The 54,287-nt window shown below is 66.9% G+C and carries 58 protein-coding genes and 1 tRNA gene (2 of these 59 running past the window's edge); 25 read left to right on the top strand and 34 right to left on the bottom strand.

The window, feature by feature from the left end:
- A protein-coding gene (locus tag RIC54_RS16115) for an FAD-binding oxidoreductase (protein WP_350090056.1) crosses the window boundary here: on the top strand, window positions 1-653 show its 3' end. 781 nt of this gene lie to the left of the window's left edge; only the last 653 of its 1,434 coding nucleotides appear in the window; its start codon lies off the left edge, out of view; its stop codon occupies window positions 651-653.
- A gap of 10 nt (window positions 654-663) precedes the next feature.
- On the opposite strand, the gene RIC54_RS16110 is transcribed toward RIC54_RS16115, so the two are convergent.
- The 3 genes from RIC54_RS16110 to RIC54_RS16100 form a co-directional block, all read right to left on the bottom strand.
- On the bottom strand, window positions 664-1,920 hold the full coding sequence (locus tag RIC54_RS16110; protein WP_350090053.1) for a GAF domain-containing sensor histidine kinase: 1,257 nt from the start codon (window positions 1,918-1,920) through the stop codon (window positions 664-666).
- Between the two features lie 91 nt (window positions 1,921-2,011).
- The gene (locus RIC54_RS16105; RefSeq protein ID WP_350151197.1) at window positions 2,012-2,383 is read right to left on the bottom strand and encodes a hypothetical protein; all 372 of its coding nucleotides are present in this window, start codon (window positions 2,381-2,383) and stop codon (window positions 2,012-2,014) included.
- Between the two features lie 9 nt (window positions 2,384-2,392).
- Entirely contained in the window at window positions 2,393-3,211 is an 819-nt protein-coding gene (locus tag RIC54_RS16100; RefSeq protein WP_350151195.1) for an MFS transporter, read from the bottom strand.
- A 92-nt stretch (window positions 3,212-3,303) separates the two neighbouring features.
- On the opposite strand from RIC54_RS16100, the gene RIC54_RS16095 reads away from it, so the two are divergent.
- Window positions 3,304-4,086, top strand: coding sequence for an AraC family transcriptional regulator (locus RIC54_RS16095; protein WP_350090047.1), 783 nt, complete (start codon window positions 3,304-3,306; stop codon window positions 4,084-4,086).
- Between the two features lie 24 nt (window positions 4,087-4,110).
- Here the strand turns inward: RIC54_RS16095 and RIC54_RS16090 are convergent, their stop codons facing one another.
- From RIC54_RS16090 to RIC54_RS16070, 5 genes are read right to left on the bottom strand one after another with little or no spacing between them, the layout of a single operon-like run.
- The gene (locus tag RIC54_RS16090) at window positions 4,111-4,467 is read right to left on the bottom strand and encodes an NIPSNAP family protein (protein WP_350090044.1); all 357 of its coding nucleotides are present in this window, start codon (window positions 4,465-4,467) and stop codon (window positions 4,111-4,113) included.
- A gap of 58 nt (window positions 4,468-4,525) precedes the next feature.
- Window positions 4,526-6,049: a bifunctional metallophosphatase/5'-nucleotidase gene (locus RIC54_RS16085; RefSeq protein ID WP_350090041.1), complete on the bottom strand. Its 1,524-nt coding sequence runs from the start codon at window positions 6,047-6,049 to the stop codon at window positions 4,526-4,528.
- Between the two features lie 60 nt (window positions 6,050-6,109).
- Window positions 6,110-8,008 (bottom strand): cobaltochelatase subunit CobT, encoded by a 1,899-nt coding sequence (gene cobT / locus RIC54_RS16080; protein ID WP_350090038.1) that lies wholly within the window; start codon window positions 8,006-8,008, stop codon window positions 6,110-6,112.
- Window positions 8,009-8,026: 18 nt separating this feature from the next.
- Window positions 8,027-9,031 (bottom strand): cobaltochelatase subunit CobS, encoded by a 1,005-nt coding sequence (cobS, locus tag RIC54_RS16075; RefSeq protein WP_350151193.1) that lies wholly within the window; start codon window positions 9,029-9,031, stop codon window positions 8,027-8,029.
- A 45-nt stretch (window positions 9,032-9,076) separates the two neighbouring features.
- Entirely contained in the window at window positions 9,077-9,655 is a 579-nt protein-coding gene (locus RIC54_RS16070; protein ID WP_350090032.1) for a J domain-containing protein, read from the bottom strand.
- On the opposite strand from RIC54_RS16070, the gene RIC54_RS16065 reads away from it, so the two are divergent.
- Window positions 9,654-10,052, top strand: a complete 399-nt coding sequence (locus RIC54_RS16065) for a BolA family protein (protein WP_350090029.1) — start codon at window positions 9,654-9,656, stop codon at window positions 10,050-10,052. The two genes, RIC54_RS16070 and RIC54_RS16065, sit on opposite strands and share 2 nt — an antisense overlap.
- Window positions 10,053-10,167: 115 nt before the next feature.
- Window positions 10,168-10,554 (top strand): ribbon-helix-helix domain-containing protein, encoded by a 387-nt coding sequence (locus RIC54_RS16060; protein WP_350090026.1) that lies wholly within the window; start codon window positions 10,168-10,170, stop codon window positions 10,552-10,554.
- Window positions 10,555-10,569: 15 nt separating this feature from the next.
- Here RIC54_RS16060 and RIC54_RS16055 read toward each other — a convergent pair whose 3' ends face one another.
- The 4 genes from RIC54_RS16055 to RIC54_RS16040 are packed head-to-tail and all read right to left on the bottom strand — an operon-like array spanning window position 10,570 to window position 14,250.
- On the bottom strand, window positions 10,570-11,181 hold the full coding sequence (locus RIC54_RS16055; protein WP_350090023.1) for a DUF2889 domain-containing protein: 612 nt from the start codon (window positions 11,179-11,181) through the stop codon (window positions 10,570-10,572).
- Between the two features lie 46 nt (window positions 11,182-11,227).
- Window positions 11,228-12,511 carry an HlyC/CorC family transporter gene (locus RIC54_RS16050; RefSeq protein ID WP_350090020.1) on the bottom strand — a complete coding sequence of 428 codons (1,284 nt, stop codon included), beginning with the start codon at window positions 12,509-12,511 and terminating at the stop codon, window positions 11,228-11,230.
- Window positions 12,512-12,533: 22 nt separating this feature from the next.
- On the bottom strand, window positions 12,534-13,658 hold the full coding sequence (gene aroB, locus RIC54_RS16045; protein ID WP_350090017.1) for a 3-dehydroquinate synthase: 1,125 nt from the start codon (window positions 13,656-13,658) through the stop codon (window positions 12,534-12,536).
- 13 nt (window positions 13,659-13,671) lie between these two features.
- The gene (locus RIC54_RS16040) at window positions 13,672-14,250 is read right to left on the bottom strand and encodes a shikimate kinase (protein WP_502989670.1); all 579 of its coding nucleotides are present in this window, start codon (window positions 14,248-14,250) and stop codon (window positions 13,672-13,674) included.
- Between the two features lie 213 nt (window positions 14,251-14,463).
- Here RIC54_RS16040 and RIC54_RS16035 point away from each other — a divergent pair, with 213 nt between their 5' ends.
- From RIC54_RS16035 to RIC54_RS16010, 6 genes are all read left to right on the top strand, one after another.
- Window positions 14,464-14,601 carry a hypothetical protein gene (locus tag RIC54_RS16035; RefSeq protein WP_323792992.1) on the top strand — a complete coding sequence of 46 codons (138 nt, stop codon included), beginning with the start codon at window positions 14,464-14,466 and terminating at the stop codon, window positions 14,599-14,601.
- 7 nt (window positions 14,602-14,608) lie between these two features.
- Window positions 14,609-16,411: a hypothetical protein gene (locus RIC54_RS16030; RefSeq protein WP_350090010.1), complete on the top strand. Its 1,803-nt coding sequence runs from the start codon at window positions 14,609-14,611 to the stop codon at window positions 16,409-16,411.
- The gene (xerD, locus tag RIC54_RS16025) at window positions 16,412-17,356 is read left to right on the top strand and encodes a site-specific tyrosine recombinase XerD (RefSeq protein WP_350090007.1); all 945 of its coding nucleotides are present in this window, start codon (window positions 16,412-16,414) and stop codon (window positions 17,354-17,356) included.
- 53 nt (window positions 17,357-17,409) lie between these two features.
- Window positions 17,410-18,363 (top strand): acetyl-CoA carboxylase carboxyltransferase subunit alpha, encoded by a 954-nt coding sequence (locus tag RIC54_RS16020; protein ID WP_350090004.1) that lies wholly within the window; start codon window positions 17,410-17,412, stop codon window positions 18,361-18,363.
- Window positions 18,364-18,415: 52 nt separating this feature from the next.
- Complete coding sequence (locus RIC54_RS16015) at window positions 18,416-18,838, top strand: GFA family protein (protein ID WP_350090001.1); 423 nt, start codon at window positions 18,416-18,418, stop codon at window positions 18,836-18,838.
- 76 nt (window positions 18,839-18,914) lie between these two features.
- Window positions 18,915-19,760: a shikimate dehydrogenase family protein gene (locus RIC54_RS16010; RefSeq protein ID WP_350089998.1), complete on the top strand. Its 846-nt coding sequence runs from the start codon at window positions 18,915-18,917 to the stop codon at window positions 19,758-19,760.
- 20 nt (window positions 19,761-19,780) lie between these two features.
- On the opposite strand, the gene RIC54_RS16005 is transcribed toward RIC54_RS16010, so the two are convergent.
- From RIC54_RS16005 to RIC54_RS15995, 3 genes are read right to left on the bottom strand one after another with little or no spacing between them, the layout of a single operon-like run.
- Entirely contained in the window at window positions 19,781-19,984 is a 204-nt protein-coding gene (locus RIC54_RS16005) for a GDCCVxC domain-containing (seleno)protein (protein WP_350089995.1), read from the bottom strand.
- 33 nt (window positions 19,985-20,017) lie between these two features.
- Entirely contained in the window at window positions 20,018-20,614 is a 597-nt protein-coding gene (locus RIC54_RS16000; protein WP_350089992.1) for a DJ-1/PfpI family protein, read from the bottom strand.
- Window positions 20,611-21,645 carry a GlxA family transcriptional regulator gene (locus tag RIC54_RS15995; RefSeq protein ID WP_350089989.1) on the bottom strand — a complete coding sequence of 345 codons (1,035 nt, stop codon included), beginning with the start codon at window positions 21,643-21,645 and terminating at the stop codon, window positions 20,611-20,613. The genes RIC54_RS16000 and RIC54_RS15995 overlap by 4 nt, the downstream gene beginning before the upstream one ends.
- A gap of 132 nt (window positions 21,646-21,777) precedes the next feature.
- Between RIC54_RS15995 and RIC54_RS15990 the strand changes: the two genes are divergently transcribed.
- Window positions 21,778-22,302: a hypothetical protein gene (locus RIC54_RS15990; protein WP_350089986.1), complete on the top strand. Its 525-nt coding sequence runs from the start codon at window positions 21,778-21,780 to the stop codon at window positions 22,300-22,302.
- A 9-nt stretch (window positions 22,303-22,311) separates the two neighbouring features.
- Here RIC54_RS15990 and RIC54_RS15985 read toward each other — a convergent pair whose 3' ends face one another.
- Window positions 22,312-24,360, bottom strand: a complete 2,049-nt coding sequence (locus tag RIC54_RS15985; RefSeq protein ID WP_350089983.1) for a molybdopterin-containing oxidoreductase family protein — start codon at window positions 24,358-24,360, stop codon at window positions 22,312-22,314.
- A 206-nt stretch (window positions 24,361-24,566) separates the two neighbouring features.
- Here RIC54_RS15985 and RIC54_RS15980 point away from each other — a divergent pair, with 206 nt between their 5' ends.
- From RIC54_RS15980 to panC, 4 genes are all read left to right on the top strand, one after another.
- The gene (locus RIC54_RS15980; protein WP_350089980.1) at window positions 24,567-25,340 is read left to right on the top strand and encodes a TVP38/TMEM64 family protein; all 774 of its coding nucleotides are present in this window, start codon (window positions 24,567-24,569) and stop codon (window positions 25,338-25,340) included.
- Window positions 25,341-25,412: 72 nt separating this feature from the next.
- Entirely contained in the window at window positions 25,413-26,843 is a 1,431-nt protein-coding gene (locus RIC54_RS15975; protein WP_350089977.1) for a dihydrolipoyl dehydrogenase family protein, read from the top strand.
- A gap of 10 nt (window positions 26,844-26,853) precedes the next feature.
- On the top strand, window positions 26,854-28,227 hold the full coding sequence (locus RIC54_RS15970; RefSeq protein ID WP_350089974.1) for a sensor histidine kinase: 1,374 nt from the start codon (window positions 26,854-26,856) through the stop codon (window positions 28,225-28,227).
- Between the two features lie 159 nt (window positions 28,228-28,386).
- Window positions 28,387-29,298 (top strand): pantoate--beta-alanine ligase, encoded by a 912-nt coding sequence (gene panC / locus RIC54_RS15965; protein WP_350151190.1) that lies wholly within the window; start codon window positions 28,387-28,389, stop codon window positions 29,296-29,298.
- Window positions 29,299-29,304: 6 nt separating this feature from the next.
- Here panC and gpt read toward each other — a convergent pair whose 3' ends face one another.
- Genes gpt through RIC54_RS15950 form a run of 3 tightly spaced genes read right to left on the bottom strand, consistent with a single transcriptional unit; the run spans window position 29,305 to window position 31,514 of the window.
- A complete protein-coding gene (gpt, locus tag RIC54_RS15960; protein ID WP_350089968.1) occupies window positions 29,305-29,814 on the bottom strand; it encodes a xanthine phosphoribosyltransferase in 510 nt (169 codons plus the stop codon).
- Window positions 29,815-29,874: 60 nt separating this feature from the next.
- Window positions 29,875-30,297 (bottom strand): DUF4864 domain-containing protein, encoded by a 423-nt coding sequence (locus RIC54_RS15955; protein WP_350089965.1) that lies wholly within the window; start codon window positions 30,295-30,297, stop codon window positions 29,875-29,877.
- Window positions 30,298-30,344: 47 nt separating this feature from the next.
- On the bottom strand, window positions 30,345-31,514 hold the full coding sequence (locus tag RIC54_RS15950; protein ID WP_350089962.1) for a hypothetical protein: 1,170 nt from the start codon (window positions 31,512-31,514) through the stop codon (window positions 30,345-30,347).
- Between the two features lie 273 nt (window positions 31,515-31,787).
- Here RIC54_RS15950 and RIC54_RS15945 point away from each other — a divergent pair.
- Window positions 31,788-31,864, top strand: a tRNA-Arg gene (locus RIC54_RS15945).
- Between the two features lie 545 nt (window positions 31,865-32,409).
- Here the strand turns inward: RIC54_RS15945 and RIC54_RS15940 are convergent.
- Entirely contained in the window at window positions 32,410-33,177 is a 768-nt protein-coding gene (locus RIC54_RS15940) for an IclR family transcriptional regulator (RefSeq protein ID WP_350089959.1), read from the bottom strand.
- Window positions 33,178-33,343: 166 nt separating this feature from the next.
- Between RIC54_RS15940 and RIC54_RS15935 the strand changes: the two genes are divergently transcribed.
- The 3 genes from RIC54_RS15935 (at window position 33,344) to RIC54_RS15925 (ending at window position 35,381) form a co-directional block, all read left to right on the top strand.
- On the top strand, window positions 33,344-34,018 hold the full coding sequence (locus tag RIC54_RS15935; protein WP_350089956.1) for an SDR family oxidoreductase: 675 nt from the start codon (window positions 33,344-33,346) through the stop codon (window positions 34,016-34,018).
- 42 nt (window positions 34,019-34,060) lie between these two features.
- Window positions 34,061-34,591 (top strand): 2,4'-dihydroxyacetophenone dioxygenase family protein, encoded by a 531-nt coding sequence (locus RIC54_RS15930; RefSeq protein WP_350089953.1) that lies wholly within the window; start codon window positions 34,061-34,063, stop codon window positions 34,589-34,591.
- A 79-nt stretch (window positions 34,592-34,670) separates the two neighbouring features.
- The gene (locus RIC54_RS15925) at window positions 34,671-35,381 is read left to right on the top strand and encodes a glutathione S-transferase family protein (protein ID WP_350089950.1); all 711 of its coding nucleotides are present in this window, start codon (window positions 34,671-34,673) and stop codon (window positions 35,379-35,381) included.
- 335 nt (window positions 35,382-35,716) lie between these two features.
- Here RIC54_RS15925 and RIC54_RS15920 read toward each other — a convergent pair whose 3' ends face one another.
- The gene (locus tag RIC54_RS15920) at window positions 35,717-36,787 is read right to left on the bottom strand and encodes a Rossmann-fold NAD(P)-binding domain-containing protein (protein ID WP_350089947.1); all 1,071 of its coding nucleotides are present in this window, start codon (window positions 36,785-36,787) and stop codon (window positions 35,717-35,719) included.
- A 411-nt stretch (window positions 36,788-37,198) separates the two neighbouring features.
- Between RIC54_RS15920 and RIC54_RS15915 the strand changes: the two genes are divergently transcribed.
- Complete coding sequence (locus RIC54_RS15915; RefSeq protein ID WP_350089944.1) at window positions 37,199-37,744, top strand: class I SAM-dependent methyltransferase; 546 nt, start codon at window positions 37,199-37,201, stop codon at window positions 37,742-37,744.
- Between the two features lie 10 nt (window positions 37,745-37,754).
- On the opposite strand, the gene RIC54_RS15910 is transcribed toward RIC54_RS15915, so the two are convergent.
- From RIC54_RS15910 to RIC54_RS15895, 4 genes are all read right to left on the bottom strand, one after another.
- Window positions 37,755-39,200: a mannose-1-phosphate guanylyltransferase/mannose-6-phosphate isomerase gene (locus RIC54_RS15910; RefSeq protein ID WP_350089941.1), complete on the bottom strand. Its 1,446-nt coding sequence runs from the start codon at window positions 39,198-39,200 to the stop codon at window positions 37,755-37,757.
- 49 nt (window positions 39,201-39,249) lie between these two features.
- A complete protein-coding gene (locus RIC54_RS15905; protein WP_350089938.1) occupies window positions 39,250-39,798 on the bottom strand; it encodes a D-glycero-alpha-D-manno-heptose-1,7-bisphosphate 7-phosphatase in 549 nt (182 codons plus the stop codon).
- A gap of 44 nt (window positions 39,799-39,842) precedes the next feature.
- Window positions 39,843-41,225, bottom strand: coding sequence for a hypothetical protein (locus RIC54_RS15900; RefSeq protein WP_350089935.1), 1,383 nt, complete (start codon window positions 41,223-41,225; stop codon window positions 39,843-39,845).
- Between the two features lie 195 nt (window positions 41,226-41,420).
- The gene (locus tag RIC54_RS15895; RefSeq protein WP_350089932.1) at window positions 41,421-42,026 is read right to left on the bottom strand and encodes a superoxide dismutase; all 606 of its coding nucleotides are present in this window, start codon (window positions 42,024-42,026) and stop codon (window positions 41,421-41,423) included.
- A gap of 186 nt (window positions 42,027-42,212) precedes the next feature.
- On the opposite strand from RIC54_RS15895, the gene RIC54_RS15890 reads away from it, so the two are divergent.
- Window positions 42,213-43,019 (top strand): phosphodiesterase, encoded by an 807-nt coding sequence (locus RIC54_RS15890; RefSeq protein ID WP_350089929.1) that lies wholly within the window; start codon window positions 42,213-42,215, stop codon window positions 43,017-43,019.
- Here RIC54_RS15890 and RIC54_RS15885 read toward each other — a convergent pair.
- Genes RIC54_RS15885 through pcaC form a run of 3 tightly spaced genes read right to left on the bottom strand, consistent with a single transcriptional unit; the run spans window position 42,998 to window position 45,224 of the window.
- The gene (locus tag RIC54_RS15885) at window positions 42,998-43,918 is read right to left on the bottom strand and encodes an NAD(P)-dependent oxidoreductase (RefSeq protein ID WP_350089926.1); all 921 of its coding nucleotides are present in this window, start codon (window positions 43,916-43,918) and stop codon (window positions 42,998-43,000) included. The two genes, RIC54_RS15890 and RIC54_RS15885, sit on opposite strands and share 22 nt — an antisense overlap.
- On the bottom strand, window positions 43,918-44,832 hold the full coding sequence (locus tag RIC54_RS15880; RefSeq protein ID WP_350089923.1) for an NAD(P)-dependent oxidoreductase: 915 nt from the start codon (window positions 44,830-44,832) through the stop codon (window positions 43,918-43,920). Before RIC54_RS15880 ends, RIC54_RS15885 begins: the two co-directional genes overlap by 1 nt.
- A 14-nt stretch (window positions 44,833-44,846) precedes the next feature.
- Window positions 44,847-45,224, bottom strand: a complete 378-nt coding sequence (pcaC, locus tag RIC54_RS15875) for a 4-carboxymuconolactone decarboxylase (RefSeq protein WP_350089920.1) — start codon at window positions 45,222-45,224, stop codon at window positions 44,847-44,849.
- A 185-nt stretch (window positions 45,225-45,409) separates the two neighbouring features.
- Between pcaC and RIC54_RS15870 the strand changes: the two genes are divergently transcribed.
- Window positions 45,410-45,862, top strand: coding sequence for a dihydroneopterin aldolase (locus tag RIC54_RS15870; protein WP_350089917.1), 453 nt, complete (start codon window positions 45,410-45,412; stop codon window positions 45,860-45,862).
- Between the two features lie 19 nt (window positions 45,863-45,881).
- On the opposite strand, the gene RIC54_RS15865 is transcribed toward RIC54_RS15870, so the two are convergent.
- Window positions 45,882-46,505, bottom strand: coding sequence for a LysE family translocator (locus RIC54_RS15865; protein ID WP_350089914.1), 624 nt, complete (start codon window positions 46,503-46,505; stop codon window positions 45,882-45,884).
- A 149-nt stretch (window positions 46,506-46,654) separates the two neighbouring features.
- Here RIC54_RS15865 and RIC54_RS15860 point away from each other — a divergent pair, with 149 nt between their 5' ends.
- Window positions 46,655-47,368 (top strand): 2OG-Fe(II) oxygenase, encoded by a 714-nt coding sequence (locus RIC54_RS15860; protein ID WP_350089911.1) that lies wholly within the window; start codon window positions 46,655-46,657, stop codon window positions 47,366-47,368.
- A 6-nt stretch (window positions 47,369-47,374) separates the two neighbouring features.
- Here the strand turns inward: RIC54_RS15860 and RIC54_RS15855 are convergent, their stop codons facing one another.
- On the bottom strand, window positions 47,375-47,815 hold the full coding sequence (locus tag RIC54_RS15855) for a type II 3-dehydroquinate dehydratase (protein WP_350089908.1): 441 nt from the start codon (window positions 47,813-47,815) through the stop codon (window positions 47,375-47,377).
- Window positions 47,816-48,010: 195 nt separating this feature from the next.
- On the opposite strand from RIC54_RS15855, the gene RIC54_RS15850 reads away from it, so the two are divergent.
- Window positions 48,011-48,889, top strand: coding sequence for an NAD-dependent epimerase/dehydratase family protein (locus tag RIC54_RS15850; protein WP_350089905.1), 879 nt, complete (start codon window positions 48,011-48,013; stop codon window positions 48,887-48,889).
- Window positions 48,890-48,933: 44 nt separating this feature from the next.
- On the opposite strand, the gene argC is transcribed toward RIC54_RS15850, so the two are convergent.
- Window positions 48,934-49,908: an N-acetyl-gamma-glutamyl-phosphate reductase gene (gene argC / locus RIC54_RS15845; protein ID WP_350089902.1), complete on the bottom strand. Its 975-nt coding sequence runs from the start codon at window positions 49,906-49,908 to the stop codon at window positions 48,934-48,936.
- Between the two features lie 456 nt (window positions 49,909-50,364).
- The gene (locus RIC54_RS15840) at window positions 50,365-50,922 is read right to left on the bottom strand and encodes a hypothetical protein (protein ID WP_350089899.1); all 558 of its coding nucleotides are present in this window, start codon (window positions 50,920-50,922) and stop codon (window positions 50,365-50,367) included.
- A 64-nt stretch (window positions 50,923-50,986) separates the two neighbouring features.
- On the opposite strand from RIC54_RS15840, the gene RIC54_RS15835 reads away from it, so the two are divergent.
- The gene (locus RIC54_RS15835; protein WP_350089896.1) at window positions 50,987-52,165 is read left to right on the top strand and encodes a DUF3644 domain-containing protein; all 1,179 of its coding nucleotides are present in this window, start codon (window positions 50,987-50,989) and stop codon (window positions 52,163-52,165) included.
- Here the strand turns inward: RIC54_RS15835 and RIC54_RS15830 are convergent.
- Window positions 52,152-52,787, bottom strand: coding sequence for a hypothetical protein (locus RIC54_RS15830; RefSeq protein WP_350089893.1), 636 nt, complete (start codon window positions 52,785-52,787; stop codon window positions 52,152-52,154). The genes RIC54_RS15835 and RIC54_RS15830 overlap by 14 nt on opposite strands.
- Before the next feature lie 141 nt (window positions 52,788-52,928).
- On the bottom strand, window positions 52,929-54,287 hold the 3' portion of the coding sequence (locus RIC54_RS15825) for an ABC transporter ATP-binding protein (protein WP_350151187.1). The gene runs 546 nt beyond the window's last position; only the last 1,359 of its 1,905 coding nucleotides appear in the window; its start codon lies beyond the right edge, outside the window; its stop codon occupies window positions 52,929-52,931.

Here is a 54,287-nt window from a genome sequence, read left to right as displayed (position 1 = left end):
AGTTGATGCCGCGGATGTGCCTGGACCTGGCGATCCGTCACATCGAGGGCATCGCCGATCCTCTGGAGGCTTCGTCGCCCTGGTACGTCCTGGTCGAACTGGCGACCGCCTCACCGATCGACGATCTGCGCGCCAAGCTCGAGGCAATCCTGGCCGAGGCGATGGAGCAGGGGCGGGTGACCGACGGGGTGATCGCTGAAAGCGAGACACAGCGCGCGGCCCTGTGGCGTATACGCGAGGAGCAGGCCGAGGCCGGCCGGCGTGAAGGCGGTGGCGTGTCCTGCGACGTGTCGGTCCCGGTCAGCCAGGTCGCCACGTTCCTCAGCCGGGCCGAGGCGATGCTGCGTGCCGAGGAACCGGATCTGCGCCTGAATACCTTCGGGCATATGGGCGACGGCAACATCCACTATCTGATCCTGCGGCCGCTGGCGATGGATGGCGGTGCCTGGACGCAGCGCAACGGCCACCTGGTGCATCAGTTGAACGAACTGATCGCCGAGATGGGCGGCAGTTTTTCGGCCGAGCATGGTATCGGTGCGCAGAAACGCAAGGACCTGGCGCGCTACGCCGCGCCGTCGCGCCTGACGCTGATGCGGTCGGTCAAGGCGGCGATCGACCCGACGAACGTCATGAACCCTGGTAAGATTCTCTAGTCGCAGCAGGTCAGCTGGGCTGCCGTGGTGCTGGCTGGTTCTTCGGCAGGGAGATGACCACCGTCGTCCCACCACCGGGCGTGCTGTCGATCCGCAGCCGGCCGTTGTGCAACTCGACCAGCCGATGCGCGATCGGCAGCCCAAGTCCGGTGCCGCCGTTCGATGGTGAGGTATGGCTGGGCTCGATCTGGGCGCGGCCATAGGGCTGCATGGCCCGTTCGATCTGGCGCAGCGTCATTCCCGGGCCCTCGTCGCGGACACGGATCTCCACTGGATCGCCGTCGGCAAACGCCACGACGATCTCGCTGTTCTCCGGGCCGAACTTGATGGCATTGCCGACGATGTTGATCAGCACCTGCTGTATCGCCCGGCGATCAACCTGTACCCGCGGGCCGCGCCGGCCTTCGATGCGCATCCCGACGCCGCGTCCGTCGGCCAGCGGTTCCAGCATCCGGGCGGTGGCATGCGCCAGGGCTGCCAGTTCGACCGGCTCGGTCTGCAGTTCGATTGCGCCGGCCTCGATGCGGGCCAGGTCGAGCAGGTCGTTGATGAGATCCAGCAGGTGACGCCCGCTGGTGGCGATCGTCTCGACCGAATCCAGGTACTGCGGAAGCATCGGGCCGTGCAACTGGAGCCTCAGCATATCCGCGAACCCGATAACGGCGTTCAACGGTGTACGCAACTCGTGGCTCATATGCGCCAGGAACTCGCTCTTGGCGCGGTCGGCCATCTCGGCGGCCATCTTGGCGCGCGCCAGGTCCGACACGGCGTCGACGGTGATCTGGCGGGATTCCAGGAAACGGGTCGCGATCTGGGACAGGTCGACCAGCGAGGCGCGCTGGTCATCGTCGAGCCTCCCCGGCCGATCGCCAAGCACGCACAGGGTGCCGACCCGATAGCCGCTGCGCAGGATCAGCGGCGCCCCGGCATAGAACCGGGTGTGTGGCGGCCCGGTGACCAGTGGACTCTCGACGAACACGGGGTCCGCCCAGGTGTCTTCGATCTCCAGGACACCGCGCTCGGTGATCGCGTGGCTGCAGAAGGATCGGTGGCGCGGCATCTCGCGCACGCCTTCGACACCGAAGGCCGACTTGAACCAAACCCGCTCGGCATCAACCAGACTGATGAACGCCATCGGGCTGCGGCAGGTTCGGGCCGCCAGCTGGCAAAGCTGGTCGAACGCGGCTTCCGGCAGGGTATCAAGCACCTGAAGCGCTCGCAGGGCAGCGAGCCGTGCGTCCTCATCTTCGCCTGATAGCACTGCCATGACGTATCCGCCGCGCCAGAAACGACCTCACCGTCGGCAAGCGTATCGGTTGAGACGTTAACGGGTCGTTAATCGGATGGCGTGGCGGGCGCTATTCTCCCGCTGTGATGGCAACAGCCGGCCTGGGAGACGGGAGCAAGGCCACCGCGAATGCGATGGCGGTGGCGCACGCCGCACAGATCAGGAACAGGGTGGTGAAGCCGTCGCCGGCGGTAGAGCCATGCAGGCGCGAGATGACCGGCACCACGGTGGCGGCAACCACGAAGGACAGCACGTACTTCACCGAGTAGGCACGTGCCCGCCAGTGCTCCGGTGTGTTCCGCGCCACCAGGGTGTCGGTGATGGGGATCTGGCCGAACACCAGCATCATCATGGCCAGGGCCACGCCGATCATCACCGAGCCGGTGGCGTTGGAAGCCAGGATGAAGACCGCGATGTCTCCAATCGTGAGCACCAGGAACACCAGCCGGATCTAGTAGCGGTCGATCAGGTGGCCGACCAGGACCTGGGTGAAGGCGGCGGCCGCAAACACCATGGCGATCAGCCCGCCAGCCCGCGACGCACCCTCCGTCAGGGCCATTACCCGCTCGTCGAAGATCTTCGGCAGGGCGATGGTGGTGGCGTTGAAGATGAACCCGCCGACGGCGGTGGCGAAGAACACGATCGCGAGGATCCGCTTCCACTGCAGGCTGGGTTGAGTGTTGGCCTTGCGGGCGGCGGTGCCGGCGGCGGTCTCGGCGCGGCCGGCATTGCTGCGGCAGTGCAGCAGCCAAAGCCCGCCGATCGTCACGCAGAGCACGCTGGGCACCAGGAAGGCGGCGCGCCAGCCATAGGCCTCGCACAGGAAGGCCGTGAGCAGCGGGGCCGCGGCCACGCCCATGTTGCCCCACACCCCGTTGATGCCGAGCCGCCGGCCCACCGCACCACCGCCCTGGCTGACCATGGCAATGCCGACCGGATGATAGATCGCCGCAAACACCCCGATCGCCAGCAGGCCGGCGGCGATCTGCAGGCGCCCGTCCGCCAGCCCGGTCAGCGCCGCGGCGCAGCCGATCCCGATGAAGAACAGCGCGATCATCGCTTCCCGACTCCAGCGGTCGGCCAGCCAACCGGCCGGCAACGAGCATGCGCCGAAGGCGATGAACCCGGCGGTCGAAAGGAACAGCAACTCGCCATAGGTTGCGTCGAGTTCGGCGGCCATGAAGACGGCAGCCGTCGGGAACACGAGCATCATCAGATGATCGACCGCGTGGCCGGCGTTCAGGAACAGGAAGCGGGTGTTGAGACGCATGGACTTCTCCCTCGATACGGAGGGATGATGCCTCCCGTCAGTCCTTCCGTCCTTCGACAGAATGCCAATCAATGTTGAAAAGCGGACAAACCATGCGAAGCCGGGATCCGGCTGTTGAGGAGCGGCAGCGCTGGCCGAAGGCGATCGTCGGCTACGCGGTGGACTACCATGCCGGCCACAGCACCGGGCGGCACGCCCACGACCGCGCCCAACTCGTGCACGCAGAGAAGGGGGTGATGACGGTCCGGACCGACGACGGTGCCTGGGTGGTGCCGCCCGGGTACGCCGTCTGGGTGCCGCCGGAGGTGGTCCACGAGGTCCGTGCCGCCGGCCCGGTGGCGATGCGGACGCTGTATCTTCGAGCCGATTCCCCGGTCCCGATCGGCCCGCGGTGCCAGGTGGTGCGGGTGCCGGCGCTGGTGCGCGAACTGATCGCACGGGTGGTCCAACTGCCTGAAAACTATCCCGACGACGGTCCGGAATCCCGGTTGGTCGCGGTGCTGGCGGACGAGTTGGCGGGGTTGCCGCTGGCCCCGCTCGACCTGCCGCTGCCGCGCGACCGTCGCCCGCTGGCCGTAGCCGAGGCGTTGATCGCATCGCCCGCCGACGGGCGCGACCTTGAGGCGTGGGGACGGTCGGTGGGAGCGAGCGACCGGACGCTGGCCCGTCTGTTCCGGCGGGAAACCGGCCTGACATTCGGCCGCTGGCGCCAGCGCCGCCGGCTGCTGGCGGCGCTGGAGCGGTTGGCCGGCGGTGAGTCAGTCACCGCCGTGGCGCTCGATCTCGGCTACGAGAGCCCGAGCGCGTTCATCGCGATGTTCCGCCGCGCCCTTGGTGCATCGCCGACCCGCTATCTGCGGCACGGCGGTGGATGATGGCGCACCGCGGAACGGTATGGATCAACGCTTGAACGGATAGAAGCTCACGTCGTTGAACAGGGCGTTCTCCTGCTTTTCGAGCGCGCCGAGCTTGGCGCTCTCCTGGGTGTAGGCGATCCAGTCCGGATCGGCCTGCATCGCGCCGCGCTTCTTCTCGCGGTCACCGGCGCTCTCGTAGGCCCAGATGTGGATGTAGACATTCGGGTCGCCGGTCTCGCACTTGGCGTACAGGACAGGCTGGCCCAGATGCTTGGCCTGCGGGGCTTTGCCCATCTTCTCGTAGAGCGCCAGATGCTTGGCGATGGTGCCCGGCCGGCACGTGTACTTGCGCACGTCGAACAGCATGGACATTTCCTCCTGGTATCGTTGGGTGGTCATTGAGGCAAGGCCGCAACCTTAGCGCAGGACCGCCGGTCGAAAAGACCGTTTCGCCGCATCAGTCCAAACGTCGGCTGCGACCTTCGAGCGTGGGTGAAACCGTGCCGGCCGCCACGATGTGATCCATGATCTGGCTGGCCATCAGCTTTGCCGCCCGGTCGTCAATCAGGGTCTTCGCGGTCGCGAACGTTGCGTAGCCGTCGCCGCCGCGCGCCATGAAGTCGTTGGTGGCGACGGTGTAGGTCGCGGCCGGATCGAGCGGCTTGCCGCCGATCGTGACGTCGCTGACCCGGGATCCCGCCGCCTTGCCGACCGCATAGGCGAAGCGGAGGCCGGACACCTGGGGAAACCTTCCCGCGCCTTGCTCGACCTGGCTGACACCATTCTCCAGCGCGGCCAGAATATCGGCGCCGGTCATCTGCAGCTTGGCGGTCCGGTTGCCGAACGGCAGTTCGGTGAAAACCATCTTGCGGGTCAACTGGCTGCCGGCCGGGTAGGTCACGTCGCCGCGAATCCCGCCGCCGTTGATGATCGCGACATCGGCGGAGACGGCTGACCGCATGGCATCGGCGAACAGGTTTCCGATGGTCGCCTCGCCGTTGCGCACGGTCGCGCGGCGCGAATCCAGTTCGGTGGTCGTCGTCCCGATCGGCTGCCCGAGATCGGTATCCAGCTTGGCCAGATAGGCGTCGACCTTGGCCTGAACGGCCGGATCGGGCGTGACGTTGAACGTGTGGACCTGCGCGAAGTCCGGCTTCCAGACGACCTTCGGGCCGCCGCGACCTTCGACCCGGTCGATCGTCAGGGCCAACCGACCGACGAAGGTACCCTGCGACCCGGCCTTGAAGACCGCGTGCTGGCCATCGTAGTGGGTGAGGGCAAGGTGGTCGTGGCCGCCGAGCACCAGATCGATGGCTGGAACCGCCTGCATCAGCGCCAGGTCGCCGGTGTATTCCTCGTGGCTGAGGGCGATCACCATGTCGGCGCCCTGGTCCTTCAGGGCCTTGGCGATCCGGGCCCCGGCGCTGGCGTAGGCCTCGAACGTCACGTCCGGGCCGGGGCTGGAGACCAGCGGCGTGTCCGGCGTCGTCAGGCCGAGAAACCCGATCTTGAAACCGCCAACCTCGACGACGGCGGCGTCCACGGCTCCCGGGAACCCGGCCCGGCCGTTCAGGGCCACGTTGCCCGCCAGCCAGCGGAACCTGGACTCCGCGATGCGGGCCTTCAGAACCTCGGGACCGAAGTCGAACTCGTGGTTGCCCAGGGTGGCGTAGTCGAGGCCGACGGTGTTCGCCAGATCGATCATGGCGGCACCCTTGTCGATCCCGGAGAGCAGCGACGGCGAGATCATGTCGCCGCCGAACGTCACGATCACCGTGGCGCCCGTGGCCGCCGCCTTGGCCTTCTCGTCCTTGATGACGGCGGCGATACGGCCGGCCCCGCCGGCCCCGTCGACGGCATCGATCCGGTCCCAGTCGTTGAGATGCAGAATCACCAGCTTGGCCGGTTCGGCAGCCAGCGGCCCAGCGAGCCAGAAAGCAGCGGCAATGGAAACGGCAAGGATTCGGAACAGGCGGGACATCACGGCACTCCCTGAGCGTGGGAGCGCAGGGTAGCCGAACTCGCGTTACAGCTGAAAGCGCTAGCGCGCGCCGGCCCGGGCGCCTGCGCCGCGTCCACTGGCGCGGGTCTTCGCGTTGTCCTTCTCGTCGAACAGCGCGGCGAGCTGCTCCATCATCGTGCCGCCGAGCTGCTCGGCGTCGACGATGGTGACGGCCCGGCGGTAGTAGCGGGTGACGTCGTGCCCGATGCCAACCGCTACCAGTTCGACCGGCGAGCGGGTCTCGATGTACTTGATGATGTCGCGCAGGTGCTTCTCGAGGTAGTTGCCGGGGTTCACCGACAGGGTCGAGTCGTCGACCGGTGCACCGTCGGAAATCACCATCAGGATGCGCCGCTCCTCGGTGCGGGCCAGCAGACGGTTGTGCGCCCAGTTCAGCGCCTCGCCGTCGATGTTTTCCTTCAGGATGCCCTCGCGCAGCATCAGGCCCAGCGACTTTCGGGCACGCCGCCACGGGGCGTCGGCCGGCTTGTAGATGATATGGCGCAGGTCGTTCAGGCGGCCGGGGTTTGCCGGCTTGCCGGAGGAGATCCAACGCTCGCGGGCGGAGCCGCCCTTCCAGGCGCGGGTGGTAAAGCCGAGGATCTCAACCTTCACGCCGCAGCGCTCCAGCGTGCGCGCCATGATGTCGGCGCAGATCGCCGCTATGGTGATCGGCCGGCCGCGCATCGACCCGGAATTGTCGATCAGCAGGGTGACCACCGTGTCGCGGAACTCGGTGTCCTTCTCCATCTTGTAGGACAGCGGGAACAGCGGAGCGGTAACGACGCGGGACAACCGGCCGGCGTCCAGGATGCCCTCGTCCAGGTCGAAGTCCCAGGAACGGTTCTGCTGGGCCATCAGGCGGCGCTGCAGCCGGTTGGCCAGCCGCCCGATCACGCCCTGCAAGTGCGAGAGCTGCTGGTCGAGCAGCATGCGCAGGCGGTTCAGCTCGTCCGGATCGCACAGGGTATCGGCTTCGACGACCTCGTCGAACTCGGTGGTGAACGGCCGGTAGGCGGTGTCCTGCCAGTTGCGGCCGTCCATGTTCGGATGGACCGGCGAGCCGGGGTTGGCCGGATCCTCGTCGCCCGAACCGGGCTCCAGGTCCATCTCCTCCGCCTCGTCGCCGTCGGCGCTCTCGTCGCCGGCCTGCATGTCGGATGGAATGGTCTCGGTGTCGGAGCCGTCCTCGGAGGTGCCGCGGGTGCCGCCGTCACTGGTCTCGTCGACGTCGCCGCCTTCGTCCTCGCCGTCGGCGTCGCTGGCGTCGTCCTCGGACATGCCTTCCTCACCGATCTCCAGGTCGAGATCGGCGATCAGCTGGCGCGAGGCTTTCGCAAAGGCGTCCTGGTCGTCCAGATGCCGGTCGAGTTCCTTGAGGTCGTGGCCGACCTTGCTCTCGATCCACGGCCGCCACAGATCGATCACGCGCTGCGCGCACTCCGGAGGGGGAGCTCCGGTCAACGCCTCCCGGGTCATCAGCCGAACGACGTCGACCAGCGAAATGTCGTCCTTCTCCGCCCGCTCCAGGCCCTTGCGGCGGTACTGCTCGTCGAGCACCGCACCGAGGTTGCTGGCGACCCCGGCCATGGCGCGGGAGCCGATGGCCTCGATGCGGGCCTGTTCGACCGCGTCGAAGACCTCGCGGGCGGCTTGGCTCTGCGGACCCCGGCGGTTGTGGACGGCGTCGTCGTGGTGCTTCAGGCGCAGGGCCATCGCGTCGGACTCACCGCGCAGGCGCGCCAGGTCAGCCGGATCCATGTCCTTGGGTGGCGCCGGGAGCCGGGCGCGATTGCCGGCCAGCGTCGCGTGCTCGGCGCCATAGGTGACCTCGACTTCCGGCTCGCCGGAAATCGCGCGCAGGCAGGCCGCGGTCGCCCGTTTGAAATCCTCAAACGCGGTGTCGTCCGGGGCCTTGTTGGTGCTGTTGCTGCGCATGACGCCTTGCCGAAACCGCTATTCCGCCGCCTTCACACCGGTCTTGGTGACCTCGTCGCCGAAGCAGCGCTGGTAATATTCGGCCACGATCGACCGCTCGACCTCGTCGCACTTGTTCAGGAACGTCAGCCGGAACGCCAGCTTCAGATCCCCGGCGAAGATGTCGGCATTCTCGGCCCAGGTGATGACCGTGCGCGGCGACATGACCGTCGAGATATCGCCCGCCATGAAGCCTGCCCGCGTCAAATCCGCGCAGGTGACCATCCGGGACACGATATCGCGGCGTTCGGCGCTCTGGTAGGTCGGGCACTTGGCCAGAACGATGTCCACCTCGGCGTCGTGCGGCAGGTAGTTCAGCGTGGTGACCACGTTCCAGCGGTCCATCTGACCCTGGTTGATCTGCTGGGTGCCGTGATACAGGCCGGTGGTGTCGCCGAGTCCCACGGTGTTCGCCGTCGAGAACAGGCGGAACGCGCCGTGCGGCTGGATGACCTTGTTGGTGTCCAGAAGGGTGAGCTTGCCGTCGACTTCCAGCACGCGCTGGATCACGAACATCACGTCGGCGCGGCCGGCATCGTATTCGTCAAACACCAGCGCGACCGGGTTCTGCAGCGCCCAGGGCAGGATGCCTTCGCGGAACTCGGTTACCTGCTTGCCGTCACGGACCACGAACGCGTCCTTGCCGATCAGGTCGATGCGGCTGACATGGCTGTCCAGGTTCACCCGGATGCACGGCCAGTTCAGCCGGGCCGCAACCTGCTCGATGTGGGTCGACTTGCCGGTTCCGTGATAGCCCTGGATCATGACGCGGCGGTTGCGCGCGAAGCCGGCCAGGATGGCCAACGTCGTGTCGTGATCGAACAGGTAGGCGTCGTCCCGGATCGGGACGTACTCGCTCGGTTCCGAGAACGCGGGAACCTGCATGTCGATGTCGAGTCCGAACAACTCGCGGGCCGAGACGGTGGTGTCCGGCTTGCCCAGAGGATGTGCGGATTTGCGCTCGAGAGTCGTGTCGTTCGCCATGGACGAATTCCTGTAGGGGATAGAGGCCAGCGCGTCAGGGACAGCTCAGCCGAGGAACCGACGCAAAGTCGTATAGGCGTCGTTGATACTTTTCAACCGTTCCTCGGCATCGCGGTCGCCGCCGTTGGCGTCGGGGTGATGTTTTTTGACCAGTTCCTTGTACCGGCGCTTCAGTTGTTCGAGGGTCAGCGGAGGCTCCAGCGCCATGATCGCGAAGGCTTTGCCCTCGGGAGAATACGATGACGGCCGGGCTGGACCGCCTTGCCGGGGATCGTTGCTCCCATCCTCGTCAAGGAAATTGAACGGGTCGCGGACACGGTGGAAAGCCTGGCTGCGCGCGGCCCGGTCACCTGCCCCGAAGCGCCAGGTCGGCCGGTCCCAGGTCGTCGATCGCCGCAGATCGGCTTCGACCTCGACATCGCTCATGCCGGCGTAATAGTTCCAGGCCTTATTGTACTCGCGCACGTGCTCAAGGCAGAACCAGTAGTAGTCGCCGAGCCGGTCCCGCGAGCGTGGCGCACGGTATTCGCCGAGCTCCGCGCAGCCCGGATGCTCGCAAGCCTGCAAGGAGGATTGCGCATCAAGGCGGTCGGACATCAGACGTTCCGGATTGGCCTTCGCCATGGGAGCGACCATCTTAACTGCCGAGAGCGGGGGCGGGAAACATGCCGGAGCAGCCGCTCCCATCCTGATCGAACCTAGCGGCGCATTGCAGAAAGTCCAGAGGATGAACATGAAAGAAACGATGATTGCGAAGCTGACGGAGGCATTCGCTCCCCAGAGCCTCGAAGTCGAGGATGAATCGCACAAGCATGCCGGTCACTCCGGCGCGCGGCCGGGAGGGCAGACTCACTTCCGCGTCACCATGACATCGGCCGCCTTTGCCGGTACGTCCAGGATCGAGCGTCACCGCCTCGTGAACGCCGTGCTGGCCGACGAACTGAATGACCGGGTGCACGCGTTGGCGCTGTCGTTGAACGTGCCGGCGACGCCTGATGACGATGCGAGCAACCAAAAATAGTCTACTACAATACAAAACATTTATTGGTTGCAATCAACTTATGCCTGTGATATCGATAACGATGCGAGAGAATGTTCTGTAGAGTTCTCGCCATAACAGAATAACGAGGCTGCATTTGTTCGCGCCGGATGACAAATCGTCGATCTTGGAAAGCCGGAACGTCACGGTGGGAAACCGGCGCACCAGCATGCGGCTTGAGCCTCAGATGTGGGATGCTCTTGAGAGCATTTCCCGTCTGGAAGGAATGACGATCAACAACCTGTGCACGCAGATCGACCTTCGCCGTCGCAAGGCTGGCCTGACGTCGGCGACCCGGGTGTTCATCGTCAGCTACTTTCGGCACATGGTTCGCCGATATGGCGGCGAAGAGGCCAGTGGACATGCGTCGTTGGCGCTGCGGGTCCTGGATGCCGAAATCGGGCGCCGGCCGGGCCGGGTTGCCGATCCGCAGCTGGCCGAACGAACCGAAGCGGCGGATCTGCACTGGCCCGCTGAGGGTTAGTCCGGCCGGTCCTGTTCAGCGGGTTGTCGAAGACTCTGCCGGTTCAGTGTCCGGAGAGCGATGCCAGTTCGGCCAGATCTTGGCGACCACCGGGCTGGTCTCGGCGAACGCGTGGCACGAGTTCAGCAACGCGGGTTTGCGGTCCGGGTTCTCGGGAGCCGGGGCGTCGCCGCGCATCTCGGCCTCGCGGCGCTCCCTCGATCGCTCGCCGAAGATGGTCTGGTAGGCGGTGGTCGCCATCGGTGCCAGCAGTTCGACCAGATGAGTGCAGCCTTCGGCCCCGCCCAGGCGCTCGCGTACCGCCCGCCGCCAGCCGCCACCGATCGCCAGTCCGACCAGCCGCTGGAAGTTGGGTGTGATGTCCGGGCAGATCGGGAATGGCCCGGCATCGGTCACGGCCTCGACCGCGACCACGGTCATGTCGCGGTCGATCGTCAGGCGCAGCCACATGTCGTGGATCGGTCGGCCCGGTTCGATGAAGCCGCGGTACTCGTTCGGAAAGCCGTAGGACTTGGTGTCGACCATATGTCCCTCGATGTCCCAGTGCCCATCGGCTCGCCGCCAGCCGCGGCAGACGATGGTCCGGTCGTGGGAAAGCTCGCGCTCGGCGGGAGGGCTCAGCGGCATCGTGGGTCTCCGTCGCGGATAGGTCGGCGGTCGGTCGGACCGAATCTCATGCGCTCGCCGTGTTGTCCAGCGAGGTGAGCCGCAGCAGGGTGATCTGGTTGCGTTGCCGTCGCAGGATCCTGAAGCGGAATCCGTAGAACATGAATTCCTGGCCGACATCGGGAATCCGCCTTGCTTCGTGCAGCACCAGCCCGGCGATGGTGGACGCCTCTTCATCGGGAAGGGTCCAGCCGAACTCGCGATTGAGGTCGCGCAGCGTCACCGTTCCGTTGACCACCACCGACCCGTCGGTCTGCACCCGCACGCCGGCAACCGCGACGTCGTGCTCGTCCAGGATGTCGCCGACGATCTCCTCCAGAATATCCTCGAGCGTCACCACGCCCATGAAGCTGCCGTACTCGTCGACGACCAGGGCGAAATGCTCGCGGCGTTCGCGGAACGCCTGCAACTGGTCGAGCAGGGTCGACGTGTCCGGGATGAACCACGGGTCGTTGGCGATCTCCAGGATCTTCAGGTCTTCCGGAGCCGATCCGCCATGCGCACGGATGGCGCGCAGCAGTGCCTTTACGTGCAGGATCCCGACGATGTTGTCGGACTCGCCCTTGTACAACGGGATGCGGGTGAATGGGCTGTCCAGCACCTGTTCCAGCAGCTCGGCGAGCGGGGCGTCGGCGTCCAGCATCCGCACGTTGCGCCGGTGGGTCATGATCTCCGACACCTCGACGTCCGCGAGGTCGAGGATGCTGCGGAGCATTGCGCGCTCGTGCTCGACCTCGGCGCCGCCGTCGGCGTGCATCTCGATCAGCCCGCGCAGCTCCTCCTCGCGTTCGTCATGGCCGAGGCCGGCGTTGACCGAAACGCCGCACAACCGCAGAACCCCGGTGACCAGCATCTGCACGGCGATCGACAGTGGCGTCAGGACCCAGACCAGCGCGCGGATCACCGGGCCGACGGCCACGGCGGTCTGATCGGGCCGGTTGATCGCGAAGGTCTTCGGCAGAACCTCGCCGAAGATCACCACCACGACGGTCATGCCGATCGTCGCCATGGCGACGCCGCTTTCGCCGAACAGCGAGATCAGGGTGCTGGTGGCAAGTGCCGAAGCGAAGATGTTGACGACGTTGTTGCCGATCAGGATGGCGCCGATCATCCGGTCGCTGCGCTGCTTCAGGGCGATCACCGTCTCGGCGGCTTCATTGCCTTTGCGGGCCAGCTGCGACAGCCGCGCCTCGCTGGCGGCGGTCAGCGCGGTCTCCGATCCGGAGAAGAAGCCGGACAGCAGCAGCAGGATGAAGATGCTACCGATGGTGAGGGCGAGATGGATGTCCATGGGGCCGGCTCTGCGATCCCTTTCAGGCGGCTTGCGATCGATCGAGCAGGGTGCGCACCGTCGAACTGTCGACGTCGTCGCGCACCACGGCCCGGCCCAGCTGATCGAGCAGAACGAACACGATCCGTCCGTCGCGCGCTTTCTTGTCCTTGGTCATGTGGCCGAGCAACTGTTCGGCGGTCCATTGCCGCCGTCCGTCGACCTGGTCGAGTTCCGTCGGCAATCCCACGGCCGCCAGGTGGGCCGCGAGCCGTCCGGCATCCTGGCCGGTGCACGGTCCCAGGCGGGCCGACAGGCGGGCCGCCAGCACCATGCCGGCCGCCACGCCTTCGCCGTGCAGCAGGGTCCCATCGTAGCCGGCCATGGCTTCCAGCGCATGACCGAAGGTGTGGCCGAAATTGAGCAGCGCGCGCGGGCCGTTGGCCATCTCGCGCTCGTCGGCGGCCACTACCGCGGCCTTGGCGCGGCAGGACGCGACAATCGCATGGCGCTGCGCATCGGCATCGCCGTCGACCAGGCGGCCTCCGTTGGCTTCAAGCCATTCGAAGAACTGCAGGTCGCCGATCGCACCGTACTTCACCACCTCGGCATACCCGGCCAGCAGCTCACGGCGCGGCAGCGTGTCGAGGACGTCGGTGTCGATCAGGACGCGGCGCGGCTGGTGAAAGGCGCCGATCAGGTTCTTGCCGTACCGGGTGTTGACGCCGGTCTTGCCGCCGACCGAGCTGTCGACCTGGGCCAGCAGGGTGGTCGGGATCTGAATGAAATCGAGGCCGCGCAGGGCGATTGCCGCCGCGAATCCTGCAAGGTCGCCGGTCACCCCGCCGCCGAGGGCGATCACGACGGTCCGACGGTCGATGCCGAGGGCGAGCAGGCGGTCCAGCAGGTCGGCGACGCCGTCCATCGACTTCGCCGACTCGCCCGAAGGCACCGTCAGGGTGTGAACGACGGACGCGACGCCTCGCAGCGACTGGATCAACGCGGGCAGATGAAGGGCCGCCACGGTCTCGTCGGCGACGACTGCGACCTTGCGGCCCGACACCAGATCGGCCAGCGCGTCACCGGCGCGATTCAGCAGCCCGGCACCGACGTGAATGGCGTAGCGGCGGTCGGCGAGGTCGACCTGGACGATCTCGACAGCACTCATGGTGCGACAGGCTTCACTGGTTCAGATGCGCGATCACTGCCTGATAGACCTTATCGACGGTCGTCTCAATGGGAACCCGACGGGTTTCGACCAGGATGTCGGCTTCGGCATAGACCGGGTAGCGGACGGCCATCAGGCCGCGCAGCGTCTCTTTCGGATCGGCTGTCTTGAGCAGCGGGCGGTTGGAACGCCGGGATACCCGTTCGTAAAGCGTGTCGATATCCGCCTTCAGCCACAACGACATACCCTTTTCCCGCACGACCGCGCGGGTATCGGCAGCCATGAAGGCGCCGCCCCCGGTGGCCAGGACATGGGGCGTGCGGTCCTCCAGCAATCGTCGGATCACGCGCCGCTCGCCGTCCCGGAACGCGGCTTCGCCAAGTTCCTCGAAGATTTCGGGAATGGTGCGCCCGGCAGCGGTCTCGATCTCGACGTCGGCATCCAGGAAGTCGACGCCGAAGCGCTGGGCCAGGCGCCGTCCGATGCTGCTCTTGCCGGCTCCCATCAGGCCAACCAGGACCAGGGTTCTCGGCAATCGGGTGACGTGTGGCGGCGAGATCACGGCCGCCGGGCTCGATTCGGGTGCGTCCATCCGGGCTTCGCTGGCCGAGTTCATGGGAGATCACCCGCAGAGCGCGGCGGTTTCGCCTCGCGTTGCGTCGGATTCCCTCGATCGGTACAGTGCCGTGGTCGCGCCATAGTCCGACGGTACCACACGCTTCGCGGCGGTCGCCATACTGGGCTCGGCCGGCAGGGCTTCGGGCCCGTCGTTGTGCGGAACTGTTCACCGGATAGGCCTTTGGCCATGCGTTTTCTCGCCGTCCTGCTGGTAGTCCTGGTCCTGCTTTTCGGGGGCGGTGCCGCGTTCCTGATGACCTGGGATATTCCGCCGCCGACCGCGCCCGTCCAGAAAGTGATCCCGAATGACCGCCTGCCGAAGTAGAAACGGTATGCGCCTGCTCGTCGGACTCGGATTGCTCGTTGCCTCGGCGCTCGTCGATCCGAACATGCCCCAAGCCCAGACGCGCGGCCCGATCCTGCTGGGACCGCCGACGCCGCTTTCCCCCGGTAACGATACGCTGGTGACGCCGCCGGCCCCTCCGCCGGTGCTTCAGCCGATCCCGGAACGTGCGGCCCCCCGAACCACGGCGGATGGCTCAATCCGGATCGAGGGTCTGAAGCGACTGACCGTCGACGCCGCCGGATCGCTGACGCCGGACAGCGGCGGGCTGCGCACGGATCTGTGGGCAGGAACGCCCGGACCGATCGCGCTTCGTCTGGTCGCGTTGCTGCCGGCCGCGCCTGACAGCCGGGCCCTGCGCGATCTCCAGCGCCGTCTGCTGCTGTCCTCGGGACCGGCACCGGCTGACCTGCCGACCGAAGGAGCGCTTCTGGCGGCTCGTGCCGAGCGCTTGCTGGCCATGGGCGCCCTCGATGAGCTTGCCGCCTTGGCGTTGGTTGCCCCCGGGCGGGACGATGAACCGGAGATTGCCCGCGTCCTGGCGGAGCGTGCGCTGGCGGTCGCGGATCAGGCTACGGCCTGCCGGTATCACGAGGCGATGTCGACCCGGGCCGACGATCGCTACTGGCTCAAGGTTGGCGTGGTGTGCGAGCTGTGGCGCGGCGACACGGCGAAGGCCGAATTCGGTGCTCGGGTGCTCAGCGAGGTCGGCGAGCATGACGCTCTGCTGCAGGAACTGGTGCAGGGCGCGGTCGCCGGGCGCACAGGCGGCCCCCAGCGATTGGCGGGGGCCACCGCGGTGCATCTGGCGGCGGCCATCGCCGCCAAGGCCCGGATCGACCCCGACGTGATGTCGATCGACTCCCTGCCGGTGCTGGTGGCGCTCGCGCGCGGCATCGGTGACCCGCCGTTCGCCGCACGGCTGGCGGCGGCCGAGAAGGCGGAACGGGCGGGCGCCCTGGCCACTGACGCATTGATCGCGCTGTACGCCGAGGTGGCGGTGCGGGCCGGACCGGTCGATGGAGCGTTGCGGGCCGCCGAGGCCGATCCAAGCGCCTACTCCCGCGCGCTGCTGTGGCGGACGGCCGACATCAATCCCGATTCGGCGCAGCGAGCCCGCGCGGTTCGCAAGGCCTTCGAGATTGCCGAGAACGCATCGTCGTGGCGCCAGACGGCGAGGGTGTTTGCACCGCTGATCCGCCGACTGGATGTCGCCGCCGGGCCGGACGACCTGCCGCCGGACGCGGTTCGCGCGCTGGTCGCTGCTGGATTGGCGCCGGAGGCCCGGCCTTGGATGGATTGGCTGCAGACCCATGGCGACGCTGGAAACACGAGCGCCGGCGCCATGTATCGGCAGGTCTGGGTTGCCGCCTGGATCGGTGGCGGCGACCGCCTGGCACCCTACCGGGAAGCGTCGGTCGCGGCGTGGTGGGATGAACTGCGCGAGATCGATCCGGAAGGCGCATCGAACCTTGGCGCGGCAGCCCTCGCCCTGATGGATGCGCTGGGCGCGCCGGTTGGCGTGGACGCTTGGCGTGGGTTGGCCGGCGGGCCGCCGACCAGCCCGTACGAAACCCCGAGCGCGGCGTTCCGCAATGGCGTTTCGGCCGCCGCCGCCGCCGGGCGCATGGCGGAGGCGATCATGCTGGCCTGCGCCGGCTTCGGCGAGGTGCGGCTTGAAGAACTCGACCCGACGGCGATTGCCGGTGTCGTGATGGCGCTTCGCGGTTTGGGCCTGGAGGATGACGCCCGTCACCTCGCCGGAGAGGCAGCCGTGGCCTACGGCCTGTAGATGGCGCGTCAGGCAGCACCGCGCGGCTGGACATCGGCGATCGAGACATTCCTGGAGATGATGGCGGCCGAGCGCGGCGCCGCTCGCAACACGCTCGATGCCTACGGTCGCGACCTGATGCACGCTGAACTCTGGCTGAACGGACGCGGCGGCTCGCTTGAGACTGCCAGTGTGGATGATCTGCGGGCCTATCTGGCGGCGGCCGAGGCCGACGGAGTGATGCCGCGCACTGCAGCACGACGGTTGTCGGCGCAACGGCAGTTCTTCCGGTTCCTGTACGCCGAAGGCCGGCGGGCCGATGATCCTTCCGCAACGCTCGATGCGCCGCGCCGCGGACGATCGCTGCCCAAGATCCTGTCCGAAGCCGAGGTCGACGCTCTTCTCGATGCGGCGCGCGACCGGCCCGGCCCCGAAGGACTGCGGCTGATCTGCCTGCTCGAAGTTCTGTACGCCACCGGGCTTCGCGTGTCGGAACTGGTCGGCCTGCCGTTCGCAGCGGTTGCCCGCGACCCCCACGTGCTGATCGTGCGCGGCAAGGGCGGCAAGGAACGGATGGTGCCGCTGACGGCGGCGGCGATGGACGCCATCGCTGCCTACAAGGCGGTGCGCGGCGTGTTTCTGACGACGAAGACGTCGCCGCACCTGTTCCCGTCGCGCTCGGCCCAGGGACATCTGACCCGACGGCGGTTTGGACAACTGCTCGACGAAACGGCGATTCTGGCGGGAATCGATCCGGCAAAGGTATCGCCGCACGTCCTGCGCCACGCTTTTGCCACTCACCTGCTGGATCATGGCGCCGATCTTCGCAGCGTCCAGCAGATGCTGGGACACGCCGACATCTCGACCACGCAGATCTATACCCATGTCCTGGCCGAACGCCTGCGGACGTTGGTCGAGACACACCACCCCCTGGCCCTTAGTCTAAGTTCGGGTGCCGACTTGTAGGGGGTGGGTGTCGCCGTTATGGTGCCGCCGCTTTTGGATGAGGCTCACTGCACATGCGTCATTTTCTCGATTTCGAGAAGCCGATCGCCGACCTCGAAGGTAAAATCGAGGAGCTGAAGCACCTTTCCGGCACCGGCGAGATGAACATTGCCGACGAGGTCGGGAAGCTGCAAGCCAAGGTCGAGCGGCAGCTGCGCGCCACGTATCAGAAGCTGACGGCCTGGCAGAAGGTCCAGGTTGCCCGGCATTCCGACCGCCCGCACGCGCTTGATGCGATCGGGCATCTCATCGAGGATTTCCAGCCGCTCGCGGGCGACCGCAGCTTTGCCGACGACGCCGCGATCGTCGGTGGCATCGGCCGGTTCCGGGGGCGGTCGGTGATGGTCATCGGTACCGAAAAGGGGGCGACCACCGAGCAGCGGGTGCGCCGCAGCTTCGGCATGGCGCGCCCCGAAGGCTACCGCAAGGCACGTCGACTGATGCAGATGGCCGACCGGTTCGGCCTGCCGATCCTCACCTTCGTCGACACGGCGGGGGCTTATCCGGGTATCGATGCCGAGGCTCGCGGCCAGGCTGAGGCGATCGCGCGGTCGATCGAGACATGTCTGGCGGTGCGGGTCCCGGTGATTGCGACGATCATCGGCGAAGGCGGATCAGGCGGTGCGGTCGCGCTCGCCGTCGGAAACCGGGTGCTGATGTTCGAACACGCGGTCTACTCGGTGATCTCGCCGGAAGGCTGTGCATCGATCCTCTGGCGGTCGGGTGAATACACCAAGGACGCGGCCGAAGCGCTGAAGATGACCGCGCAGGATTTGGAGCGGCTGGGCGTGATCGACGCCATCGTGCCGGAGCCGCTGGGCGGAGCGCACCGCAATCCCAAGGTGGCCTTGAGTTCGCTTGGCAAGGCGGTCGGCGAGGCGCTCGATGACCTTGCCAAACGCGACGGCGGACAGCTCAGAATCGAGCGGCGGGACAAGTTCCTGGCAATGGGTGCCGCCGAAGACTGAGTGACAGGAGCCGCCGGCCGGTTCCCGAATTGCACGCGAGAGGTGGATAGCCATGCGGTCCGGGCAATGCCTCTGCGGTGCGTGCACCTACGAGATCGACGGCGAGCCGGTGGTGGTGGCCCACTGCCATTGCCTTGACTGTCAGCGGGGCAGCGGAGCCGGGCATTCCACCGGTGCGATGTTCGCCGAGGCGGACGTCCGCCTTTCGGGAGTGGTTTCGACCTACGCCATGCCGTCGGCCGCGGGCAACACGGTGACGCGCCGGTTCTGCGGCACCTGCGGCAGCCCGCTGCTTGCCAGCAACACGGGAATGGCCGGGTTCGTGACGGTGTCGCTTGGCACGATGCAGGCCCCGGATCGCCTGGAGCCGCAGGTGGTGGTCTTCGCCCGCTCGCGCCGGTCGTGGGACCGCATGGACGATCGATTGCCGGCTTATGACGCTCAACCCGACTGGAAACCAGGCGATGGTGTCTGAGCATCTACATGCAGTCCGTATTCGAGGCGTATGGGTGCGGTAAGGTGGCTTGCGTACCGGGCATTGGAGGGTCGGCGTGACGGACGACGTGGAGTTTCGCCTTGGCTTGATCGGCGACGGCATCGGCCGGTCGTCGGCGCCGCGCTTGCACGAGTTGGCCGGCCGCATCGCTGGGCATTCGGTGAGCTACGTCCGATTTGACCTTGATGGACGACGGGACACGACCTTCGAGGACACCCTGGCCCAATGCGCCGCCGATGGGCTGGCCGGCGTGAACGTGACGCATCCTTACAAGGAGCGGGCCGCCCGGCTGGTGCCGATCCAGGACCCGCGCGTGCAGCGGATCGGGGCAATCAACACCGTGCTGTTTCGCGATGGCAAGGCGGTCGCCGGCCACAACACCGACCACAGCGGTTTCGTTGCCGCCTATCGCCGGAAGATGGCCGACGGACTGCCCGGACCGGTCGCGCTGGTCGGTGCCGGCGGCGTCGGGCGTCCGATCGCTGTCGGCCTCGGTGAACTCGGGGCGAAGGAGATCCGGGTCTATGACATCGACGCGGCCAGGGCCGATCGACTGGCGTCGGACCTGACCACCGAGGCGGTGCCGGTACGGGCGTGCGCCGATATCGCCGACGCGCTGGACGGTTGTGCCGGAATCGTCAACGCGACCCCGATCGGGATGTACCGCTATCCCGGAAACCCGGTGCCGGGGACCATCATGGGCGAGCCGCGTTGGGTATTCGATGCGGTCTACACGCCGCGCGATACCGAGTTCACCATCGAGGCGGGCCGCCGCGGCGCGGAGGTGATCTCCGGCTACGAGCTGTTCTTTCACCAGGGTGTCGACGCGTTCCGGCTGTTCACGGGACTTTCGGTCCACGAAGCGTCGCTGCGCGAAGCGCTGGAACAGCCCGAGGGGTAGCGGCGGTCAGGCCGTCAGCGTCATCCGCAGCAGGCGCCGCCTGTCTGAACTGGCGGGCACGGCACCGTCCCGTACGAGCAGAACACGCAGCAGTCGCCGGCCTTCGGCTTCAGCACCGCACCGCAGCCTTTGCAGTCGTAGAACCACTGGCAGGCGTTGGTTGGCATGACCTCGGTCGCGCGATGCGCGCACTGCGGGCAGGTGATGTCGGATCGCAGTTCCATGCGGATCAGCTTACTGGTCGAACACCGGGCGTGTCACACCTCCGCGGCGTAGGGCGGCGCTGGATCATACTCCATCTGCCGCTGGACCTTGCGGGCGAAGGCCGGCTCCCAGATTTCGCCAACCAGCCAGAGGGCCATGTCGATGCCGGCGGAAACCCCGGCCGAAGTGACCACGTTGCCGTCGCGGACGTAGCGTACATCATCCAGCACGGCGCCGGCCTCGCCGCGCTTGCGCACCATCTCGACGGCGGCCCAGTGGGTGGTGATGCGCTTGCCGCGGGCCGGGCCGGCGGCGGCCAGCAGCATCGACCCGGTGCAGACCGAGGTCACCCAGGTGCAGCTCTTGGCCACCGCGGCGATCCAGTCGAGGGTGGCGGCGTTGCCGACCTCGCGCCGGGTGCCCTGACCGCCGGGCACCAGCAGGATGTCGATGGCCGGTGCGTCGGCGAAGCTGTGATCGGCGATCATCTGCAGCCCCTTGGCGCAGCGCACGGTTCCGCCATCGGAGGAGATGGTGATGCATTCGATCCCGGCATCAGGGTTGGCCTTGCCGGCCATCGTGAACACCTCCCACGGACCGACCATGTCGAGTTCTTCCAGGCCATCGAACAGCAGGAATCCGATCTTCATGATGCAATCTCCGTGGTGCGGGGGCCGAAGCGTTGACGGTAGTCGGACGGCGCGATGCCGATCTGGCGCAGGAAACTGCGGCGCATGCGCTCGGCGTTGCCGAAACCGGTGTCGTGGGCAACCGCTTCGATCGAGCTGCCGCTGCCTTCCAGCCGTCGCCGGGCGGCATCGACCCGGGCTCGTTCCACGAACCGCGCCGGGCTGACGCCGATCGACCGGGTGAACACCCGGTTGAAGTTGCGGGGACTCATGGCGGCCCGCTCGGCCAACTCCTCGACGGTCAGGGACGACGACAGATTCTCGAACATCCAGCCCTGCAGCCGGGCCAGCCGCGGCTCATCGGCGGTCTGCAACACCAGCTCGGCGCTGAACTGGCTCTGTCCGCCGGGCCGGTGCATGTACATGACCTTGGATTTCGCCAGCTCCAACGCGGCCCGTCGGCCCAGGTCATCGGCAATCATGGCCAGCGCCATGTCCATGCCGGACGTCACGCCGGCCGAGGTCCAGATTCCGCCATCCTGGACGTAGATCCTGTCGGGCTCGACCCGGATTTCCAGGTACCCCGCTGCCAGATGGCCGGCGTGGCGCCAGTGCGTGGTTGCCCGCCGTCCGTCCAGCACGCCGGCCTCCGCCAGGATGAACGCGCCGGTGCACACCGATCCCACCCGCCGAACGGTGCCTACGGCCCGGCGCAGCCAGGCCAGGAGACTGGGGGCGGGAACAACCTCTCGAGCGCCAACACCGCCGGCCACCAGGACGGTGTCATAGCTTTCAGGATCGGCGTCGCCGATCGCGGTGTCGGCGTTCAGCGCGGCACCGATGCTGGCGGTGACCGGTCCGGAATTCAGGCCGATCACGTGGCACTGGTATGCGGGGGAACCGTCAACGGCGCCGTCGTGAGTGGCCGACCCGAACAGCGACAAGGGGCCGGCCACATCCAGCAGTTCGAAGCCGGGGACGGCGATGAGAGCGACCCGCCTGACGCATTCGGGTCGAAGGCTGGTGAGGGTCGAAACAGGATTGTTGGTCATGGTACCGGTATCGTGCGGTCCAGGCGTCATGGCCGCAATGCCGTAGATCCCTCGAATTCAGCCATCGACCGAATAGTCACTCTCGAACGCCCATAGCCCCGTCATCCCGATACCCGAAGGATGGAGGCCGCCATGGTCGTCGAGTTCCGCGCGGATCGAATGCGCGGGTGCATGCCGGAACCGGCTCGCTGGCTGGCTCGCCTGCTGGCGGTCTGGGACGATCAGCGGGCCGAGGCTGTTCTTCCGGACGCCGACGAGTTGTTTCTGGCGGACATGGCCGAGGTCATCCCGAACCTTGTTCTTGCCTACCGCGACGATCTTACCGACGGATTCCGGATCGAGTTTGCCGGCGCGACCGCCAAGGCGCTGCTGCCGATCGAACCGGTCGGGGTCATCCCGGAACACGAGCTTCTGGAGCATCCGCTGGCCTGGCTCGGCGCCGGGTTCGTGAGAACCCGATCGCCGGCAGTGCCGGGACCGCAGTGGATGCGGTGCGACGACGCGGTGGGGTTGTTTCTGCCATATGGATCGTTCAACGCCCGGGTGACGCTGATCCTGGTCGGCATCGCCCGCTGGCCATCGACAAGGCCGGGTGCAAGGCAGACCAACTGCGTCGTGCCGTTGACGCCCTCACGGCTGCAACGCCGCCCCGACTGAGCCGCTTCGTCAGGCGACCGATACCTCGACGCGGGTGTCATTGTAGCAGGCGCCCTCGCACAGGTCGGCCTTGGCGCTGACCATCAGGGCGTTGACGGTCTCGCCGGTGGCGCTGGTGCGCGCCCAGGTGCCCTTTGGCGAATACACCACGCCCGGCCGGACCGCGTCGGTGACCACGGCGCGCAGCCATGTCTCCCCGAGATCGTTGAACACCCGGACCTCCGAACCGTCGGCGATGCCTCGGTTGGCCGCGTCATCCGGATGGATCTCCAGTGGCGGCATGCCGCTCGACGCTTCGTGTCCGCCGAAAGTGGCGTTGGTGCGGTCGGACGACGACGGGGTGATAAGGGCCAGCGGCCACCGGCTCTCGAGCTTGCGGTAGACCGGGATACGGAAGCCGCGCTTGGTCGCCATCAGTTCGGATGCCAACTCGGCCTTGCCACTGGGCGTAGCCGGAAACACCGTGGAGAACGGCACGATCGGCGACATGCCGTCCGGCGCGGTCATGTTGCGGGCACCGCCGAGCGGCAACTCGCTTGGCGCGATGCCGCCGAGCCGCGGGTCCTGGCCGTCGATGGCGTCGTCCATCAACTGGGCGTCGGTGGCCGTGAAGCACGGATCGTCGAAGCCGAACCGCTTGGCGAGCCGGCGGAAGATCTCGGTGTTCGGCAGCGCCTCGCCGACCGGCGGGATCACCGCCTTTGCCCGCTGGACGTAGGTCTGGCCATAGGCCGGGAACAGGTCGTCGTGCTCGAAGTGGGTGCAGGCCGGCAGGATCACGTCGGCATAGGCCATGCTGTCGGTCATCTGCACTTCGCAGCCGACCACGAACAGATCGGGCCGGGCCATTGCCCGCCGGACCAGCCGCTGGTCCGGGTGGGTTGCGATCGGGTTGTGGTTGTAGACGAACAGCGCGCCGATCGGCGTGGCCGAGCCCGGATTCAGGATCATCGGCGGCACGTCCATGATGTTCAGGGTCCGCGTACCCTCCGGCGCAAGGTCAGGGCGTTGCAGCTTGGCGATGGTTTTGGGGACGGCGGCACCGACCTTGGCGACCGCACCGCCACCGGCAACACCCCATTTCCCGGCCAGCACCGGCAAGGCGAGGATCGCCCGCACGCCGTTGCCGCCGTTCTGGTTGCGCTCCAGCCCGTTGCCGATGGCGATCAGCGCCGGGCTGGCATCGGCGTACCAGCGGGCCAGGGTGCGGATGGTCTGCGGGTCGATCCCGCATTCAGCCGCCGCCCGATCCACCGTCCAGGTCCGCGCTTCAGCCAGCAGATCGTCGGCGCCGACCGACCAGCGCTCGACAAACCCGTGGTCGATCGCGTCGATCCGTTCCAACTCGGCGGCGAGTGCCAGGGCCAGTACCGCGTCGGTGCCCGGCCGGATCGCCATATGCAGATCGGCGCGCTCGGCTACCTTCACGCGCTTGGGGTCGATCACCACCAGCTTGGCGCCCTTGGCCTTGGCCCGGTTGATGGTGCGGATGAAGTGCAGGTTGGAGACCGTGACGTTGTTCGACCACACCACGATCAGTTCGGCGTCGGCGCCCTGTTCCGGCGGGGTGCCGGGCATGTTGCCGTAGACGCTGACGTAGGCCTCGCTCTTGACGCCGCCGCACATTGGCCCCCGGTCCAGCTTGCTGGCGCCGAGCTTGTGGAAGAACCGCAGGTCCATCGACCCGCCGGCCAGCATGCCGTGCGGTCCGGCGTAGTTGAACGGCACCACGCTTTCCGCGCCGAAGCGTGCGACTGCCGCCGAGATGCCGGCATGAACCCGGTCAAGCGCCTCGTCCCACGTGATCCGCTCGAACCGACCTTCGCCGCGCGCTCCGACCCGCAGTAGCGGATGGCGCAGCCGTGTCTCGCCGTGCACGAAGTCCGGATAGTAGCGGGCCACCTTGTTGCAGATCACGCTCTCGGTCAGCGGATTGCCTTCCGAGCCGCGAACGGCGACGACGCGGTCGTCCTCCACCGTTACCGACAGGCTGCAGGTATCGGGACAGTCCAGCGGACAGACGCTGTCGCGGGTGACGGGGGCGTGTCCATCGGGCATGGCTGACTCCTTGCCGACCTTCGTGAGGCGCTCAAGTCTCCACTATCGGCACTGCTTGGCCTGCTTGATAGGGCCATCAAGCGGGGTTGTGTCTGGCCAAAACCGACGACCTCGCGGACTAATCACGGCATATTGACTGGCCGTGGGCCCGGCTCTCCTTACGTTGCACGGTTAGCAAACCGCGTAGATTGAAGGACCTACGATCGATGGCAGGCCAACTGGGGGCTGAACAGGGCGACTCCGACCCGTCGAGGCAATCGGCCAAGCCGTCGGCAGTCCGTCGCTGGGGGTTGGCCGCGGCCCTGCTGACCGGCTTCGCGGCGTTCTTCGTGTTCGACCTCGGCCGTTTCGTGTCGCTCTCCGCGCTTGCCGGGAATTGCGAGGCGTTGGAGGCCTGGGTGGACGCCAATCCGGTGCTGTCGCGCGGCGCCTATACGGGCGTCTATTTCCTGGCTATCGCATTCTCGTTGCCGGTCGGCGTGGTGCTGACGGTTGCGGGCGGGGTGGTGTTCGGCCTGTTCGAGGGCACGATCCTGACCGTCCTGTCGGCGACCGCCGGTGCGTTCGCGGTGTTCCTGGCGGCTCGCAGTGCTATCGGCGACTCGCTTCGGCGCCGGGCCGGCCCGTTCGTCGCCCGCCTGGAAGCGGGCTTCAGGGAGAACGCGCTGTCCTATCTCCTGGTGCTGCGTCTGGTCCCGCTGTTCCCGTTCTGGCTGGTGAACATCGTCCCGGCGCTGCTGGGCGTGCCAACGCGAACCTACGTGCTGGGAACCCTGCTCGGCATCATTCCGGGGACGTTTGTGTTCGTCTCGGTCGGGAACGGGCTGGAGACGCTCATCGACCAGGGCAAGATGCCCGGGCTGGAAGTGTTCTTGCAGCCGGCGGTGCTGATACCGCTTGCCGGACTGACCGTTCTGTCGCTGGTGCCGGTGGTTTTCAAGCGCCTGCGCGGCCGGGGCGGAGAACAGTCGAATCAGTAACCTTTCTGGTCCGGCGCCATCTGTTTCTGTATCAAGAAGCATGACACAGGCCGGCAACCCGGTGGACAGCGCATGACCGAAGCCATCGACGTCGATCTTTGCGTGATCGGAGCCGGGGCGGGCGGGCTGTCGGTCGCGGCCGGCGCATCGCAGATGGGTGCGACGGTCGCCCTGTTCGAACGCGGCGTCATGGGGGGCGATTGCCTGAACGTCGGCTGCGTGCCCTCGAAGGCACTGCTGGCTGCGGGTCACGCCGCGCATCACGCACGCTCCGCTCATCGCTTCGGCCTGGACATGACGGTGGCACCAGCGGACTGGCATCGGGTCCGCGAGCATGTCCGTGGCGTGATCGCCGCCATCGCCCCCATGGATTCCGTCGAACGCTACGAGGGCTTCGGCGTCCGGGTGATCCAGGCGCACGCCCGGTTCGTAGGAACTCGCGAGGTTGAGGGCGGGGGCGTACGGGTGAAGGCCAAGTTCGTAGTGATCGCAACCGGCTCGACGCCGTCGGTGCCGCCGATTCCGGGCCTGGCGGACGTGCCCTATCTCACCAATGAGTCGGTGTTCGAACTGGATGGTCGTCCGGAGCATTTGCTGGTGCTGGGCGGCGGGGCTATCGGCACCGAACTGGCGCAGGCGCATGCCCGTCTCGGCTGCAAGGTCACGCTGGTCGAGGCGGCGCGCTTGCTCGGTGCCGAGGACCCGGAGGCGGCGGATGTGGTCCGGCTGTCGCTCGAACGGGACGGGGTGACGATCCGCGAGGGTGTGTCTGTGAAGGCGGTGGCGCGTGGCAGCGGCGATGCGATCGCGCTGACGCTTGATGGCGCCGGCGGGGTGGAGACGGTGGAGGGCAGCCATCTGCTGGTGGCCGCGGGCCGAAAAGTCACGTTCGACGGCCTTGACCTGGAGCGCGCCGGTATCGAGACCGACAAGCGCGGACGGCTCGTGGTCGACGCCCGGCTGCGGACCAGCAATCGGCGGGTGTTCGCGGTTGGCGACGCCGCCGGTGGCCCGCAGTTCACCCATGTCGCGGGTGCCCATGCCGGCGTCGTGATCAAGAACACCCTGTTCCGGTTGCCCGCCAAGGCGGGCCACTCCGGCGTTCCACGGGTGACCTACTCGGCACCGGAACTGGCGCAAGTCGGGCCGACCGAGGCCGAGTTGCGGGAGTCAGGCACCCGGTTCGAGGTGCTGCGCTGGGCGTATGCGGAGAACGACCGGGCTCAGGCGGAACGCACGCTCGACGGCTTCACCAAGGCTCTGGTTGCGCCGAACGGGCGGATACTGGGCGCCACGGTGGTCGGAGAGGCCGCCGGCGAGTTGATTTCGGTATGGGGACTGGCGATCGCTCAGCGCCTCAAGGTCGGGGCGCTGGCCGGGCTGACCGTGCCGTACCCGACCCGCGCCGAGGTTATCCGCAGGGCGTCCGGTAGCTGGTACGTGCCGAAACTGTTCAGCGACCGGACCAGGGCGATCGTGCGCTTCCTGATGCGTTTTGCCTGACGGGTCGGGCATGCGCTTCTCGTTCCGGTCCCTGTCGTTTCGCCTGCTGCTGCTGACGGTGTTCTTCGTCATGCTGGCCGAGGTGTTGATCTACACCCCGTCGGTGGCGCGGTTTCGTCAGGTCTATCTGACGGAGAAGCTGGATTCGGCCCATCTTGCGGCGATGGCGGTCAACGTGGCGCCCGACCGCATGGTCAGCGAGGAGATCACCTACGAGCTGCTCGACCACGTCAACGCGTGGTCGATCGAGGTGGTGCGGGACGGTGTGCCGATGGAGATGCTCAAGCGCCCGCTCCACCCCGAGCCGCAGGTTCGCTTCAACCTGGATACCGCCAGCGTCGTCACGCTGATCGTCAACGCCTTCGACGCGCTGTTCCAGACCCGCAACCGGGTACTGCAGATCAGGGGAACCGCACCGAAAGACCCGATGGCGGTCGTCGTCGTCACCCTTGACGAATACCCGCTGCGCCGCGCGATGTATGACTACTCGTGGCGGATCCTCAATCTGTCGATCTTCATTTCGGTGATCACGGCGGCCCTGATGTTCGTCAGCCTGCGCTGGCTGATGGTCCGGCCGCTGGAGCGCCTGACGCGCAGCCTGATCTCGTTCCGGAGGTCGCCTGAGGATCGGGCGAGCGACCTCATCGATCTCGGCCGGCGTGACGAGATTGGCGTGGCGCTGCGTGAGATGGCGGCGATGAAGGAAGGATTGCGCGGCGCGCTGCGACAGCGCACCCGGCTGGCCGCGCTCGGGACGGCGGTGAACAAGATCAGCCACGACCTGCGCAACATGCTGTCGACGGCGACGCTGATCTCCGACCGTCTGGCGATGAGCCAGGACCCGGAGGTTCAGCGCATCACCCCGACCCTGGTCAAAGCGATCGACCGGGCGGCTGCCCTGTGTTCGACCACCCTGAATTTCACCCGGGAAACCCCGCCGCTTCGGCTGGAGCAGGCGACGCTGGCCGAACTGCTGCGCGACGTCGAGGCCGGCCTGCCGGCGTCCGAGCTGGGGGCTCTTCGAATCCATGTGGTCGACGGCGGTGCGCTGGCGGTACGGGTAGACCGCGACCAGATGTTCCGCGCGCTGGCCAACCTGATCGGCAATGCCGCCGGCGCCGGTGCGGGCCGCGTGACGATCACCGCGGTCCATCGCAACCGGCAGGTCATCATCGACGTCGCCGACGACGGGCCGGGAATTCCGCAGGAAGCGCTGGGCAAGCTGTTCCAGCCGTTCCAGTTCAGCTCCCGAAAGGATGGCACCGGCCTTGGGCTGACCATCGCCCGCGACGTCATACAGGCGCATGGCGGGAGACTGACCTTGGAGCGGACCGGGCCGGACGGCACGGTCTTCAGGATAGAGCTGCCGGAGGCGGGACGCTGACCGGTACCGTCTGGTTGCGGCTTGGCCGGTCGGAGCGCCGGTGATAGCTTCGCGCGAGTAACGGATAATCCAACTGTCCGGGGGCATTGGCGTCGCGCTTGTCGCCCTTGGCGGTAGTCCAGGTGGCCCAGTCGGCCGCGGCAGTCATCGGAGTGCCCGATGAGCATCGATCCAAACCTGAATCCGGACTCGCCGATAAGCGTAGGCAGCGGCATCCCCGGCCTGGGTATTGAGGTTGCGCGGGTTCCCGAGCCGGTGCGCCGCCGGGTGGAGGCGTGGCACAGGGATGGCTTGAGCGTCGGCCTTGTTCCGACCATGGGCGCTTTGCACGCGGGCCACCGGGCGCTGGTGAAGGCGGCCAGGGCCGAGATGGACCGGGTCGTTGTCTCGATCTTCGTGAATCCGCGCCAGTTCGGTGCCGGCGAGGATTTGGAGATCTATCCGCGCACCGAAAACGAGGACCTCGCGATCCTGACCGAGGAGCGGGCCGATCTTGCCTGGGTACCGTCGCCCGACATTGTCTACCCGCCGGGGTTCCAGACCACGGTCAATGCCGGCGCCCTCGGCCTGCCCATGGAGGGCGCTCATCGCCCGGGCTTCTTCGATGGCGTGGCCACGGTGGTGGCCAAGCTGTTCGCGCTGACCCGTCCTCATCGCGCCTACTTCGGCGAGAAGGACTATCAGCAACTGCTCGTGGTCGCCCGTTTGGGGGAAGACCTCGACCTTGGGGTCGAGATCGTCCCGGTTCGAACCGTTCGCGAGGACGATGGGCTGGCGATGTCGTCCCGCAATGTCCGGCTGACACCGGAGGAGCGGGCGACCGCGCCGGTGCTGCACCGGACCCTGTGCCGGATGGCGGCCCGGCTGGCCGACGGGGCAAGCGATCCGGCGACGGAGATCGCCTGGGGAACGCAGCGGCTGCTGTCGGCCGGCTTCCAGGCGATCGACTACCTGGACGTCCGCGATCCGCGCACGCTGGATCCGGTCACCCGCGCCGGTGTGCCTGCGCGGGTGCTGGCTGCCGCCAACCTTGGCTCGGTCCGGCTGATCGACAACGTGCCGGTGGAGTAGCCGGGTTCAGGGGCGGGGACGCTGCGTGGCGATCGGCTCGACCGGGCGTTGCTCAAGATCCCACGGAAAGTAGATCCAGGTGTCCTGGCTAACCTCGGTTACGAAGGTATCGACCAGGGGCCTGCCGGCGGGCTTGGCGTAGATGGTGGCAAAATGGGCCTTCGGCAGCAGTGCGCGGACCGCCCGCGCCGTAACGCCGGTGTCGACCAGGTCGTCCACGATCAACCAGCCCTCGCCGTCACCGCCGACGGAGGGCGGTTTCACGATACGCAGGTCGCCACGCTTCTTGTCGTCGCTGCTGTCGGTGCCGTAGGTGGTGACGCAGACGGTGTCGACCACCCGGATGGCCAATTCCCGTGCCACGATCGCTGCTGGAACCAGGCCGCCCCGGGTGATGCCGATGATGCCTTCGAACGGCCCGACATCGACTAGGCGCCAGGCCAGCGCCTTCCCGGTACGGTGCAGTTCTTCCCAGGATACCGGAAATGCCTTCTCGGGCGCCCCGCCTTCGGCCATCGCTCACCTCCCTGTTCGCTGAGTGGCCTATAGCGCGCCCAAGGAGCGCCCGCAATTGAACTAAGTGGTCCGGTCGGCAAGCGGCAGCAGCATGCAACCGTCGATCTTCCAACTGCCGTCCGGCTGACGCTGCATGAAATACAGCGCGCGCTGGGCGATTCCGTCCGGGCCGACGATGAAGACCGGCTGGGTCGGGCGGCCGTTGACGGTGGTGGCGGCTTCGAACTCGAAGACGCGTGGCCTCGCCACCGCCGTGTACGCGCCGAGCACCATGTCCCGGAAACGCTCGATGGTCCCGAACTGTGCCTGGATGCCGGGTGAGGCATAGCTGAACGCGGCCGGCCAGTCGTCACGGCGAAACGCCTCGGCCTGTGCCGCTACGACGGAGCGGAAGGCGTCGGACGCATCGTCGGCGCGCGCGGTGCCGACCGGCAGCGCGGCGAACCATACGAGAACGAGGAGCCCAACCAAGCGTCGCGTCATCACACACCTCCGAGCTGATTACGCCCGGGCGCGGATGACGGATCACCTCATCGAACGAAGATGCGGACCTCGTTGGTCTCGGCATCGGCGGCGGTCGTTGCCGACAGCGCCACCCGACTTGTCGGCAGCCCCATGTCGGTCAGGGCCCGCAGCACACCCTGGGCGTTACGGCGCGCGGCGTTCGTGTCCAACGCGGCCCGGCCCGTGCTGCTCGCCTGCGGGCTGACCGCGACCACATCGAAGAACGCGTCCGGGCGCCGTTCCAATGCCCGGCTGACCGCGCTGTACAACGGCTGTTCGTACTGCACGTTCGGCCGGTCGAAGCGAATCACCACCAGAGGCCGGCTGCCGGCGATCGGCGTTGCGGCACGTGGCGCCGCTGCGGGTGCGGCAAAGCCGCCCCCAGTCTGCGGGATCGTGCGGTTCGCGAGGCTGGTCCCGAACAACTCACCGTGCTTGATCGCTACGGCCATGGTGTTCAGGTCCTGCCGCTCGGTGCCCACATAAGCGCTCTGGCGCCGAATGTCGTCGCTGAGTTCGGTCAGCAACCGGTCGACCATCACCACGGTCTGGTTGGTGTCGTCCTCAAGCACCGCAAGCTGCCGGTGGTCTTCCTCGACCGCGCCGGACAGACCGTACGCCGCCCGGACCGACTCCAGCAGATAGGTCGACAGCGCGGCGTCGGCGGAGACCCGGTTGGCCAGGCCGTTCATCAGGCCGATGTCGCCGTTGACCATCTCCAGTTCGCGCTGCGCCTGGCTCCAGGCATCGACAAGCTGCGGATTGCCGGGCGTGGTGCCGACCTGCAGCCGGGACTCAATCTGCGCGACTGTGGAGTGATAGTTGAGGGCGTTCTGGATGGTCTGCTCGCGCAGCTGTTGAAGCGAGCCGTTCTGCGCCCGGACCGAGTCCTGCAGCCGAATGAGGTCCTGGCGCAACTGGTCGACCTTCTGGCCGACAAACGTGCCGGTCGGCTGGCCGGGCTGCGGCGGCGCGATCTGGAAGTTGGTGTGTCCGAGGCGCGGCGGCGCGTTGAGCGGCTGTCCCGAAAGCTCGCCCTGAGACGGTCTGATCGGGATGCTTGCACTGGCACCCTGAGCCGCTGGCGGCTCGCCGCTCAGCGACGGCCAAAGTGAATCGGAGGAACAGCCCCCGAGGACCAGCACGCCCACGCTGATCGTAGCGAGGCGACGCAAGGAGTGGAACGATACGGTCACCGCGTCTTCCCTTGTTGTCCCTTTCCGAGGTGGGCACCTCGGATTTCCCCCATCGCGCTACGACCACCCGCCACCGTCGTACGCCTTCCGACTGGTGTTGCACGGCCCTACGCGGATCACGTGCAACGGCCCGAATCGTAGCGGCGATAGTACTTAAACCCCGGAATCAGAACAAGTTATTTTGCCCCGGCATTTTATGGCTATCGGGCCTTGCCAAGCCAGGGCTGTTTGAGTAGCTTGCGCGGCCTTCGGGGGGGCTACCCCTCGGGACGTGCGCCCGTAGCTCAACTGGATAGAGCACCTGACTACGGATCAGGAGGTTAGGAGTTCGAATCTTCTCGGGCGCGCCATTTTGAAGCCCTGAAAGCCTGACGGCTTTCGGGGCTTCTCCATGTCTGGGGCATCGGTTCGCCGGGCGCGGGTCCCACGCAGATACCACGCCGCGGCGGAGCGTGCGGGCAATCGCGGGGCGAGTCGTTTTACCGAGGCGTCCATCGCGAGTCCCACCGGTCTCCCACCTGCAGCCAGGGGGGGCTGCGGCGCGGCCTACGACTTCGCAGCCGAGGTTCGATCTCCGCGGCTCAGGTCCACCGCCATGGAAAGTCACTCCTTCGACCCCTGGGAAAACAACGCCAGCCCGAGTCGCCATTGTTGCGTAGGATGTCTGTACCGGATAGCGGCCAACACCTGTTTTGGCCGGGACCATGGTGAGTTTAGCTTCGCCGATCCGCAAGAATGTGATTTTTTACGATATCGACGGGTGCGGCAGTCAACTTGCCCGCGGACGCATCTCCCACCTCCAGTTCCTTTGAACACCTCATCTCGGTGTCCACGGAACCGGCAGCAGACCAAATAGGTGGGGCCGGGTCAGGGTTGCGGGTCAGGCGATCCGGAATCAACTCGCCCGATCGTAGCCTAGGCGCCCAGAAATTGCCGAGACCGCTTCAAGCAGCGGCTCGCTGTATCGGCTCTCCTCAACCATCCGGAACTTCGGGACCGAAACGCTGACGCTGGCGACGGGCCGGTCCCGTCCCTCTTGGATCGGCGCTCCGAAGCAGAAAATACCGACCTCGTTCTCCTGATCGTCGCGCACGAAGCCGTCCTCGCGCGCCTTTCGGACGATCGCTTTCAGTGCCGCTCGGTCGGTCGTCGTATGCGGTGTGATCATAGGCAGGTCGATCCGGTCGATCAGCGCGTTCGCCTCGATCTCCGGCATCGCTGCCAGGAAAGCCTTACCGACCCCCGTGGAATGGAAGGGGACGCGTGTGCCGACGGTCGAGGCCATGCGGACGACCTCGCGGCTTTCGATCTTGTCGATGTAGACCAGTTCGTCGCCGCTGCGGATCGCCAGGTGGACGGTTTCTCCCGTTGCATCTCGGAGCCGGGCCAGGTGCGGCTCGGCCAGCCGCCGCACGTCGTTCTGCGCCAGCGCCGTGCGGGCGAGTGCCACCAACCGGCCGCCGAGCGTGTACCGGTTGCCGCCGGCGACCTCGATCATTCCCTCGGCCTCGAGCGAGGCGATGATTCGATAGAGCGTCGGACGCGTGAGATCGCACTGCTTCAACAACTCGGCACGGGTCATCGGCGTTCCGGCGTCGGCGATCGACTGCAGCACCGCGATGCTGCGCGAGAAACTCTGAGCGCCTTGGACCTGGGTGGACATTGCACCTCCGGCAATTGCTGGTTGACAGATTGAACGGTCGCATGTCACGTTCTCATTATATGGATTATTATCCATATTGTGGACATTCACAAGAACCGATCACCAGAGACGGCCTCAAGAACCGAAAGCCAATCCGATGGTTTTAACTTCCTCTCCCGACGTTCTGGTGACCGGCGCCACGAGCGGTATTGGCCAGGCGATCGCGCGGGGGTTCGCCGGCGCTGGATACCGAGTTCTGGCCGTGGGCATGGGCACGATCCCGGACGCCGAAGACGGGTTGAGCTACTCGGCGCTCGATGTCAGGGATGGGGCGGCGGTTGCCGCCATGATCGAGCCGCTGGACGATCTTCGTGTCGTCGTGAATGCCGCCGGTATCATCCGACGCGGCGATGAGTTCGACCCCGAGGTGTTCGCACAGGTCGTCGATATCAATCTGAACGGCACCATGCGGGTCTGTGTGGCGGCTCGGGCGGCTCTGGCCCGGAATCGCGGTGCGATCATCAATATCGCCTCGATGCTGAGCTATTTCGGCGGCGGGCTGGTGCCGGGATACGCATCGTCGAAGGGCGGCGTCGTCCAACTGACGAAGTCGTTGGCCATCGCCTATGCGCCCGAGGGGGTCCGTGTGAACGCCCTGGCGCCGGGCTGGATCGCCACGCCGTTGACGACGGGCCTGCGCGACGACATGGCTCGTTCGGAGGCCATCCTGGGGCGCACGCCGATGGCGCGCTGGGGTGTCCCCGAGGATCTGATCGGTCCCGCCCTATTCCTGGCCGGACCGGCGGCGGGCTTCGTGACTGGGACCGTTCTGAATGTAGACGGCGGTTATGCCGTGATGTGACCCGGCGGCCGTGCCGTCATCTGGAACCAAGAGGATCAGCCGATGCCTGTAGTCGAGGTCGATGAGAACCCCCGTGTTCCCTATCAGTTGCCGATGCCGCCCGACGCGTTGCCAGAGATCGTCGTGGCCGATGCGATTGCGGCCAACGACGACCGCATGTGGGTCCAGCAGACCGAGCACGTGTTCTTCCGCCCGCTATGCCTGAACGTCTCGCAGGGCTACTGGATGAACCTGTTGAAGGTCACCAAATCCGGCGTGCTGTCGCGCCACCGGCATCCAAACGCCGTGCACGGCTTCGTGCTGAAGGGCCACTGGCACTACCTCGAGCACGATTGGGTCGCCGAGGAAGGCGGATACGTCTATGAGCCGCCGGGAGAAACCCACACGCTGGTCGTGCCCGACGACGTGGACGAGATGATCACGTACTTCCAGGTCAACGGCGTGATGTACTACGTCGACCCCTACGGCAATTATCTGGGGTACGAGGATGTGTTCACCAAGATCGACATGTGCCGCGCGCATTTCGAGAAGGTGGGCCTCGGTGCCGACTACGTGAAGAATTTCATCCGATGAGACGAGACGCCCGTTCCGGTGCCCGTCGCGCTGGAACCTGTCGCGGGCCGACCAGCGCCGGAAGACGAGGAACGCGACCATGAGCCTTGCGAAGCTGACATATTTCCGGGGCCGGGGCCGCGCGGAAACGACACGCTGGATGCTGGCGGTGACCCGCACGGCCTTCGTCAACATTCCGATTGATACCCCCGAAGACCTCGCGGAGTTGCGTGCTTCAGGGGCGCTGCCGTTCGACCAGATGCCACTTTTGGAGGTCGACGGACGGAACCTCAGCCAGTCCTCGGCGATGATCCGCTATCTCGCCCGCCGCGGCGGCCTCTATGGCTCCGACGATACGGATGCCATGTGGTGCGACATGATCTCGGGCGTCGTGGCAGATTTCGCGGAAACGGCGCTTCAGGCGGCGTTTAAGCCAAGCGTCGAGTTGGGTGTGGCCGACATGACGGCACGCTTTGCCAAGTTCGGACCAAGATTCGAGGCCCGTATTCGGGAGCAGGGCTCCGGTTACATCGCGGCCGATACAATGACCTTCGCGGATGTGGTTCTCGCCGAAGCGCTGAGTGCGTATCTTGAATGGTGCCCCGAGATCCTGGCGCAGACGCCTTTGCTTGAAGCGTTGTACTCTCGCGTCATCATAACGCCAGGCATTGTGGCGTATCTCGCCTCCGATCTGCGTTATCCCAAGTCGGATGACGACTACGTCATCGCGGCGGCCAGGGTGCTGCAACGCGCTCTACCCGCGCATATGCCCGATGCAAACCGCTTCGTTGCCGAGCGCACTGCGTGTTAGCGACGGGCCTCTGAGAGGCGATCCCCATCGTTCGGACAGTTTGGCGGCTTGATTGAGCTATTCCCGGGTGTTGCCACCCGCAGAATCCACGCGGCGAAAGGGTAAGATCGTCCCGGAATGTCAGGGATTGCGCCCGGAGGCCGTATGGGCGGCGTCCCCGGATTCCAGCAGCCGACACCACACGCACATTCGTTCGACCGGCGCAGCCGACCGGTGACCGTAGTCCGAATGACGACCGTCTGATCGGTGCGGATGCGCCCGCGGGCAGCCTTGCCTGCCCGCGGGGGGATGCGTCGTCAAACGAGCTGTCGGAAGCGCCCGGAAGGCGGTGCGCGTCAGGAGGCCTTGGCGCGGTTGGCCTCGAGCCAGCCGTCGACCAACGCCACGGTTTGGTCCACCACCTCGTTGCGGCGCCCCTTTTGGGCCGCGATGGTCTGCACCAGCCGGTCGACCCGTTCGATGTTCGGCGCGCCGGCGGCCAGGGCCCGCGCCGCCGACGATGGGCTGCCCAGCGACAGCGCGGCGTTGGCGTACTTCTCGAACGGCACCATGTCGGCCGCGTCGGCGCCGAGCGACTGGCACAGATCGACCACCCACTCGTAGACCGAACGGGTCGCTTCAAGGTCGGAATGCACGGCCTCCTTGATCGGGCGCATGGCGTCCTTCTGGACGCAGCGGTAGTTGCCGGCCAGCAGCATGCTCCACTTGGCCAGAGGTACGAACACCGAGTCGTGGACCTTCAGCTTGACCGGCAGATCCAGCGCGCCGTCGCCCGGATCGAACCGGACCGCCTCGACGTCGGCCTGCAGCCGCCGCAGGATCGCGGTGTGCTCGTCGGAGTCGAAGCGCGCCGACTTGAAGTTGGTCGGCAGCCGGACCTGAAGCACGTTGACCTTCTCCTCGGGCGGGCGGAACGCCTGGGGATCGGGGCTGCACAGGGTCATGCAGGCGGGATCGAAGCTGTCCCAGACGCTGGCGTCGGTGTAGCTGTCGCGGCAGGCATTGGCGTCCAGGCCGGGAATCCGCTTCAGGTACGGCAGCGGCGGCATGTTCATGATCGACATGCAGGGCTTGCGGGACTTCGCCACCGCGTCCAGCAATTCCCGCACGCCGGGCGAACGGAACTGGGGCTCCTGCATCGCCAGGGCGATCAGATCGAAATCCTTGGGATCGACATCAGCAGTCCCTGCGGCGGTCAATCTGCCCGGCAGGGTCTTGGAGTTGATCTCGACCAGCCCTTCGCGGTTCTTCACCGGCATTCGCAGAATGGCGCCCTCGGCATTGATCAGATCGGCCTCGGCCGGAAGACAGATCAGCGTCGTGTCGTGTCCCGCCAGCGCCAGCTTGGTTCCCAGCAGCGAGCCATAGGACGCCCCCAGTATCAGACACTTGATGTTCTCGGCCATCACATCCCTCCCTACAGGATTGCTTGTTCTTGTCGCCTGCGCGTCCGGCGGGTCTTGCGACGCCGGCTCCCGAGGCACCTTTTTGAATGACGTTTGCCGTTTGAAAGGCGGATCCGCCCCGGACTGACAACAGGTTATGCGGACTCAAGCCCAACCGAAAGACGAAACGGCCCAACGACGGCGATAGCCGCCGGCAAGGCCGTCCTGATGGACCTGCGGATTCGGCCCGCGATCGCCTTGAGGATGCGGCCCAACGCCGCGACCAGCCGCGCGACAGGTTCTTTTCGTGTACTGTCATCGCTATGTCATACTAACTATCCCTATGCGCTTCCCGATGATCACTCCTGAGGTATCCAACCCACGATCATGAGCGACGCTGTTCAATTCTTGCGCGCTTGGATTGCAGACCCCATGCGCGTGGCATCGATCACGCCGTCGAGTAGCGCGCTGGCCGCGCTGATCACGTCGGAGATCGGTCCGCACACCACGCCAGTGATCGAACTCGGGCCTGGCACCGGGGTGTTCACGCGCGCATTGCTGGCACGGGGCGTTCCGCCGGAGCGCCTGTTGCTGGTCGAGCGCAGCGCCGAGTTCGCAGCGATGCTGGAACATCGGTTTCCGGGGGTCGGCGTGCTGGCGATGGATGCGTCCGATCTTGGCCGGGCGGAGCTGTTCGACGGCGAGCCGGTGAAGGCGGTGGTCAGCGGCTTGCCGTTCCTGTCGATGCCGACGCGCCAGATCATGGGGGTTCTGGACGGCTGCTTTGCCCATCTGGACCAGGACGGGATGTTCTATCAGTTTACCTATGGGGCGCGGTGCCCGGTGCCGCGGATCATCCTGGAGCGGTTGGGGCTGAAGGCAGTGCGGATCGGCCGGACCTTCTCGAACTTTCCACCCGCCGCGGTCTACCGGATCCGCCGTCGCCCGACGCGGCGGCTGTACGCCGTCGGTTCATAGCCCGGCAGCGTCAGCCGCGGCCGTAGGCGTCGTCGTACCGCTCGATGTCATCCTCCCCGAGATAGCCACCCGATTGCACCTCGATGATGGCGACCGGCGCGTCCGTCGGGTTTTCCAGGCGGTGCACCCAGCCCAGCGGGATGTCGATCGACCGGTTCTTGCCCAGGTCGACCGTCTCGAGCGTCTCCCGGTTCGGCCCGCGCGTCACCCGGGCGGTACCCTCGATGACCACCCAATGCTCGGCGCGGTGCCGATGGCTCTGCAGCGACAACCGACCGCCGGGATGCACCCTGATCTGCTTGACCTGGAAGCCGGGGCCGCGGTCCAGCGTGCTGTAGGAACCCCAGGGACGGTGGACTTCCGGGTGTCCGTCGGCTTCGGTTCTGCCGTCAACGCGCAGCCGGTCGACGACGGTCTTCACGTCCTGGGCGCGCGCCGCATCGGCGATCAGGACGGCGTCCGGTGTCGCCACAATGACGAGGTCGGCGACACCGAGCGTGGCCACCAGCGGCCCGGTGCTGCGGATCAGGCAGTCGCGGGTGTCGATGGCGACGGTATCGCCCGACGCAACATTGCCGGCGGCGTCCCGGCCGCCCAGGGCACGAAGCGTCGCGAATGACCCGACGTCGCTCCACTCGGGGTCGCAGGGCACGACGGCGGCTCGGTCAGTCTTCTCCATCACGGCGTAGTCGAGGGAGATCGCGGGTGCCTGGGCAAAGGCTTCCGGATCCAGGCGTTCGTAGTCGAGGTCGCGGACCGTTCCGGCCAGCGTTGCCCGCGCGGCGGCCCCGATTGCCGGAGCCAGACGGTCGACTTCGCCGGCCAGCGTATCGGCTCTGGTGAGGAAGTTGCCGGAGTTCCAGACGTAGCGGCCATCGGCCAGATAGCGCGAGGCAGTTGGCGCATCCGGCTTCTCGACGAACCGGTCGACGCTATGGACGCCCGGCAAGTCCGGCAGTTCGTCGCCGGCACGTATGTACCCGTAACCGGTCTCGGGGCGGTCGGGCCGGATGCCGAAAGTGACGATGCGTCCAGCCAAAGCTGCCGGGGAGGCAAGGTCGATCGCGTCCACGAACGCGCCGGGCCGTGACATGGCGTGATCGGCGGCCAGGAGCAAGATCAGCGTCGCCGGCTCGTCCGCCATGACGCGATGTGCTGCGAGCGTTGCCGCTGGGGCGGAGTTTCGCCCTTCGGCCTCCAGCAGGATCGCGCGTGGCTGGATATCGATCGCCCGGAGTTGCTCGGCAACCAGGAAGCGATGCTCGACGTTCGCGACCACGACGGGTGGCGCAAACCGCGTTGGGTCGGCGACCCGCTGCGCCGTGGCTTGCAGCATGGACGCGTCACCGACGAGGCTGAGGAATTGCTTCGGATACTGGGCCCGCGACAAGGGCCAGAGCCGGGTGCCGGCGCCACCGCACAGGATGACGGGAACGATCCGATTGCCGGCGCTCATCGGTGAATGCCCGTCGTTCCCAAGTGCTCGCCGCTCGCTCGCATCGTCATCACGGTTCCCCTTCGCCGGGCCCGTCGGCCACGACCCGTTCAAGCAGGAGTGCAACCACGGCATCAAGATCGCCGCCGGTGTACAGATGACCAGCGATCCCGGCGGCGGCAGCGGCCGCAACGTCGCTGTCGCGGTCACCTATCATAAAAGAGCCGATCCGGCGTGTCGGCCAGCGCTCCATCAGGTCCAGCAGCATCCCGGGTGCGGGCTTGCGCCAATGCGCGTGGGCGGCGAACCGTTCGGGCTGGTGATCCGGGTGAAACGGGCAGTAGCGCCAGTCGTCGATTCGGGCACCGTGCTCGGCAAGCCGGTCCGTCATCCATCGGTGAAGGTTTTCGACATCGTCCTCGCCATAGAGTCCTCGTGCGACACCGGACTGATTGGTGACCACGAAAACCCGGTACCCGGCGTGGTTCAGGCGCCGCACCGCCGAGACTGCGCCGGGAATCCAGACGATCTGGTTCGCACGGTACGCATAGCCGATGTCCTGGTTGAGGATGCCGTCGCGATCCAGGAACGCAGCCGGTCGTAATGTCAGGTCGCCCATGCTGTCGCTCGGCAATCCGGGATGGTGACCGCCCGCTAGGAGCGTCACACCATGCAGATTGTCAATACCGAGCGGGGGGTAGGATGGGTACGGCGATAGAGCGGAAGGCTCAGACGAACCCAGTCGAACATCGAGGGACCGCCGTTGGTCAGCAACACACCGGTGCATCGATGGACCAGCGGCGATCCACGACGGACCGCGGTCTGAACGTCCAACTCGACCCGGCGTCCAAGTCGGCGGTCCGGAGCATCGATCAGGCGTTTGCCGACCATCATCTCGGGCAGGATCTCATCCCAGCTGCCATGATCGCCGCCTTCGTACGCCGCGATCCGAAACTGGTTGTCCTGATCGAGTTCGACCAGCTTGGCGCGGGCCGCGTTGCCGCCTTCGCGTTCCAGAGCCTCGATCAGCCCGGAGCCATTCTCGCCGTTCCCGCCATAGGCCCACCATGTGCGCACCGCCCTGGCGATGAGGTCGCGGTGATGCGCTGCGACATCGTTCGGCAGGTGCTCCGGCTCGATGGCAATCGATTGAATGGTGGTCGGAAACTGCGCGTACTGCCGGGCGGTAACCAGATGGCGAATTCGGTCGGCTACCTGCTCGGGATGCCCGTACTCGCTCTCCCACGTCGCTCCGTCCCACCACGCAAGCGACAGCGGCTTCGCCGTGTCTGACCACAGCGTGCAGAGATCAGCCAGACGGTCGACGGTCGCGGGCTCAAGAGCGTGCGGGTCGACGACGATGCGCGTCGGGAGGACCGAGCGAAGGTCGGTGCCGGCGTGTGGCCATGGCCGTTCGACGGCTGCCCAGCCGAGAGAGTGCATCGCGAACAGCACCATGTCCGGCGCGTCGTTCGGCAGTTCATCCGCCAGTTGGCGGCGATAACGACCGTCGGCATCCAGCCATTCCGCCGTCCGAAGCCGAGCGGCCAGGGCTTCCGCGGAGATCATCGCCCGCTCGATGGAACTGATCGATCGGGCGGCATCTGCAACACTGGCGATCGGCACTGGAGCCTCGGATCGGTGAAGCTCGGTGTCCTGGTCGAAGCCGCGCAGGATCTCATCGATCGACGGGCGGCCGTTCTCCGCCTGTCGGCCGCGCACCGACGTCTCGAGATAATTCATGGCCGCTTCGGTGTTAACGAAACAGACCGAGACCGGGCGCGCGTCGGCGCTGATCAGGTTGACGGTGATCCGGCGCCCATCGGCGCAATCCCGGAGGGCGCCGGGCAACAGCGCCACCACCGCCTCGCTGACCACGGCAGGGTTGACGTGCACGTCCACGGTGCGCGTGCCGACGTCGACATCGACCCAGCCCATGAGATTGATGGCGGTCGCCCACATGGTGCGCTCCGCACCCTGCCCGTCAGACAGGCGCGGGCCTATTCCCTTGGCGGTAAGCCAGAACGAGTTGTTGTCGGAGTCCATGAAATGCGTCCACCCGGCAGCACGGTATCAAAGTCTTGCACGCCGGCCCAAATCGTCACAAGAACCAATCGTATGGTGTTTTATGCACTTCTTAGTAGTGTTCAGTGTTATTTGATGATCGGATTAAAGGAATACTCGAGATTGAGATAAAGGCGACGGGCATGACCTCTTCTGCGAGGCCATGCCCATCCACCATCAGGATGCTTTGCCGAGGAGTTCGGCGACCCGCTCCCAGTTAACCATGCTGTCAAGGAATGCCTTCACGTAATCCGGCCGGCGATTGCGGTAGTCGATGTAGTAGGAGTGTTCCCACACGTCGCAGCCGAGCAGCGCGGTCTCGCCTAGCGCCACCGGATTCACGCCATTGGCGGTCTTGGTCACCTTCAGCTTGCCGTCGGAGCCGACCGCCAGCCAGCACCAGCCCGACCCGAACTGGGTGACGCCGGCGTTGACGAAGTCCTCCTTGAACTTGTCGACGCTGCCGAAGTCGGCGGTGATCCGCTTCTCCAACTCGCCCGGCATGGCGCCGCCGCCCTTCGGCTTCATCCACTGCCAGAACTCGATGTGGTTCCAGTGCTGGGCGGCGTTGTTGAACAGGCCGGTCAGCTTGTCGTTCTTGTACGACGCCTTGACGACCTCCTCGAGCGACTTTCCTTCAAGCCCGCTGTCCTTCAGCAGGTTGTTGCCGTTCACGACATAGGCGTTGTGGTGCTTGTCGTGGTGGAACTCCAGCGTCTCCGCCGACATGTACGGCGCCAGCGCGTCGTACGCGTAGGGCAGCGGGGGAAGTTCGAATGCCATCGGTCGCTCTCCTCTCGTGAATTCGTCGGTGATCGTGGAGCGGTCCTCGGCGGGACCGGCTGCCGCGTCCCGGCTACATGTAAGCCCAAGAAAAAACTTGTCCAGAGAGAACCGGACGGAGTGCGTTAACCCTTATGCCCGACCGCTGGTCGCCCTTATAACCGTGGGGCGCGAAGGAGGAGTGCGATGCTGCTTGCCCAGATCACCGACCTGCACGTCCGGGAGCCCGGCAATCCGCTCGCCGGGCGGGTCGACACCGCGAGCTTCCTCGACCGGATGGTCGCTCGGCTGAACGCGCTGCTGCCGCGGCCCGGAGCGGTTCTGATCACCGGTGACCTGATCGACAACGGGTCGGAAGCGGAGTACCGCCTGCTGCGGCAGCGATTGGCCGGCCTGGACATGCCGGCCTATCTGGCACTCGGCAATCACGATGGTCGCGAGGCATTCCGCGCCTGCTTCACGGACCTCGATTACCGGGATGCCGGCACGGCATTCGTCCAGTACGCGGTTGACCTGGATGGGATTCGGCTGCTCGTTCTCGACACCCACGAGCCGGGCAAGCCGTCCGGCGCGCTGTGTCTGGAGCGGCTCAACTGGCTGTCGGAGCGGCTGGGCGAAGACCGGACCACCCCGACAGTGGTCGCGATGCACCATCCGCCGGTCCCGGTCGGAATGCCCAGGATGGACCCGTCGCGCCTGCTTGCCGGTGCCGAGCGGTTCAAGGAGCTGATCGCCTGCGCGCCGAACGTCGAGCGCATCCTGGCCGGGCATCTGCACCGCCCGGTCACTGTCCGGTTCGCCGGTACCGTGCTCGACGTCATGCCGGGTGCCGCCCACCAGATCCATCTGGACCTGCTGGGCGAGGGGCCGCTGAGCTTCGCGTTCGAGCCGCCGATGCTGCAACTGCACGCCATGGTACCGGGTGCCGGTCTGGTCAGCCACAAGGTCTACGCCGAGCCGTCGGACGGCCCCTATCCGTTCCGAGGCGGCTGATCGGCGTCCCGCACGGCGGCCAGGAAGTCCTCCAGCGTCTCCGGCCCGGCCGCGCCGAAGCGGTCGCGCAGGCCCAGGTCGGCGACCCACATCTGGCGCTGGCCGGTGCCCACGGCGGTGAACGGCTCGAGATCCAGGTCGCGCAGAGTGTCGGCAACCGAATCCATCTCGATCGCCCGCCGCCGGCCGTGCAGCGCCATCCGGCCCATGTGGTAGGTGGCGAGCCGGCGCCAGTCGATGTCGGGGAAGGTGCCCTGGATCGACGCCAGTACCCGGTCGGCGACGCCGGCACGGTCGGCGGCCACCAGGCTCTCGCACAGGATCGCCTCGATGCCCTTCATGAACACGCTGCGCGCCATCTTGATGGTCGATGCCTGGCCGATCCGGTCGCCGACCACCTCGATCGTCATGCCGAACGGCGCCAGTTGTGCCGCCGCGTCATGGGCCGCCGGACCGGCCAGCAGCATCGGCACCCTGTGGCCGCGGCCGGGAACCGTGTCCATCACCGCCACGTCGACGTAGCTGGCCGCCGACTGCGCCTCGACCACGCCGGCGGCCTTGACCTTCTTGCCGGGAGAGCAGGAGTTCAGGTCCAGGTACAGCTGGTCGGAGCGCAGGTGCGGAGCGGCGGCGGTCGCGGCCTCCAGCGCGCGCTCGGAGGTCACGGTCGACAGGATGATGTCGGCCTCCGCCAGCGCCTCGGCGACGGTCGCGCAGGGCATCGCCGGCACCGCCTCGGCCTTGGCGGTCCAGGCGTCGCGCGTGGCGGGGTCGTCGATCAGCAGATCGTACGCGGCAACCGAGGCGGCACCGGCGTCCAGCAGGCCGCGCGCGATCAGCGGGCCCGCCTCGCCGAAGCCGATGAAGGCCAGGCGAGGCGTGTTGCGGGAGGCCGGCATCAGCCCTTCTTTCCGGGTTTCAGCTTGGTGGCGTTGGCCCGCTCGTAGTACTCGATCGTGACCTCGTGATCGACGCCGGGAAGCTGGGCCGACGCCTGGGTCCAGATCTCGTTCATGGTGTGCAGCAGCGGGGCGAACGCCTCCTGATCGCCGGCCAACCCGGCGGCGATCCCGATGTCCTTGGCCATCAGCGCGGCGGAGAAGCCGGAGCCGTACTTCCGGTTCAGCACCCGCTGGTGGTACTTGGTCTCGGTCGAGTTGTTGCGCCCGGTCGACACGTTGATGATGTCGATCATCGCCGACGGGTCGAGGCCGAATTTCTGGCCGATCACCAGCGCCTCGTTGGCCGCCGTCAGGCCGACCGCCGACAGGTAGTTGTTCAGGCACTTCATCGCGTGGCCGCAGCCGAGCTGGCCGCAGCGGAACACGTTCTTGCCGGTCGCCTCGAACACCGGCATGACCTTGGCGATGGCCGCCTCGTCGCTGCCGCCGACCATGATCGACAGGGTTCCGGCGTCGGCGCCGGCGGTGCCGCCGGATACCGGCGCGTCGATCAGCGTGACGCCGTGCTTCAACAGCTCGTCGCCCAGGTCGCGGGTGCCGGTCGGCGCCGACGAGCTCATGTCGACCACGATCTTGCCCGACCCCAGCCCGTCGAGCAGCCGGTCGCCCTCGCCGAAGCAGATCTTGCGCACGATCTTGCCGTCCGGGACGATCGTGACGATCACGTCCGACATTTCGGCCAGCGCCTTCAGGGTCGGCGCGCGCTTGGCGTCGAACTCCTCGGCGAACTTGCCCATCCGGCCCTGGTCGACGTCGTAGACGACGATGTCCACGCCGGCGCGCTTGGCGTTGCGGGCCATCGGCCAACCCATGTTGCCGATGCCGATCCAGCCTACGGTCATGTCCGCCATGGCGGCGCTCTCCCTCAGATTCCGAGTTCTTTGAAGACTTCGCGGGCGTTGCGGAAGGCGTCGATCGCCGCCGGCACGCCGCAATAGATGGCGGTCTGCAGGAACACCTCGCGCATCTCTTCCTTGGTCACCCCGTTGGTGATGGCGCCGCGGATGTGCAGGCGCAGCTCGTGCGGGCGGTTCAGCGCCACCAGCATGGCGAGGTTCAGCATCGAGCGCTGCTTGCGCGGCAACTCCTCGCGGCCCCACACGGCACCCCAGCAGTACTCGGTCACCAGTTCCTGCAGCGGCATGTTGAAGTCGTCGGCCGACGCGATCGACTTGTCGACATACTCCGCGCCCAGCACCTCGCGCCGGTTCTTCAGGCCGGCCTCGAACATGGCCTTGTCCATCAGCTCTCTCCAGGAATGTATACAAAGGTTCGGCGCAGCGTAGACCGCGCCCTGGGTGGTCGCCAAGGCCCGGCGTCCGGTAGGCACTGCGACCGAGAGTCGCCCGGGCGACGGGCAAGGACGAGTTTGCGATGGCGCCCGACCGTCCCTAGGTTACGGTCCTACGGTACGGCAGGAGACCAGGCATGGCCCCCGACGACGGACGCAACGCCTACCAGCCCGACGGCGAGCCCGAACGCATCGCCGCGTCGGCGCGCGCCGACACCGGCGCGATCGACGACCTGTACATCGTGCGGGTGCGCGGCTTGGTGGTCGATTTCCGGATCGGCGTGTACGCCCACGAGCAGGGGGTGACCCAGCGGGTCCGCATCGACCTGACCGTCGAGGTGGCCCGGCCCGACGGCGGGTTCCAGGAGGATCACCGCCGGGTCTACTGCTACGACCGGCTGACCAAGGGGATCCGCAAGCTGGCCGGCGGCGGCCACGTCCGGCTGGTCGAGACCCTGGCCGACCGGGTCGCCGAATTGGCCCTGGCCGACCCGCGCGCCCGGCGGGCCGAGGTCACGGTGGAAAAGCTCGACATCATGCCCGACGCCGAAGGGGTCGGAGTGACCGTGTCGCGCAGCCGCCAGACCTGACAATCCCCCTGAACGGGACTCAGCGTGCCGCCACCATCAGCCCGGCGCCGATCATCACCGTGCCGGAGCCGCGGTTCAGCGCGGTCAGCGCCCGGCGCGAGCGGAACCAGCGGCGCGCCCGGGCCGCCAGCAGCCCGTAGCCGTAGTTGACCGCCGACAGGGTGACGACGGTCACCACCGACAGCCACGCCATGTCGGCGTGGGTGATCGCGCGGACGTCCATGAAGGTCGGCAGGAACGCGCCGTAGAACAGGATGCCCTTGGGGTTGCCGAGCGCCAGCAGCAGCCCGGCCAGCAGGCCGCTGCGCGCGTCCTTCGCGGTGACCGGCAGCGCCGCCGGATCGGCGTCGAGCGGCACCGGCGCGCTGCGCCACAGCTGGATGCCGAGCCAGATCAGGTAGCCGGCGCCGAGCCACTTCACCACCACGAACACCTCGCCCATCGCGGCGGCGATCGCCGACAGGCCGTAGACCGCGAAGGCCAGGAAGATCAGGTCGCCGGCGACCACGCCGAGGTTGAAGCTGATCCCGGCGCGGAACCCGCCGGCCAGGCAGCGCGCCACGATGCCGAGCACCGCCGGCCCTGGTGTCAGACCGAACACCACCATCGCGGCGGCAAAGGCCAGCAGGGATTCGATCGTCATCGCGGGGTCCTCCTTGGCGGGTCGCGCCAGCATTGCCGATCGGGCCGCCGGCGGAAAGTGCCTCTGCGTCCGCAAGAACCGGAGTGATCGCGCGCCGCCGCACCCCTACGTTGAGTCCGTGCCCGCCGGCCGACTGCGAAGGAAACTCCATGCCCGACATCGCCACCCGTCTCGCCGACCTCGACTGGACCCGGATCGCCGCCGACCTCGACCGCTGGGGCGCGGCGACCACCGGGCCGCTGCTGTCCGCCGGGGAATGCCGCGCGCTGGCGGGGCTGTACGATGACGGCGATGGCCGGTTCCGCAGCACGGTGGTGATGGCGCGCCACGGCTTCGGCAGCGGCGAGTACCGCTACTTCGCCTACCCGCTGCCGGACGTGGTGGCCGACCTGCGCGCCGGCTTCTACCCGCCGCTCGCCGCGATCGCCAACACCTGGGCGCGCCGCCTGGACGACCCGCGCCGCCATCCCGAGCGTCTGGAGGACTGGCTGGCGCAATGCCACGCCGCCGGCCAGACCAGGCCGACCCCGCTGCTGCTGAAGTACGGCCCCGGCGACTACAACTGCCTGCACCAGGACCTGTACGGCGAGCACGTGTTCCCGCTGCAGGCGGCGATCCTGCTGAGCGACCCGGCGACCGACTTCACCGGCGGCGAGTTCGTGCTGACCGAGCAGCGCCCGCGCATGCAGTCACGGGCCGAGGTGGTGAGCCTGCGCCAGGGCGAGGCGGTGATCTTCCCGGTCAACCGCCGCCCGGTCGAGGGCGGCCGGGGCATCTACCGCACCGCCATGCGCCACGGCGTCAGCCGCCTGCGCTCCGGCGAGCGCTACACGCTGGGGGTGATCCTGCACGACGCCGGCTGAGGGACGTCAGCGCCGCGCCTCGAGCAGGTCGTACATGGCGTTCAGCGCGGTCACGTAGCCCCGCGCGCCCAGGCCGGCGATCACCGCCGTCGCCGCCTTCGACATGATCGAGTGGCGATGGTCCGCGTCGCGGGCGTGGATGTTCGAGATGTGCAGCTCGATGACCGGGCCGCCGTAGAACTTCAGCGCGTCCAGCACCGCCACCGAATAGAAGCTGTAGCCGGCCGGGTTGATGATCACGCCGTCGGCCGTGCCGCGCGCCGCCTGCAGCATGTTCACGATCTCGCCCTCCAGGTTGGACTGCATGAACTCGATCGGGCCGCGCGCGGCGTCGCGGCACCAGCCCTCGATCTCGGCCAGGGTCGTCCTGCCGTAGATCTCCGGCTCCCGCACGCCGAGGGTGTTCAGGTTGGGGCCGTTCACGATGTGGATCGTCGGCGCAGTCATCGGTCGTCTCCAAATGTCGGTGGGCCGGCAGCCCTGCAGCGTGTCACGATGGGCGAAGGTGCCGCCCGGCGCCATCGGCAATTTGGCCTGCGGTTTGAACTTTGCCCGTCGCGCACGGGAACGACCCGAGGAGACGTCCATGGCCCTGACCGGTTTCACCCTCCCGGCGCTCCGGCACGCCGCCGGGGGCCGGGCATGACGGTCCTGATCACCGGCGGCGGCGGGTTCCTGGGGGCCTGGATCATCCGCCGCCTCGCCGCCCGCGGGATCGACCGCGGGATCGTGCGCGCCATCGCCGGCGACGTGGCCGACCGCCTGGAGTGGCGCACCGGGGACGTGGCGTCGCTCGAGGACGTGTCGGCGGCGGCGGACGGCTGCGACTTCGCGATCCACCTTGCCGCCCTGCTGACCCCGGCCTGTGCCGAGAATCCGATCCTCGGCGCCCGGGTCAACCTGATCGGCACGCTGAACGTGTTCGAGGCGGCCAAGGCGCTTGGCCTGCGCGGCGTCGCCTACGCCAGCAGCGCCGGCGTGTTCGGGCCGGACGACGGCGCCATCCCCTTTCCCACGACCCACTACGGCGCCTTCAAGCTGGCCTGCGAGGGGTCGGGCCGGGCCTATTGGCAGGATGCCGGCCTGTCCAGCGTCGGCTTCCGCCCCGCCATCGTGTACGGCCCCGGACGCGAGACCGGCCTGACCGCCGGTCCGTCGCTGGCCTGCCGCGAGGCGGTCGCCGGGCGGCCCTACACCATCGGCTATTCAGGGCGGGCCGACATGATCCATGTCGACGACGTGGCGGCGGCGTTCGAGGCGGCGGCGACCCGGCCGTTCGAGGGCGCGCACGCCTTCTCCCTGGTCGGCGAGGTCGCCGACGTCTCGGCGATCGTCGACGGCATCCGCAGCCAGGTGCCGGGCGCCGCCATCGACTGGTCCGGCCCGCCGCTGCCCCTGCACCCGGTGATCGCGCCCAGCCCGATCCAGGCGGTCCTGGGCGACCTGCCGCACACCCCGCTGGCCGACGGCCTGGCACGGACGATCGCGTTCTATAGGCGGGGTGGTTCGGGGGAGGAGTGATCGGCGACGCGGGTGGTTTGCGGACCTGGCGCCGGCCGACGGTTTTACGGCCAGACCGGCGCGCCCTCCAGCCCCGTGGTTTCGGGCAGGCCGCAGATCAGGTTCGCGTTCTGCACCGCTTGGCCGGCCGCGCCCTTGCCGAGATTGTCGACCACCCCCATCGCGATCACCAGGTTTCGCTCCGGATCGGCCGCATAGCTGACGAACGCGAGGTTCGAGCCGGTCGCCCATTTGGTCTGCGGCGGCCTGTCGGTCACGCGGATGAACGCCCGCCCGGCGTAGAAGCGCCGCGCCGCGTCCAGGCACTGGTCGGTGGTGGCGCGGCCGCGGCAGTAGATGGTGGCGAGTACGCCGCGGGTCATCGGCACCAGGTGTGGCGTGAACACCAGCCCGGCGGCACTGCCGCCGCTCAGCCGCTCGATCGTCGTGGCCATCTCGGGCATGTGGACGTGCTTGAGCAGGCCGTAGGGCACCAGGTTCTCGTTGCTGTCGGCGTAGCCGAACGTGCCGCCGCCGCCCCGGCCGGCACCGGAGATGCCGGTCTTGGCGTCGATCACGATGTTGCCGGGCTCGATCAGCCGGTCGGCTAGCAGCGGCGCCAACGCGGTCAGCGTCGCCGCCGGGAAGCAGCCGGGGTTGGCAACGCGGGTCCGACCCTCGATCTGGTCCGGCCAGACGTCGGCCAGGCCGTACGCCCAACCCTCGACGTAGCGGTGGTCGCCGCCGATGTCGACGATCCTCACGCTCTGGGGCACGCGCGCCAGCGCTGCGGCCGAGGCGCCGGTCGGCAGCGACGCGAACAGCACGTCGAGCGTCGGCAGGGTCGCCGGGTCCCACTTCTCGATCACCAGCTTGGCCAGCGCGGCCGGCGCGCCGGGGAAGCGGTCCCCCAACCGGCTGCCGGCGCTGCCCTCACCTGCGGCGTAGACCAGTTCGAAGGACGGGTGGCCCGCGACCAGGCGCATCGCCTCGCCGCCGCCAAAACCGCTGATCCCGACAATGCCGACGCGAATGCTCATGGTGGTGTCCTGCTGCTGGAGGTAGGGCAAAGAAAAACCCCCGAAGCCAGGGGCTGCGGAGGTTCGAGAGATGCGGGCTGATGCCGCCTCGGGGGTGGACCGCTAGGGAGCGGACCTCACCGGGGGAGGGGCCTGTCTGCACGCAGCCGTCGAAGCCGCCGCTGAGAAGCAGCGACGGCGTCGGTTCGCGGTGCGGAGGCCAAGATCACCCATGGGCGGACGGTAGTGGTCCGCCGGAACCTATGTCAACGAGGGTTTGTCGCTGTGCTCCCAGACCGCTCGGGATGCTTGGGGTCGACGGTGGTGCTGCGTATGAGTAGCCGCTTTGGGTGGCGAGCGGTCATCCGCTGCGATTGCCCCAGCGGCTGGAGTGCGCCAGGAACGGACGTTCAGGTGTGACCACAAAGCGGACTTGGCCCCTCGGTCCGCGGGGTTTCAAAGCTTCATTCGATTCCCTTAGCGAAGACCGTAAATGCCCAGATTGGTCGCCAGTAGACTGCCATCTTCCAGTCGGTTGAGCGCGACGAAGCCGGCACGTTCGAAGATCGACCAGATCTTCCGCTCCGCACGTGATAGCCAGAGTTGTATGGCAAGCAGACGCCGGCTCATGAGGCGGCAACTCTCCGCGTCGAGATCACCCGGCCACACGCCATCGTGAAAAAGGCGATGGATGAAATAGTCCCGCTTGTTCTTGATCCACTTCAGATAGCGGATGTCGGCCTCGGCGATGTCGTGCCGCTCGAGGATCTTGATGAGCGACCCGAGGGTCGATCCTTGGAGAAGAGCCTTCTTCGCCAGCGACTGCACCCAGCGCTCCGAGTCCGCGCCAAGTGCCTTTTCGAGTCTCACACGGTCGCACATGTGGATCGCGCTGATCAGCATGTCTTCGAACCTACCCACAGCCAAGTATGTCCCAGCCATCTCCTGGCAATAGAGGAACCGGGCCACATCAAGCTCGGACATGCCGTCGATAAGGTCACGAAGCTGCGCCTTCGTAAGATCGGGTCTGAACATTTACGGTCATCGCGCTCGTAAATTGGCCATGCAAGCCTTGCCTTGTCTTGTGTACACTAAGAACATGCTGAGAAATGCCAACAACCGGCTCGAACGCTGGGAGGTAGCGATCATCAAGGCGATGATGGCGACGCCCCCTCAAAAGAACGACCAGGATATTCTGGCATACTTCACGCGGCCAACCCGCTCGATCAATCACGGGCGGATCAAGGACATTCGCGATAGGAAGACCCACACTGGCGTCGCGCCCGCAAGCGCCGACGAGTTGGCCGCCTTCCTGGAGGCTTGGCCCAACGTCGACGGCAGCGGCCTGCACCTGATCGGCGACGAGTTGCTGATCAAGGCGCGAGAGGCGATGCTGCAAGCGGTCCAAGGGTTCAATAACCCCCGGGCTCACTTTAAGTCCGAGGTATTCATCGTCACGGCAGTGATCGCCTGGACCTATCTGATGCACGCCCACTTCAAGCGCGTCGGCGTCGACTACCGGCACCGGGACCGGCGCACGGGGGACGTCCTGAAGACGCGCCATGGCGCCGACAAACATTGGGAGCTGGAGCATTGCCTGGGCGACGCCGACTGCTCGCTCGACGAGGCGACCAAGACGAACCTCAAGTTTCTCATCGAGATCCGGCACGAAATCGAACACCAGATGACGCGCCGTATTGACGACATGATCAGTGCCAAGCTCCAGGCCTGCTGCTTGAACTTCAACGCAGCGCTGAAGGCAATGTTCGGGGCGGAATACGGTCTGGACCGCGAGCTTGGCCTCGCCCTGCAATTCGTTGGCATCGCGAAATCGCAGCGCGACCTCTTGCTAAAGGACACAGACCTGCCGGCGCATTTGATCGCCGCGCACACCGCCTTTGAAGATGGCCTGCCGGACGCTGTGATCCGCGACCCAAAGTACGCTTATCGCGTCGCCTACGTGGAGCGGTCGGTCAACTCTAAGGGCAAGGCCGACCAGGTCATCGAGTTCATCAGACCGGACTCGGCGGAGGGGCAGGAGATCGTTCGAGTGTTGGTGAAGGAGTCAGAGCGTAAGAAGTACAAGCCTAAGGACGTTATAAAGCTCATGCAACGGGAGGGTCATCCCGGTTTCAACCAGTATGCCCATCAACTCCTCTGGAAAGCGGCCGACGCTAAGAACCCCGCCCACAAGTTCGGCATCGAACTCCGACCGGGCGACTGGTGGTGGTACGACAAATGGGTTGACTACGTGCGCACCCAGCTTAAGGCCCGATGATTTCGGGGCTCTGGGAGAGCGAGTCCTCGAGCTCCATAAGCTGGCACCGCCACCAATAGACGGCTTGGCGAAACAGCTGGAATGCGTCCTGACCGTCTGCGAACACCACGTGCTGCCCATCTTCACCCGGCACAAGCTGGGCGCCAAACGAGTACGTCTTCAAAAGGTTATTCCTCTCCTTCTCGATAAACTCCCAGAAGATCCACGACTCGTCGCGATCTGATTTGAATCGGTCCCAAAGGGTGACAATCGCTCGGGAATGCTGAGCGGAGGACTTTGCATCGACCTTTGCCAAGACATGGCCGATGGTCCTCAGGAGTGAGATCCCAGCCACCCAGTAGAGGCGCCATTCCGGGAGCTCTTCATCTCCGTCCGCTACGTCAGAATTCTGGAAATGGAAGAGAATTCCAACGCAGTCCCAGAAGGGGTCCCACGCTTTGAGCGTCTGCCTCGGCGGGCTGCGAGTGAAAATATCGCCTGTGACATAGTCAGTCATCGGCACCACGTTGAAATTACCCGTCCGGCCCTGCGGTTTTTTGAGCGGTAGGCTTGGCCAAAGAGTCCCGCACACATAGGCCGGTGAAGATAACGCCATGAAGCCTACTTTGCGAACGTCAGCCAAGCGTCATCCTGCGTCGCAGGGCGTCCGGGTTTCGACGGCCGCTTCGGGTCTCAATCAAGCCGTTCAACGCCAGACGCCGATGACAGCAATGGGTCGAAATCGGACGCTCTGCTCACTCAAAGACCGATACATTTACCCCCCTCACGTCCGCTGCCCGCCGTCGCTCAGCGCCCGTTCCAGTTCCTCGGGCGGGATGTCGTCGAACGAGGCGTAGTTCATCCGGTACAGCCTTGCGTACAGGCCGTTGGCGGCGATCAGGGCGTCGTGGCTGCCTTCCTCGACGATCCGGCCGTCCTGCAGGACGATGATCCGGTCGGCGCCGCGGATGGTGGCCAGCCGGTGGGCGATCACCAGGGCGGTGCGGCCCTCCAGCAGGCGGGCGAGTGCGCGCTGAATCTCCAGCTCGGTGTAGCTGTCGACGCTGGCGGTCGCCTCGTCGAGCACCAGGATGCGGGCGTCGGCGACCAGGGCGCGGGCGAAGCTGAGCAGTTGGCGCTGGCCGAGCGACAGGTTGGCGCCGCGCTGGTCGAGCTCGGTGGCGTAGCCCTTGGGCAGGCGGCTGATGAAGTCGTGGGCGCCGACCGCGGTGGCGGCGGCCACCACCTGCTCGTGGCTGGCGCCGGCGGTGGCGTAGCGGATGTTCTCCTCGATGGTGGCGGAGAACAGGAACGGCTCCTGCAGCACCATGGCGATGTGCCGGCCCAGCGAGTGCTGGGTGACCGCGCGCACGTCGCGGCCGCCGACGATCACCTCGCCCTGCCAGACGTCGTAGAACCGGTGCACCAGGGCGGTGGTGCTGGTCTTGCCCGAGCCGGTCGGCCCGACCAGGGCCACGGTCTCGCCGGGGGCGACCTTGAAGCTGATGTCCTGCAGCACCGGCTTGCCGGGCTCGTAGCCGAAGGTGACGCCTCGGAACTCGATGGCGCCGTCGATCTCGGCCGGGTCCTCGGCGTCCGGGGCGTCCCGGACCTCGACGTCGACGTCGGTGACCTCGAAGATCCGCTGCCCGGCGGCCATGGCGCGCTGCATGATGCTGTACTGCAGGGTCAGCGAGCGGATCGGGTCGAAGAACCGCTGGACGTAGAACAGGAACGCCACCATCACGCCGATGTCGAGGCTCCGGTCCAGCACCATCGAGCCGCCGAGCACGATGACGATCGCCATCGCCGACCCGGTCAGGGTGTCGACGATCGGGATCATCACGTTGGTGAACTTCGACGCGGTCAGGTGGGTCAGCAGGTTGCGCCGGGCCTTGGCCTCGAACAGCCCGAAATTGACGTCCTCGCGGCCCAGCTCCTGGATGGCGCGGATGCCGTGGACGTTCTCGGCCAGCGCGCCGTTGACCGAGGAACTGGCCTCGCGCGCCGCCATGAACGCCTTGCGGGCCAGCGGCAGCCAGATGATCTGTACCATCAGCAGCAGCGGCACCACCGACAGGGTCAGCCCGCCGAGCGCGGGGTCCAGGCTCAGCATCACCGCGACGATGCCGAACAGCAGCAC

Source organism: Thalassobaculum sp. (genome assembly GCF_040219215.1).
Classification (GTDB): Bacteria; Pseudomonadota; Alphaproteobacteria; order Thalassobaculales; family Thalassobaculaceae; genus Thalassobaculum_A.
Note: the sequence above shows the minus strand (reverse complement) of the source record. Positions and strands in the feature narration are given on the sequence as shown.

Excerpts from the sequence above, each read along its gene's own strand:
- RIC54_RS15890 (WP_350089929.1), top strand. The coding sequence starts at position 42,213 with ATGCTGCTTGCCCAGATCACCGACCTGCACGTCCGGGAGCCCGGCAAT.
- RIC54_RS16100 (WP_350151195.1), bottom strand. The coding sequence starts at position 3,211 with ATGCGTCTCAACACCCGCTTCCTGTTCCTGAACGCCGGCCACGCGGTC.
- RIC54_RS15835 (WP_350089896.1), top strand. The coding sequence starts at position 50,987 with ATGCTGAGAAATGCCAACAACCGGCTCGAACGCTGGGAGGTAGCGATC.
- panC (WP_350151190.1), top strand. The coding sequence starts at position 28,387 with ATGAGCATCGATCCAAACCTGAATCCGGACTCGCCGATAAGCGTAGGC.
- RIC54_RS16110 (WP_350090053.1), bottom strand. The coding sequence starts at position 1,920 with ATGGCAGTGCTATCAGGCGAAGATGAGGACGCACGGCTCGCTGCCCTG.
- RIC54_RS16065 (WP_350090029.1), top strand. The coding sequence starts at position 9,654 with ATGGGAGCGACCATCTTAACTGCCGAGAGCGGGGGCGGGAAACATGCC.
- RIC54_RS15870 (WP_350089917.1), top strand. The coding sequence starts at position 45,410 with ATGGCCCCCGACGACGGACGCAACGCCTACCAGCCCGACGGCGAGCCC.
- RIC54_RS16005 (WP_350089995.1), bottom strand. The coding sequence starts at position 19,984 with ATGGAACTGCGATCCGACATCACCTGCCCGCAGTGCGCGCATCGCGCG.
- RIC54_RS16055 (WP_350090023.1), bottom strand. The coding sequence starts at position 11,181 with ATGCCGCTGAGCCCTCCCGCCGAGCGCGAGCTTTCCCACGACCGGACC.
- RIC54_RS16035 (WP_323792992.1), top strand. The coding sequence starts at position 14,464 with ATGCGTTTTCTCGCCGTCCTGCTGGTAGTCCTGGTCCTGCTTTTCGGG.
- RIC54_RS15970 (WP_350089974.1), top strand. The coding sequence starts at position 26,854 with ATGCGCTTCTCGTTCCGGTCCCTGTCGTTTCGCCTGCTGCTGCTGACG.
- xerD (WP_350090007.1), top strand. The coding sequence starts at position 16,412 with ATGGCGCGTCAGGCAGCACCGCGCGGCTGGACATCGGCGATCGAGACA.
- RIC54_RS15995 (WP_350089989.1), bottom strand. The coding sequence starts at position 21,645 with ATGACCAACAATCCTGTTTCGACCCTCACCAGCCTTCGACCCGAATGC.
- RIC54_RS16085 (WP_350090041.1), bottom strand. The coding sequence starts at position 6,049 with ATGTCCCGCCTGTTCCGAATCCTTGCCGTTTCCATTGCCGCTGCTTTC.
- RIC54_RS15920 (WP_350089947.1), bottom strand. The coding sequence starts at position 36,787 with ATGGCCGAGAACATCAAGTGTCTGATACTGGGGGCGTCCTATGGCTCG.
- gpt (WP_350089968.1), bottom strand. The coding sequence starts at position 29,814 with ATGGCCGAAGGCGGGGCGCCCGAGAAGGCATTTCCGGTATCCTGGGAA.
- RIC54_RS16030 (WP_350090010.1), top strand. The coding sequence starts at position 14,609 with ATGCGCCTGCTCGTCGGACTCGGATTGCTCGTTGCCTCGGCGCTCGTC.
- RIC54_RS15840 (WP_350089899.1), bottom strand. The coding sequence starts at position 50,922 with ATGTTCAGACCCGATCTTACGAAGGCGCAGCTTCGTGACCTTATCGAC.
- cobS (WP_350151193.1), bottom strand. The coding sequence starts at position 9,031 with ATGGCGAACGACACGACTCTCGAGCGCAAATCCGCACATCCTCTGGGC.
- RIC54_RS15915 (WP_350089944.1), top strand. The coding sequence starts at position 37,199 with ATGCGCGTGGCATCGATCACGCCGTCGAGTAGCGCGCTGGCCGCGCTG.
- RIC54_RS15940 (WP_350089959.1), bottom strand. The coding sequence starts at position 33,177 with ATGTCCACCCAGGTCCAAGGCGCTCAGAGTTTCTCGCGCAGCATCGCG.
- RIC54_RS15980 (WP_350089980.1), top strand. The coding sequence starts at position 24,567 with ATGGCAGGCCAACTGGGGGCTGAACAGGGCGACTCCGACCCGTCGAGG.
- RIC54_RS15865 (WP_350089914.1), bottom strand. The coding sequence starts at position 46,505 with ATGACGATCGAATCCCTGCTGGCCTTTGCCGCCGCGATGGTGGTGTTC.
- aroB (WP_350090017.1), bottom strand. The coding sequence starts at position 13,658 with ATGAGTGCTGTCGAGATCGTCCAGGTCGACCTCGCCGACCGCCGCTAC.
- pcaC (WP_350089920.1), bottom strand. The coding sequence starts at position 45,224 with ATGGACAAGGCCATGTTCGAGGCCGGCCTGAAGAACCGGCGCGAGGTG.
- cobT (WP_350090038.1), bottom strand. The coding sequence starts at position 8,008 with ATGCGCAGCAACAGCACCAACAAGGCCCCGGACGACACCGCGTTTGAG.
- RIC54_RS15895 (WP_350089932.1), bottom strand. The coding sequence starts at position 42,026 with ATGGCATTCGAACTTCCCCCGCTGCCCTACGCGTACGACGCGCTGGCG.
- RIC54_RS15885 (WP_350089926.1), bottom strand. The coding sequence starts at position 43,918 with ATGCCGGCCTCCCGCAACACGCCTCGCCTGGCCTTCATCGGCTTCGGC.
- RIC54_RS15910 (WP_350089941.1), bottom strand. The coding sequence starts at position 39,200 with ATGAGCGCCGGCAATCGGATCGTTCCCGTCATCCTGTGCGGTGGCGCC.
- RIC54_RS15905 (WP_350089938.1), bottom strand. The coding sequence starts at position 39,798 with ATGGGCGACCTGACATTACGACCGGCTGCGTTCCTGGATCGCGACGGC.
- RIC54_RS15860 (WP_350089911.1), top strand. The coding sequence starts at position 46,655 with ATGCCCGACATCGCCACCCGTCTCGCCGACCTCGACTGGACCCGGATC.
- RIC54_RS15925 (WP_350089950.1), top strand. The coding sequence starts at position 34,671 with ATGAGCCTTGCGAAGCTGACATATTTCCGGGGCCGGGGCCGCGCGGAA.
- RIC54_RS16040 (WP_502989670.1), bottom strand. The coding sequence starts at position 14,250 with ATGGACGCACCCGAATCGAGCCCGGCGGCCGTGATCTCGCCGCCACAC.
- RIC54_RS15850 (WP_350089905.1), top strand. The coding sequence starts at position 48,011 with ATGACGGTCCTGATCACCGGCGGCGGCGGGTTCCTGGGGGCCTGGATC.
- RIC54_RS15975 (WP_350089977.1), top strand. The coding sequence starts at position 25,413 with ATGACCGAAGCCATCGACGTCGATCTTTGCGTGATCGGAGCCGGGGCG.
- RIC54_RS16070 (WP_350090032.1), bottom strand. The coding sequence starts at position 9,655 with ATGGCGAAGGCCAATCCGGAACGTCTGATGTCCGACCGCCTTGATGCG.
- RIC54_RS16000 (WP_350089992.1), bottom strand. The coding sequence starts at position 20,614 with ATGAAGATCGGATTCCTGCTGTTCGATGGCCTGGAAGAACTCGACATG.
- argC (WP_350089902.1), bottom strand. The coding sequence starts at position 49,908 with ATGAGCATTCGCGTCGGCATTGTCGGGATCAGCGGTTTTGGCGGCGGC.
- RIC54_RS16050 (WP_350090020.1), bottom strand. The coding sequence starts at position 12,511 with ATGGACATCCATCTCGCCCTCACCATCGGTAGCATCTTCATCCTGCTG.
- RIC54_RS15930 (WP_350089953.1), top strand. The coding sequence starts at position 34,061 with ATGCCTGTAGTCGAGGTCGATGAGAACCCCCGTGTTCCCTATCAGTTG.
- RIC54_RS15985 (WP_350089983.1), bottom strand. The coding sequence starts at position 24,360 with ATGCCCGATGGACACGCCCCCGTCACCCGCGACAGCGTCTGTCCGCTG.
- RIC54_RS16095 (WP_350090047.1), top strand. The coding sequence starts at position 3,304 with ATGCGAAGCCGGGATCCGGCTGTTGAGGAGCGGCAGCGCTGGCCGAAG.
- RIC54_RS15900 (WP_350089935.1), bottom strand. The coding sequence starts at position 41,225 with ATGGACTCCGACAACAACTCGTTCTGGCTTACCGCCAAGGGAATAGGC.
- RIC54_RS16015 (WP_350090001.1), top strand. The coding sequence starts at position 18,416 with ATGCGGTCCGGGCAATGCCTCTGCGGTGCGTGCACCTACGAGATCGAC.
- RIC54_RS16020 (WP_350090004.1), top strand. The coding sequence starts at position 17,410 with ATGCGTCATTTTCTCGATTTCGAGAAGCCGATCGCCGACCTCGAAGGT.
- RIC54_RS15990 (WP_350089986.1), top strand. The coding sequence starts at position 21,778 with ATGGTCGTCGAGTTCCGCGCGGATCGAATGCGCGGGTGCATGCCGGAA.
- RIC54_RS16090 (WP_350090044.1), bottom strand. The coding sequence starts at position 4,467 with ATGACCACCCAACGATACCAGGAGGAAATGTCCATGCTGTTCGACGTG.
- RIC54_RS15955 (WP_350089965.1), bottom strand. The coding sequence starts at position 30,297 with ATGACGCGACGCTTGGTTGGGCTCCTCGTTCTCGTATGGTTCGCCGCG.
- RIC54_RS15855 (WP_350089908.1), bottom strand. The coding sequence starts at position 47,815 with ATGACTGCGCCGACGATCCACATCGTGAACGGCCCCAACCTGAACACC.
- RIC54_RS15880 (WP_350089923.1), bottom strand. The coding sequence starts at position 44,832 with ATGGCGGACATGACCGTAGGCTGGATCGGCATCGGCAACATGGGTTGG.